Origin of the sequence: Oribacterium sinus (assembly GCF_014202695.1) — a bacterium.
Taxonomy (GTDB): Bacteria; Bacillota; Clostridia; order Lachnospirales; family Lachnospiraceae; genus Oribacterium; species Oribacterium sinus.
Genome location: NZ_JACHHH010000001.1, coordinates 1 through 57,671, shown reverse-complemented (window position 1 = coordinate 57,671; position 57,671 = coordinate 1). Strand labels below are relative to the sequence as shown.

Annotated in this window: 40 protein-coding genes and 1 other annotated feature (1 of these 41 running past the window's edge); of the genes, 11 read left to right on the top strand and 29 right to left on the bottom strand. The window is 42.8% G+C overall.

Annotated features, from left to right (window positions below):
- The 17 genes from HNQ46_RS00200 to HNQ46_RS00120 all read right to left on the bottom strand — a co-directional run.
- Positions 1-1,204 carry the 5' portion of an ABC transporter ATP-binding protein gene (locus tag HNQ46_RS00200; RefSeq protein ID WP_183681400.1) on the bottom strand. 314 nt of this gene lie to the left of the window's left edge, so the window shows 1,204 of its 1,518 coding nt (coding positions 1-1,204); the start codon lies at positions 1,202-1,204; its stop codon lies off the left edge, out of view.
- Between the two features lie 2 nt (positions 1,205-1,206).
- Positions 1,207-2,916: an ABC transporter ATP-binding protein gene (locus HNQ46_RS00195; RefSeq protein ID WP_183681397.1), complete on the bottom strand. Its 1,710-nt coding sequence runs from the start codon at positions 2,914-2,916 to the stop codon at positions 1,207-1,209.
- A gap of 34 nt (positions 2,917-2,950) precedes the next feature.
- On the bottom strand, positions 2,951-4,744 hold the full coding sequence (locus tag HNQ46_RS00190) for an ABC transporter ATP-binding protein (RefSeq protein WP_183681394.1): 1,794 nt from the start codon (positions 4,742-4,744) through the stop codon (positions 2,951-2,953).
- A 101-nt stretch (positions 4,745-4,845) separates the two neighbouring features.
- Positions 4,846-5,418 carry a TetR/AcrR family transcriptional regulator gene (locus HNQ46_RS00185; RefSeq protein ID WP_183681391.1) on the bottom strand — a complete coding sequence of 191 codons (573 nt, stop codon included), beginning with the start codon at positions 5,416-5,418 and terminating at the stop codon, positions 4,846-4,848.
- Between the two features lie 447 nt (positions 5,419-5,865).
- On the bottom strand, positions 5,866-7,086 hold the full coding sequence (gene tyrS, locus HNQ46_RS00180) for a tyrosine--tRNA ligase (protein ID WP_007156684.1): 1,221 nt from the start codon (positions 7,084-7,086) through the stop codon (positions 5,866-5,868).
- Between the two features lie 189 nt (positions 7,087-7,275).
- Positions 7,276-8,319: a 3-deoxy-7-phosphoheptulonate synthase gene (locus HNQ46_RS00175; RefSeq protein WP_183681386.1), complete on the bottom strand. Its 1,044-nt coding sequence runs from the start codon at positions 8,317-8,319 to the stop codon at positions 7,276-7,278.
- Positions 8,320-8,478: 159 nt separating this feature from the next.
- Positions 8,479-9,423 (bottom strand): L-lactate dehydrogenase, encoded by a 945-nt coding sequence (locus HNQ46_RS00170; protein WP_007156686.1) that lies wholly within the window; start codon positions 9,421-9,423, stop codon positions 8,479-8,481.
- Between the two features lie 265 nt (positions 9,424-9,688).
- Positions 9,689-11,362: a coproporphyrinogen dehydrogenase HemZ gene (gene hemZ / locus HNQ46_RS00165; RefSeq protein ID WP_183681383.1), complete on the bottom strand. Its 1,674-nt coding sequence runs from the start codon at positions 11,360-11,362 to the stop codon at positions 9,689-9,691.
- 163 nt (positions 11,363-11,525) lie between these two features.
- On the bottom strand, positions 11,526-12,509 hold the full coding sequence (locus HNQ46_RS00160) for a 3'-5' exoribonuclease YhaM family protein (RefSeq protein WP_183681380.1): 984 nt from the start codon (positions 12,507-12,509) through the stop codon (positions 11,526-11,528).
- Positions 12,510-12,521: 12 nt separating this feature from the next.
- Positions 12,522-13,748, bottom strand: a complete 1,227-nt coding sequence (locus HNQ46_RS00155; RefSeq protein WP_183681377.1) for a S1C family serine protease — start codon at positions 13,746-13,748, stop codon at positions 12,522-12,524.
- A gap of 27 nt (positions 13,749-13,775) precedes the next feature.
- Complete coding sequence (locus HNQ46_RS00150) at positions 13,776-15,185, bottom strand: sensor histidine kinase (RefSeq protein ID WP_183681374.1); 1,410 nt, start codon at positions 15,183-15,185, stop codon at positions 13,776-13,778.
- 121 nt (positions 15,186-15,306) lie between these two features.
- Positions 15,307-16,041, bottom strand: a complete 735-nt coding sequence (locus HNQ46_RS00145; protein ID WP_007156692.1) for a response regulator transcription factor — start codon at positions 16,039-16,041, stop codon at positions 15,307-15,309.
- 158 nt (positions 16,042-16,199) lie between these two features.
- A complete protein-coding gene (locus HNQ46_RS00140; RefSeq protein WP_183681371.1) occupies positions 16,200-18,563 on the bottom strand; it encodes an endonuclease MutS2 in 2,364 nt (787 codons plus the stop codon).
- A 99-nt stretch (positions 18,564-18,662) separates the two neighbouring features.
- A complete protein-coding gene (locus tag HNQ46_RS00135) occupies positions 18,663-19,616 on the bottom strand; it encodes an ROK family glucokinase (protein WP_007156694.1) in 954 nt (317 codons plus the stop codon).
- 75 nt (positions 19,617-19,691) lie between these two features.
- Positions 19,692-21,158: a DUF5711 family protein gene (locus HNQ46_RS00130; protein ID WP_183681368.1), complete on the bottom strand. Its 1,467-nt coding sequence runs from the start codon at positions 21,156-21,158 to the stop codon at positions 19,692-19,694.
- 111 nt (positions 21,159-21,269) lie between these two features.
- Positions 21,270-22,193 (bottom strand): nucleotidyltransferase family protein, encoded by a 924-nt coding sequence (locus HNQ46_RS00125; protein WP_183681365.1) that lies wholly within the window; start codon positions 22,191-22,193, stop codon positions 21,270-21,272.
- 725 nt (positions 22,194-22,918) lie between these two features.
- Positions 22,919-24,544, bottom strand: coding sequence for a C40 family peptidase (locus HNQ46_RS00120; protein WP_183681362.1), 1,626 nt, complete (start codon positions 24,542-24,544; stop codon positions 22,919-22,921).
- Between the two features lie 503 nt (positions 24,545-25,047).
- Between HNQ46_RS00120 and trmB the strand changes: the two genes are divergently transcribed.
- The 4 genes from trmB to smpB all read left to right on the top strand — a co-directional run bounded on the left by trmB (position 25,048) and on the right by smpB (position 28,923).
- Positions 25,048-25,701 carry a tRNA (guanosine(46)-N7)-methyltransferase TrmB gene (gene trmB / locus HNQ46_RS00115; protein ID WP_183681359.1) on the top strand — a complete coding sequence of 218 codons (654 nt, stop codon included), beginning with the start codon at positions 25,048-25,050 and terminating at the stop codon, positions 25,699-25,701.
- A gap of 112 nt (positions 25,702-25,813) precedes the next feature.
- Positions 25,814-26,041 carry a preprotein translocase subunit SecG gene (gene secG, locus HNQ46_RS00110; protein WP_183681356.1) on the top strand — a complete coding sequence of 76 codons (228 nt, stop codon included), beginning with the start codon at positions 25,814-25,816 and terminating at the stop codon, positions 26,039-26,041.
- A gap of 181 nt (positions 26,042-26,222) precedes the next feature.
- Complete coding sequence (gene rnr / locus HNQ46_RS00105; RefSeq protein ID WP_183681353.1) at positions 26,223-28,460, top strand: ribonuclease R; 2,238 nt, start codon at positions 26,223-26,225, stop codon at positions 28,458-28,460.
- Positions 28,453-28,923 carry an SsrA-binding protein SmpB gene (smpB, locus tag HNQ46_RS00100; RefSeq protein WP_183681350.1) on the top strand — a complete coding sequence of 157 codons (471 nt, stop codon included), beginning with the start codon at positions 28,453-28,455 and terminating at the stop codon, positions 28,921-28,923. The genes rnr and smpB overlap by 8 nt, the downstream gene beginning before the upstream one ends.
- A gap of 13 nt (positions 28,924-28,936) precedes the next feature.
- Here the strand turns inward: smpB and HNQ46_RS00095 are convergent, their stop codons facing one another.
- From HNQ46_RS00095 to HNQ46_RS00040, 12 genes are all read right to left on the bottom strand, one after another.
- Complete coding sequence (locus tag HNQ46_RS00095) at positions 28,937-29,704, bottom strand: hypothetical protein (RefSeq protein WP_183681347.1); 768 nt, start codon at positions 29,702-29,704, stop codon at positions 28,937-28,939.
- Positions 29,685-30,641, bottom strand: a complete 957-nt coding sequence (locus tag HNQ46_RS00090) for a helix-turn-helix domain-containing protein (protein WP_183681344.1) — start codon at positions 30,639-30,641, stop codon at positions 29,685-29,687. The genes HNQ46_RS00095 and HNQ46_RS00090 overlap by 20 nt, the downstream gene beginning before the upstream one ends.
- A gap of 322 nt (positions 30,642-30,963) precedes the next feature.
- On the bottom strand, positions 30,964-31,590 hold the full coding sequence (locus HNQ46_RS00085) for a lactate utilization protein (protein ID WP_183681341.1): 627 nt from the start codon (positions 31,588-31,590) through the stop codon (positions 30,964-30,966).
- Positions 31,591-32,306: 716 nt separating this feature from the next.
- Positions 32,307-34,742 carry a phenylalanine--tRNA ligase subunit beta gene (gene pheT / locus HNQ46_RS00080; protein ID WP_183681338.1) on the bottom strand — a complete coding sequence of 812 codons (2,436 nt, stop codon included), beginning with the start codon at positions 34,740-34,742 and terminating at the stop codon, positions 32,307-32,309.
- A gap of 16 nt (positions 34,743-34,758) precedes the next feature.
- Complete coding sequence (gene pheS, locus HNQ46_RS00075; RefSeq protein ID WP_183681335.1) at positions 34,759-35,781, bottom strand: phenylalanine--tRNA ligase subunit alpha; 1,023 nt, start codon at positions 35,779-35,781, stop codon at positions 34,759-34,761.
- Positions 35,782-35,907: 126 nt separating this feature from the next.
- Positions 35,908-36,149 (bottom strand) — a binding site (T-box leader).
- Positions 36,150-36,180: 31 nt separating this feature from the next.
- A complete protein-coding gene (locus tag HNQ46_RS00070; protein WP_183681332.1) occupies positions 36,181-38,103 on the bottom strand; it encodes a sensor domain-containing diguanylate cyclase in 1,923 nt (640 codons plus the stop codon).
- 44 nt (positions 38,104-38,147) lie between these two features.
- Complete coding sequence (locus HNQ46_RS00065; RefSeq protein WP_243155787.1) at positions 38,148-39,632, bottom strand: extracellular solute-binding protein; 1,485 nt, start codon at positions 39,630-39,632, stop codon at positions 38,148-38,150.
- 132 nt (positions 39,633-39,764) lie between these two features.
- Positions 39,765-40,268 carry an NUDIX hydrolase gene (locus tag HNQ46_RS00060; protein WP_183681326.1) on the bottom strand — a complete coding sequence of 168 codons (504 nt, stop codon included), beginning with the start codon at positions 40,266-40,268 and terminating at the stop codon, positions 39,765-39,767.
- Positions 40,269-40,529: 261 nt separating this feature from the next.
- Positions 40,530-43,400, bottom strand: a complete 2,871-nt coding sequence (locus HNQ46_RS00055; protein ID WP_183681323.1) for a methyl-accepting chemotaxis protein — start codon at positions 43,398-43,400, stop codon at positions 40,530-40,532.
- Between the two features lie 364 nt (positions 43,401-43,764).
- Positions 43,765-45,972 carry a methyl-accepting chemotaxis protein gene (locus tag HNQ46_RS00050; RefSeq protein WP_183681320.1) on the bottom strand — a complete coding sequence of 736 codons (2,208 nt, stop codon included), beginning with the start codon at positions 45,970-45,972 and terminating at the stop codon, positions 43,765-43,767.
- A gap of 334 nt (positions 45,973-46,306) precedes the next feature.
- On the bottom strand, positions 46,307-48,505 hold the full coding sequence (locus tag HNQ46_RS00045) for a methyl-accepting chemotaxis protein (RefSeq protein ID WP_183681317.1): 2,199 nt from the start codon (positions 48,503-48,505) through the stop codon (positions 46,307-46,309).
- 115 nt (positions 48,506-48,620) lie between these two features.
- A complete protein-coding gene (locus HNQ46_RS00040; protein WP_183681313.1) occupies positions 48,621-50,819 on the bottom strand; it encodes a methyl-accepting chemotaxis protein in 2,199 nt (732 codons plus the stop codon).
- 126 nt (positions 50,820-50,945) lie between these two features.
- Between HNQ46_RS00040 and HNQ46_RS00035 the strand changes: the two genes are divergently transcribed.
- The 7 genes from HNQ46_RS00035 (at position 50,946) to HNQ46_RS00005 (ending at position 57,245) form a co-directional block, all read left to right on the top strand.
- Positions 50,946-51,095 carry a hypothetical protein gene (locus tag HNQ46_RS00035; protein ID WP_183681310.1) on the top strand — a complete coding sequence of 50 codons (150 nt, stop codon included), beginning with the start codon at positions 50,946-50,948 and terminating at the stop codon, positions 51,093-51,095.
- 106 nt (positions 51,096-51,201) lie between these two features.
- A complete protein-coding gene (flgB, locus tag HNQ46_RS00030) occupies positions 51,202-51,591 on the top strand; it encodes a flagellar basal body rod protein FlgB (RefSeq protein ID WP_007156723.1) in 390 nt (129 codons plus the stop codon).
- 255 nt (positions 51,592-51,846) lie between these two features.
- Positions 51,847-53,928, top strand: coding sequence for a chemotaxis protein CheA (locus HNQ46_RS00025; protein ID WP_007156725.1), 2,082 nt, complete (start codon positions 51,847-51,849; stop codon positions 53,926-53,928).
- 28 nt (positions 53,929-53,956) lie between these two features.
- Complete coding sequence (locus tag HNQ46_RS00020; RefSeq protein ID WP_408637129.1) at positions 53,957-54,457, top strand: chemotaxis protein CheW; 501 nt, start codon at positions 53,957-53,959, stop codon at positions 54,455-54,457.
- Positions 54,458-54,467: 10 nt separating this feature from the next.
- Positions 54,468-55,286 carry a CheR family methyltransferase gene (locus HNQ46_RS00015; protein WP_183681307.1) on the top strand — a complete coding sequence of 273 codons (819 nt, stop codon included), beginning with the start codon at positions 54,468-54,470 and terminating at the stop codon, positions 55,284-55,286.
- Between the two features lie 610 nt (positions 55,287-55,896).
- Positions 55,897-56,787 (top strand): PD-(D/E)XK nuclease family transposase, encoded by an 891-nt coding sequence (locus HNQ46_RS00010; RefSeq protein ID WP_183681304.1) that lies wholly within the window; start codon positions 55,897-55,899, stop codon positions 56,785-56,787.
- A gap of 179 nt (positions 56,788-56,966) precedes the next feature.
- Positions 56,967-57,245 carry a type II toxin-antitoxin system RelB/DinJ family antitoxin gene (locus HNQ46_RS00005; RefSeq protein WP_183681301.1) on the top strand — a complete coding sequence of 93 codons (279 nt, stop codon included), beginning with the start codon at positions 56,967-56,969 and terminating at the stop codon, positions 57,243-57,245.
- Positions 57,246-57,671: the final 426 nt, after the last annotated feature.

Here is a 57,671-nt window from a genome sequence, read left to right as displayed (position 1 = left end):
AAGCAAACGGATGCTTATCAATATATTTGTCTAAGCCAAGTTCACTCAAAATAGACTTTGCCTTTTGAGTATTTTCTTTTTTATCTTCACCCTCCATACCAAGCAGCATTTCATCAAGTACACTTTCCGAAAATAACTGATAGTCTGAATCTTGAAAGACAAAATATGACATATCCATTAAATCTTTATGATTAAGCGACTTATCTTTTCCCGCCCATATTGTTCCCTCTTTTATCTTCTCAAGTCCTGAAAGCACTCTTGCAAAGGTGGTTTTCCCGGTACCATTTAAGCCGATAAGACCAATGGCTTTTCCGCACTCCATATTGAAATCAAGATGATTTAAGATGTACTGTTTTTGCTTATTTCCAACCTTAGTTGTACTTGGGTAACAAAATTTCAAGCCTTTTCCACTAATACTTTCCTCATTTAATTGATAGGAATCTTTCTTCTCACTTATCCTGTATTCTTCTAATTCAAGAGTTCTTAGTCCATTTTCATCCCAAAACGCCCTTTCAAGATGGATAACTTCTTCCCGACTTAAGTCTTTCGTAATTTCTCCATCTTTCATCAAAAGAAAATGGTCAAATAAAGATTTTACATAGTACAAACGATGTTCAATTAGAACAATCGTTGTCCCTTTTTTCTTTAATTTTTCTAAAATTAAAAACAGATCAAATGTTGCTTTCATATCCAAATTTGCTGAGGGTTCATCTAAAATTAAAACTTTCGGATTCATCGCATAGATGCTTGCAATAGCTATCTTTTGCTTCTGTCCGCTTGATAATTCAAAAACAGATTTTCCTTTCAGTTCCGGAGTATCCAACTCTGCATATACTTCTTCTACTCTCTGTTTGATTTCCTCTCTTGATTTGCAGATAGTTTGAAGCCCAAAAGCTATTTCTTCATCTGTCGTTGTCGTGAAAAACTGACTTCTTGGATCTTGAAATACAGTCCCTACAATATGCCCTACTTCATGAAGTAATAATTTGCTTATATCTTTTCCGGACGCAAAGGCTTCTCCTTTCATTTTGCCTTTGTAATAATGTGGAATAAGACCATTCATTACACTTCCAAGAGTGCTTTTACCACTTCCACTTTTCCCTGAAATTAAAACAAATTCACCTTTTTTAATTTCAAGATTGATATTTTTTAAAGCAGTTCGCCCATCTTCCCATTCATAAGAAACATCTTTTAACAAAATCATGGTTACACCTCATATTGAGCTTTCCATAATTTTGTGTAGTAACCATCTTTCTCAAGAAGTTCCCCATGCTTTCCTTTTTCAAGTAAATTTCCTTTTTGAAATACGAGAATTTGGTCAGCTTTTTGAATTGTTTTTAAATGATGAGCCACTACAAGTACAGTTCTATTCTTTGCAAGTTCTGTAATAGCATCTTGTATCAAAGATTCATTTACAGGATCAACATTACTTGTCATTTCATCAAGAATTAAAATAGGTGCATCCTTTAGAAAGGCTCTTGCAATAGATATTCTTTGTCTCTGTCCACCTGACAATATTCCGCCGTTTTCGCCAATATCCGTTTCATAAGCTTTTGGTAAACTCATAATGAAATCATGTATCCTTGCTTTCTTTGCAGCTTCAATAATTTCTTCTTTCGTTGCTCCTTTTTTACCTACCCTGATGTTTTCTTCAATCGTGTTATCAAACAGTTGAACATTTTGCATGACAATACTGATACGATCTAAAAGCTCATCATAAGGAATATCCCTTATATCAGTTCCTCCGAGTGTAATTTTCCCTTTATGCACATCATAAAATCTTAGAAGCAAGTTGGTTATAGTAGTCTTTCCACTACCTGATTCTCCAACTAAGGCTGTCATTGTTTTTTCAGCAATAGAAAAGCTCAATTTTTCCATTTTAAATTCATCTTTTTCATAGGAAAAATCTATGTTTTCAAAAGCTATATCATTATCTTTCGGAACAATTCCATTCACTTTGTCCGGGATTACATCTGCATATAAAATTCTCGAAAGTCTATTGTAACTATCTATCGCCGAAACATAGTACATATAGTGTTGTTCCATAGAAGCGAACGGCTTATAAAACTCTTTTGAAATTACTGCAAAGATAATAAAATGAAGTACATCAAGACTTCCCTTTACAACAAATATTGCTCCTGCGATTAAAAGAATTAAATATCCAATATCCAGTAAAAACCCAAATATAGATAACTGTTTTGCCTTGAATCTTGAAGCTGCTTTGCTTGTTTCTCCAAACTTTTTTGTCTTATTCATAAGCTCATTATCCAAGCTCTTATTGTTTGAAAAACTCTTTAATACAGGTATTCCTCTAACATATTCAACAAATAAGCTAACCATATCAAGAAGTGCTGAGTTGTTCTGATTTTCTATTTTTTCAGATTGCTTAATTGTCAGATATAGAAAGATAAGTGCAATCGGAACAGATACAGCCATAATAATAGAAAGCTTGAAATCAATACTTGCAAGACCAACAAATACGACTGCAGCTATCAAAAAATCACCAAACATTCTCGACCATATATGTCCTACAACAAGGGACATATTATCAACATCTTTGTGTAAAATTGTATTAATCTCTCCCAGTCTTTCATTGGTATAAAATCCCAAACTGAATTTCTTTAATTTGATAATCATGCGTTCTCTGATTTGCTGAACAATATCAAAACCTGCACTATGCTTTTTCATATCTGCGACCATATTACAAATACCTTTGAAGACTACAAGTAATCCAATCGCAATAAAATATTTATATAGGCTTGCTAAGCTCGTTCCATCAAAGATTTGGAACAGTATAGAAAATACGATAACAATCATGGCTATGGAGCTTAGTCCATAAAGGGCAAAGAATACACTTGATATAATCAAATCTCTCTTGCCGGTTTTTGTAAGTAGTTTTAACATTTCTCTAAACATTTTCTGTTACCACCTCCGTACACTCGCAATCCACTCAGTTCCTTGCTCGTGAAAGACTATCGCTGATACACTCGCAATCCTCTCCGTTCCTTGCTCGTGAAAGACTATTATCTTTCAAATCCCATCTATCTACCTTGTTCTGTGCTTCAACCATATCCTTATAAAAATCACATCTTTTCATCAGCTCTTCATGGCTTCCTGCATCAAGAACAATACCCTTATCCATAACAATAATTTGGTCTGAATCTCTAATCGTATTTAAATGATGAGCAATTGTAATGACGGTTTTATCCTTGCTTAAATCGTCAATTGCTTCACCGATTAGTCTTTCATTTTCACTATCAACAGCTGCCATTGCCTCATCTAATATTAAAATCGGTGCATTTTTCAGTATCATTCTTGCTATGGAGATTCTTTGTTTTTCTCCACCGGATAACTTAACTCCCATTTCACCTACTCGTGTTTCATATCCATTTGGCAATGCTGAAATAAAGTCATGACATCTCGCTTTTTTGGCAGCTTCTATGACTTCTTCTTTTGTCGCATTAAGTTTCCCGATTGCAATATTGTCGAAAATACTTAAATCGAAAAGGATGACCTCCTGTTGCACACTTCCAATAAGATTTGAAATATTTTCCTGACTGTAATCCTTTATATCTTTCCCATTTATTTCTATTCGTCCGCTGTCCGCATCCCAAAATCCCATAAGCAAATTAGATACGGTACTTTTTCCACAACCACTTGCTCCTACAAAGGCATTCAAACTATTTTTCTTAAAAGTCAAATTGATATTTTTAAGCTTAAATCCATCTTTTCCATATGCATAATTCACATCTTTAAATTCTATGTTTCCAAATTCTAAACCTTGTTCTGTCTTTTTCTTTGGAAGCGGAACTGTTAAAACTTTTCCAATCGCCTTTAATGCCTCCTTAAATACAATAGAAAAATGTTGTAGAGTGGCTGTCTTGCTTATGGATGCTGTAAACGCAGATGATAAAATAATTGCAAGGATAAAATTAGGCGTTGTAATATTCCCCTGATAAAGAAAGATACTTCCCAAAATCATGACAATTACCACTCCAATTTCCATAAATATGTCAATGAGTCCCATTGGAATTGTAATTGCTCCCATGCTCTTTTTAACCCAGTAAATATATTCTCTTGCCGTTTTTAATGTTCTTTCACTAATCTCCTCTTCTTTAGCAAAAGCCTTAATCACAGAAATATTTTTTACATATTCCATTAGCTCTTCTCTCATCTTGTTTTCATGGTTAAAGTAAATAGCAAAGTTTTTATCCATTGTTTTCTGTGAAAGAACTTTTACCAAATACATGAGTGGAACTCCGGCAATCATACCAAGTGCAAGACGCCAATCCACAAAAATCATAGCTACAAAAATAATGGTAGGCAGAAGTGTGACTGACATTATTTCCGGAAGACCATGGGCAAGGTATACTTCCACTTGCTCTACATCATGTTGAACGATATTGGTAAGCTCTCCAGTATTATGTTCTTTGAAAAATCCTAAACTTAGTTTTTTTAGATGCCCGATAATATCTAACCTAAGTTCTGTCAATTTTTCGTATGCCTTCTCATGGGCAACCTTTGTTGCAAAATAATAAAACATACCTTTTAATACAAACGATATAAAGATTCCCAAGAATATATACTTTAAATTCCCTTCGTTAATATTGTTTGTGATTAAAGAACTAATCAAATATACAAGTAAGATTTGTGGTATCAAATCACATACTATTTTTAAAGCAAGAAGTGAATTGGATAAACCATTTTTCCCAATCACTTTTTTCCTTAATTCTTTTTCCGGCATAAACAACACTCCTTTCAAAATTGAATAATATTGAATTTTAATTCAGTATTAGGGTTTAAAGTAAGACTTTGCTGATTACGCAAAGTCTATTTTTGTGCTGATTACAGGGATTCCACTCCCTTGTAATAACACCTTGCAATAAGTTTTAGCATATCTTTTGCCCACTTTTCACTTTGATAGTGCCTTGCTATTTCAAGTAGCCCCTCTGTAAAGTTACTGGCTAAAATATGGGCAAGCATTGGATCATATTCCTGTTTAGATTGTCTTTTTAAACTTACTTCAATATGAGCCTGCATTTGTGATATAAGTTTGTGTTTTGCTTCTGTATGTTTCGTTCCTGAGCTTTTATCCATCAAAATAATTAACTTCTTACGCTCTTTTAAAAGTTCATGAATATAGTTTTCTCCAACTTCATCAAACCTTTCAGAAGCAGAACCTTTTTCCAAAGATTCTTCTTCATTAAAAGCTGACTCGAAATTTATATAAACAGAACTTACTACTGCATCAAACAAAACTTCCTTATTCTTGAAATAGGTATAAATTAGTGCCACAGGAATATCTGCTTCTTTTGCAATTTCTGTTAATTTGGCACCTCTATAATCCTTTTTATAAAATACTTTTTCTGCTGCTTCGAGTATTCTATTTCTAACTTCTTCTTTTAATACTTGTGCCATAGCACACCTCTTTCTATACTAATACTGAATCTATATTTAATAATAAATCAAAATTCAATATTTGTCTAGTTACATGTGGGAATTATTATGGCGTCCTTATAGTATAATTTAATAACAATTTCAAAACTTGCTTAATGCTTACTTTCTAATTTATTCTTATGTAGCAAGCACAGTAAGTGTACGGACACTTACGAAAAAAGAGATTGAACATTCTTCCTCGAAATCCACAATGGTAGATCTTTACAAGGTATGCAAAAACCATGGAATCTATATGGGTAATAGAAATGGAGAGATAATCATTATCTCCTCTTTTTTTCTCCTTGATTATGCAAATAAAAAAACTCCTATGTATCCCTAAAGACCACACCAACCATAAGACTCTTAAAAAAGATGAGGGAACCCTGTCCCTCATCTTTTTTCATTTTATTCTATTTTTTATATTTACTTTTACTCCAATACAATCTTCATAAAGCTCTTCTTTCCCTTCTGGAGCAATGGTTCATTCTCCAGTTCGGAAAGGGATAGCTGTCTTCCGATATCCGTAATCTTCTCTCCGGCAAAGCTTACGCCGCCCTGCTGCACATTTCTTCTGGCTTCTCCCTTGGATGGTGCCAAACCGCTCACAACTAAAAGGTTCAAAATGTCGATTCCCTCAGGATACTCTGCCTTCTTAAGCACACACTTCGGGGTGTTTGCAGAATTTCCGCCTCCTGCAAACAAGGACTTGGCTGCTTCCTCCGCCTTCTTAGCTTCCTCCGCACCATGTACCAGCTCTGTCAAATGGTAAGCCAGTATTTCCTTAGCTTTATTCAACTCTGCCCCTTCCCAGGCATCCATCTTCTTGATTTCTTCCATAGGAATGAAGGTCAGGAGACGAAGACATTTTCCTACATCCGCATCATCCACATTTCTCCAATACTGGTAGAAGTCGTAGGGACTGGTCTTAGCCGCATCCAGCCAAACCGCACCGCTGGCGGTCTTTCCCATCTTCTTTCCTTCCTTATTGGTAAGCAGGGTGATGGTCATGGCATGGGCATCCTTTCCCAGCTTCTTACGAATCAGCTCTGTTCCTGCCAGCATATTGGACCACTGGTCATCTCCGCCGAACTCCATGTTACAGCCGTAGTCCTCGTAAAGACGATAGAAATCATAGCCCTGCATCAGCATATAAGAAAACTCAAAGAAGGAAAGTCCCTGAGAAAGACGGTTCACATAGCATCTGGCTCTCAGCATTTCATTTACGGAAAAATGAGGACCTACCTCTCGCAAGAACTCCATAAAGTTCATATCTCTAAGCCAGTCCGCATTGTTTACCATTAATGCCTTCCCCTCGGAGAAGTCAATGAAACGGCTCATCTGCTTCTTAAAGCAGGCACAGTTATGGTCAATCATTTCGGTGGTCATCATTTGCCGCATATCGGAACGACCGGAAGGATCTCCGATCATACCGGTTCCGCCTCCAACCAAGGCGATAGGCTTATTGCCTGCTGCCTGCAAACGCTTCATCAGGCACAGCGCCATAAAGTGCCCTACATGAAGAGAATCCGCAGTGGGGTCGAAGCCAATATAAAAGATTGCCTTTCCTTCATTAACCATTTTTCGGATTTCTTCTTCATTTGTAACCTGGGCAATCAATCCTCTCTCTTGTAATTCTTCGTAAACTCCCATACTGCTTCCTTCCTTTTCTCATCATTGACTGAGCAGGATCTGTCTTTCTTTCAAAAGAAAAATCCTGCCTGATTTTACATCTCTCTCACGGCGCGGAGTATCTCCTTCTTAAGGAGTATCCCGGCAATAGTGTGGGTATCTCCCTTGCTTTCATTCCCTCAAAAATCAAACTGCTCTTGCCCTGCTGTATTAATATTTGGTCTGCTGCTCGTACTCGTAGACATTGGAAATCAAACGAACCGTATCCTCCCAGCCGATACAGGGGTCGGTAATGGACTTTCCGAAGATATGTTCCTCCACCTTACAAGCGCCCTCAATCAGATAGGACTCCACCATCAGACCCTTCACAAAGTTGGCCAGCTCCTGGGAATACTTCCGGGAATGCATGATTTCCTGGGCAATACGAAGCTGCTCTCTATGCTTCTTTCCGGAATTACAATGATTGGTATCCACTACCGCCGCAGGGTTCACCAGATTCCGCTCCTCATAAAGAGAATGTAAAAGCTTTAAGTCTTCATAGTGGTAGTTCTGCACCATCTCCCCGTGCTTATTCTGTAAGCCTCGCATAATGGCGTGGGTATAAGGATTTCCGGAGGACTTTACTTCCCATTCCCGGAAAATGAATTCATGGCCATGCTGTCCTGCATAGATGGAGTTTAACATTACCCCTAAGTCTCCTGAGGTGGGATTCTTCATGCCGCAGGGAACATCCACCCCGGAAGCCACCAAACGGTGCTGCTGGTTTTCTACGGAACGGGCTCCCACCGCAATGTAGGACAGCATATCGGACAGGTAGGACAGGTTATCCGGATAAAGCATCTCATCTGCGGTACTGAAGCCTGTTTCCTCCAAAACTCGCATGTGGAGCTTTCGAATGGCAAAAATCCCTTCAATCAGATTGGCACGCTTTTCCGGATCCGGCTGATGGAGCATACCCTTGTAGCCTTCTCCTGTGGTTCTCGGTTTATTGGTATAGATACGGGGAACAATTAAAATCTTGTCCTCCACCTCTTTAGCAATTTCTTTAAGCTTGTGGCAATACTCCAGTACAGGATCCTCATGGTCTGCGGAACAGGGCCCGATCACCAGCAAAAACTTGTGACTTTCTCCTGTGAAAATCGCCTTAATCTCCTCATCTCTTTTCGCTTTCTGAGCAATCAGCTCGGAAGACAACGGATACTGTTCCTTTACCTCCGATGCAGAGGGTAACTTATGAATGAATTCTAATCCCATACTTTCTCCTTCCTTTTCTGCTAAAGTATAAAGGAAGATGAAAAAAAGTGCAAGAAAAGAGGATACCGGTCGTAGGCATCCTCTTTAGGCTATAGCAAATGGAATAACTATCTCTTTACAGGGCACTCTCCTTAAAATCTCCGATTCAGGCAAGACTTTTTACAGGGCATCCCCGATAACTTTCTTTAAGGTATCCGCAGAAGCCTGTAATGCTTCTTTCTCCTCCGGGCTTAATTCAATGGATACTACCCTTTCCACGCCCCCTCTACCCACAATGGCAGGAACAGAAAGAGACACATCATGAATGCCGTATTCTCCGTGCTGCATGCTGGAAACCGGCAGGATGGATTTCTCATCTCGAATAATGGCTTCACAGATTCTGCGAACGGACATAGCAATACCGTAGTAGGTAGCCTTCTTCTTTTCAATAATTTCGTAGGCGCTGTTTTTTACATTTTCCGCAATGCGTCTCATGGACTCATCATGCTCGATATGCCCCCGAAGTTCACAGAAATCGTTCAAAGGAATACCGGATACATTGGCACTGCTCCATGCGGCAATCTCGCTGTCTCCATGCTCTCCGATAATGAAGGCATGCACGGATCGGTTATCAATGGAAAGGTGCTCTCCCAGAAGATATTTCAGTCTTGCGGTGTCCAATACGGTTCCGGAGCCGAATACCCGATTCTCCGGGAAGCCACTAAGCTTTACCGCCGCATAGGTTAAAATATCCACAGGATTGGCTACAATCAGAAGGATTCCTTCATAATTTCTCTTGGCAATCTCCGGAATAATACTCTTAAAAATTCCTACATTCTTCTTCACCAGATCCAAACGGGTTTCCCCCGGCTTCTGGCCTGCTCCTGCCGTAATCACAAGGATGGAGCAATCCATTAAATCATCATAATCTCCGGCATAAATCTTCATAGGCTTTGCAAAGGGAAGTCCGTGGCTGATATCCAGTGCTTCTCCCTCCGCCTTCGCTCGATCCGCATCGTTTAAAACCATTTCGGAAAACAGTCCGCTTTGCATTAAGGCAAAGGCAGAGCTTGCTCCTACGAATCCGCAACCGATAACCCCTACTTTTCTCTCTTGAATATTCATTTTGCATCCTTTCCGGGAATTCTTCCCCCACTCCTTAAAAGCTTTGGACAAGAGTAGTATAAACTAACTCATAGTTGTTTTCTAGGAATTATTGAATTTTATACATACTTTCCCTTACTATTTCGACCATATTCAAAGTTTCTTTACTCCGAATCACTAGTCTTTACTAATCTTTTCCCATAAAAGGGGCTGTAAAAATCAAAATAAGAAATAGATTTTCGGCAATATTGCTTAGAAAACTGTTTTGATTTTTTTACAGCCCCTTTTACCGAAGTTCCTCCTCTTCCAAAAGTCTCCGTTTCTTCTCTAAATACTCCGGAAAACGCTCCAGATAAGAATGCATATCCTTTCCGTTGTCCGTTCTTTCGATTCTACCTTTTGGAAAGAGAATCTTACTGGAAGCCCCTGCCCCGATTCCTAAAACACTGTGCTTTTCTTCCATCATAAAAATGTTGTAAAGGCACTCCTTCCCTTCCTTGGCAAAACCGATATTTTCCAGATTTCCCGCCATATTTTTCTGGCGATAAAGATAGTAGGGCTGTAAATCCAATTTCTCCGCCGTATCCATACTGCAAAGCATCATCCACTCGATTTCTCTTCTCTCTTGTCGCTTCTTTAAGGAAGGCAGATAGGGAATGGAAAACTCTCTTTCCAGCAAAAAGTTTTCAGAAGCTCCACCGGCCTGATAGATTTCCCGAAAATGATTTTCCTCCGCCTTTAGTCTGGCGGCCCGCTTCACCGCCAAGGAATGTACCGTCAGGCTATCCGGAGCCAGGCGCAGGATTTCGGAAAGGCTTTCCTCCACCTGCTGCAAATGCTCTCCCGGCAAGCCCAAGATTAAGTCCATGTTAATGTTGTCAAAGCCCAGCTCTCTTGCCAGAGAATATTTTTCCTTCACCTCTTCCACGGAATGTTTTCTTCCGATAATGTCTAAACTTTCCTGATGGAAGCTTTGGGGGTTAATGGAAATTCTGTCCACAGAGAAATCCTGTAGAAGCTTTAGCTTTTCCCGATTAATGGAGTCCGGTCTGCCTGCCTCCACCGTATATTCTATAGCGCCCTTTCCCTTGGAAAAACAATGTTTATCCACTAAGGAAAGCAGGATTTCCAGATCCTTTTCCCTTAAGGCTGTAGGCGTTCCACCGCCGATATAAATGCTTTGCAGCTGCTTTCCTCTTTTCTCTCCCATCTCCCGCAGCACAAAAAGCATTTCCTTCTCTAAAAGAGACAGGTATTTCGGCATCCTTTCGGAAAAGCTTCCCATAGGCATGGAAAGGAAGGAGCAGTAGGCACAACGGGTAGGACAAAAGGGAATATTGATATAAAGACTGTAGCCTTCGGAAATACTTTTTCCATAAGCCTTTTCCGCCCTTTGTAAAATACCCTCCTCCTGTAGGGAGATTTTATATAAAAGCTCCGCCTTCTCTCCCTCCAAACGATATTCTTCTTTTAGAGCAGGGAACAAAATTTCGGGACTCTGTCCCTTTTCTTCCCGCATTTTCCGGCAAAGTCCTACCGGACGAATGCCGGTTAAGTCTCCCCAGGGCAGGCTTCTTCCGCTTTGTTTTTCCAAAATATCATAAAGATAAGCCTTTAAAATGGACTTATCCTTTCCCCTATCTCCGGTAAAGCTAAGCTCTTCTCCGGTAATTTCCAAAGAAAAGAGGAACAGAGAAGGGTCCAAAATCCCCTCCTCTGTTAAAATGCGATTTTTCTTTTCTTCCGGCTTATGCTTTAAGCTCTTTTTATTTACCTCTGTGGGCTGTCCCACTTCCTTCGCCCGCTTAAAGGCATTCTTCTCCTCCTGGGTAGTTTCCATCAGGCGAATCCCCTGACTGCTATGAATCTGGAAATCCTCCCCGGGGTAAAATGCCTTACAAAGCTCTCGGATGTCTGCTTCAAAGGGCAGAACCTTATCTCCTAAAAATAATTGAATCACAAAATCCTCTTCTACATACTATATAAATTCTAACTGAGAAATCTCTGAAAACTCTTAATGAATATACACTATAGAATTTGCTCTATAGAATTTACTCTATAGGATTCACTCTACAGAATTCAACCTACAAAATTCAGCCTACAGAATTCACCCTACAGAATTTTTAATTGAAAGTCTTCTTTATATTACTGTCCAAAAGCTTGTTAAAGCCCACCCAACCGTTGGCTTCCTTGGCCTTTCCGGACTTCTCTCCCTGCTCGATAAATTCCCGCATGGTTTCCAGCTTGGCATCTGTATTGTCCGCGAAGGAAAGGAGTAAAGCCTCCATGGTAGCCGGCTTCTTGGGAGAACCGTATTCCAATTCCCCATGATGGGACAGGATGCAGTGTAAAAACTCTGTCTTCACATTCTCCGGAAAGTCGGGAATCTCCTGCATCTTTTCCGAAAGCATGGTGTAGCCGATCAAGATGTGACCTAAAAGCTGTCCCTCGTCGGAATAATCATTTTTCGGAAAGGGAGTAAGCTCCTTGGTTTTTCCGATATCATGGCAAAGAGCCGCGCTTAACAAAATGTCTCTATTGATATCCCCATAGTGTCTTGCGTAAAAATCGCAAAGCTTGGCAACAGACAGGGTATGCTCCAAAAGTCCCCCCACATAGCCGTGATGCACGGATTTTGCAGCGGAATGGAAGGAAAAGCATTTGTAAAATTCCTTATCCTCCACAAAAAGCTTCTGTAACAGCTTCTGTAAATAAGGGTTCTGTACGGTCTTAATCAGAGCAAAAAGTTCCTTCCCCATTTCTTCCCGGTCATGCTTACTGACCGGTAAAAAATCCTCCGCTGCATAAGTTCCCTCGGAAGCCACCGACAGGCGCTGAATACTTAGCTGATTTACCCCGTTGTAAATGCTGACATTTCCCTCCACGTACACATAGTCCATGGGAGAAAAGTCCGATATCCCCGGAGAATTGGGTTCCCATACCTTGGCATCAATGGTGCCGGTTCTGTCTTGCAGGCAGACATTCAAGTATTCCTTTCCGTTTTTTGTCACCGCTGCATTCTTGGTTTTCACAAGATACACATTATTCACCCGAAGCCCATCTCGGAAATTCTCAATAAAGCGATTGGGGTTAGGAACTCGTTCCATATTTTTTCCTTCCTACCTTGCCTGTATAGGGCAAGAAAGCACTAACTCTACATACTCTTTTCCATTATAACGGAGAAGTTCCACGGGAACAACCGCTCCTTCCGCCTGTTCCTGCAAAGTATCCTGAAAAGCCTTGCCGGTGTCAACGCTCTTTCCGTTCAATTTTATGATAATATCCCCGGGGAGAATTCCAACAGAGTAGGCGGGACTGTCTTCCACCACCTCCGTGACATAAACCCCTTCCGGAATTCCCAGCTCCTTCATGGTCTTGGAACTGTTTTGAATCTTTACGCCGAAATAGGGAAGAATTCCTCCATTACTGAGTCGTTCCAGACTTTCTAAAGCATCAGATATTCCGATAATCTGTCTTCCTGCTTTTCTATCCTCTGCCTCCGTGTAGAAGCCTACCCATTCCCCCTTTGTGTTTAAAACAAAGGCTGTGCTGTTTTCTTCTCCGGAGAACTGCATCTTGATTTCTTCCCCAACCCTGTCCTCCGAAGCCTTGTCATAGGACAAAACACCGATGGTGCTTAAAGCTGAGGAATAGGCCTGTCCCAAGGGGGAGCCTAAAAGCAGTACCGTATCTCCCTTTTGCAGAAGTCTGGAATTCCCTCTAGGCATTTCCTGAATTTTCTCCCACTCCTTATCCGTTAGGGAAGAAAGTTCTACGGTAAGAACCACCCATCGATCCCTGCCGCTTTTCCCCCGAAGAGTGGCGGGAAGCTTTTTTTCCCGGTTAAAGGTGACCTCGTAGCCTGCCCCTGCCTTGGCCTCTTCCAAAAAGAGAATCACCGCCTCTTCTTTGGTCTTTTTTAAAATCACCCCGGTACAATGCTGGTTTGCTTCACTGAGAGAATCTTCTCCGGGAGTATGAATACTGACCTCTACCAAGGATTTTTCACCTTCGGAAATCAGCGTTTTGGCATTGGACATCAGGCTGTCATAGCTGGATACGGAGAAATCAAACTTTTGCAACTCTGACTGTACTACATCTTCAATCGCTTCGGTTTCCGCCGTGCTTTCCGATGCCGCTTCCGTACTTTCTTCCACCAGGGCAATACTTTCCTTTGCTTGCTCAGCTTCCCCTTGGGAAAGGCGTTTTCCCAGAAAAAAGAAGGAAAAGGCTGCCGCTATACCAAAAAGTCCGCCGGAAAGCAGAATCAGTACCGCCTTCTTCAGCCTTTTTTTCCATTTTCCCTTAGGACCTACGATTTTCTCTCGAATAAAATGTTCTTCCATCTTGCGTTCCTCTAAAGCCCTGCTATCTTACTCTTCTACCCGTTCCATTGCGGGAAGTGAAAAGCTGAATTCCGTACCCACTCCTTCCGTGGAAACACAGTCAATGTTTTCCCCGTGGGCCGTGATAATACTTTTTACAATGGCCAGTCCCAAGCCGGTACCGGCTTTATCCTTTCCTCTGGAAATGTCCGTCTTATAAAAACGCTCCCAAATCTTCCCCAAATCCTTCTTGGGAATTCCGATGCCCTGATCCTTAATGCCCACCAGCACCTTCGTGCCTTTTTGCTCCGTCCGAATCTGAATCTCCGAATCCTCCTTGGAGAATTTTACCGCATTGTCCAAAAGATTGTAAAAGACCTGTTGAATCTTAGGATAATCCCCATTGACCATCTGTTTTTTCTCTGCAAACACCAGAGAAAATCCCAACTTTTTCTTCTGACACTGCATTTCAAAGCTGGCACAAACTTCTCGAATCATCCGGTTTAGATCAAAATTACTTCGGTTTAAAGAGCTTCCCTGATCCAGCTTGTTTAAGCTCAGCATGGACTGGGTCAGTTTACTCAGGCGCTCCGTCTCGGAAATCAGCCGAAGCAAATATTTTTCCTCCGCCTCCTTGGGGATAGTTCCATCCAACATAGCCTCCAAATAGCCCTTTATGGAGGTTAGTGGGGAGCGAAAATCATGGGAAACATTGGCGATAAACTGCCTTTGGTAGTCATCGGATTTTTGGATTTCCTCCGCCATGAAATTCAGAGTATCCGCAAGGTAGGACATTTCATCCCCTCCACCGACGGAAATCCGATACAAATATTCTCCTGCCGCATAGTGTACCGCCCCTGCCGTAATTTTTCCCAGCGGTCGATATACCCAGAAGTAAAAAACGAAAAAAATGGAAAGAGACAGTACTGCTACAGCCAGAAAGCCTCTATAGAAAATGCTGAACAGCATTGCTTTTTCCTGCTCTATTCCCGCTACGGATTTATGTAAAATCAGGTAGGCAAGATTTTGGTAATTTCTCTGAATGGGAGCCTGGGCCAAGATATGCTCCTCAGGCAGTAAACCGTGAAGATTGCCTCGGAAAGCAATTTTTCCACCGTTTTCCGTAGGATCAAAATCACTCACAATCTTTCCGCTCAGATTGTCCTTCCCCTTATGCTGTAGAATTTTCCCGTCCTTATCCACCAAGGTCCATTCCACGTTACTTCTATGAATGTTACCTTCCATCTCCTTACTGAGTCTATCTAGAGAAAGGGCTCCGTTTTCCTCTTTGGAATAGAAGTTGGCAAGCCTGGTAGCCTCACTATAAAGCTCCTGTCCCTCTCTTTGGTATAGATTCTGCCCGATAGCCTTTTCTCCGTAAAAATAAAGGAAAAGAAAGCCAAAGAGAAAAAACAGCAGGTAGGTGATGATAAATTTGATAAATAATCGTTTTCCCAAATTCCCTCCTGCTTATTCTATCTATCCGACCTAAACTTATTCCTGTAATATCCATCCCGGCCTAAGCTTACCCTACGATTCCTGTAATATCCATCCCTGTCTAAGCTATGTTTTACGGTCTTTATCCTAATCTGAACTTGTACCCTATGCCCCAAACCGTGGAAATCTCCCACTCTTCCACCTGGGGAAGCTTCTCCCGAAGTCTCTTGATATGCACATCCACCGTCCGGGAATCCCCGGCAAACTCATAGCCCCAAATATGATCCAAAAGCTGCTCTCTGGTAAAAACCTGGTTGGGGGAGCTGGCCAAGAAATACAAAAGCTCCAGTTCTTTTGGGGGCATATCAATAGCCTTTCCTTTATAATGCACCGCATAATTGCTTAGGTTGATTACCAAGTCTTCGTAGGCGATATATTTGCCCTTTCGTAAAAGGTCTTCTCCCCCTTCCTTTTCCTTATCTTCCTCCAAAGGTGGCGAAAAGACATGCTGGCTTCTTCGCAAAACCGCCTTCACTCTGGCTACCAGCTCCTTGGTATCAAAGGGCTTTAGCATATAGTCGTCCGCTCCAAGCTCTAAGCCCAGCACCTTATCAAAGGTCTCTCCCTTTGCGGAAAGCATGATAATGGGCACATTGGAGCTTGTACGTATCCTTCTGCAAACCTCGTAGCCATCAATTCCCGGAAGCATCAGGTCCAAAATAATAAGTGCCACCGGCTCCTTTTCCAGACTTTTTAAGGCTTCTTCCCCGTCTTCACAGATTCGGGTATCGTAGCACTCCTTTTCCAAATATAGGGAAACCAGCTCTGCAATGGAGCTGTCATCATCTACAATCAAGATTTTTTGTTTTTCCGCCATGCTTCCTCCTTTCTATTGTTTTCCAACTTTCATTGCTCTAAAAATCATCGAAGCGAGTCTTCGCTTCAATCTATGCAGTACACGAGTGTTCATCGGCTCATCTTTGTAGTCTATACAGAGCTTAAGCTGCATAGACTCTTCATTCTTTCACCGGCTTTTTATTTCTTAAAGAATGCAATGCTGACACCGTCAGAGCCTTCCCCATACTCTCCTAAACGGAAAGATTCGATATGCTTATTCTTTTTCAAGCATTCCTGCACCATCTTTCGAAGGGCTCCGGTACCTCTTCCATGAACGATTCGTACCTGAGGCAGTCTGGCCAAAAAGGCATCATCCAAATATTTATTTAACTCCGGCAACGCATCCGCCGTCATTTTTCCGATTAAGTTAATTTCCGGAGAGATTCCCAGCACCTTTCCTCTTCCGATGGAGGCGACTTTTCCCTGATTCTTTTCCGGCTTTTCCTTTTCCTTATGCTGGATAAATTCCACATCCTTGGCGGAAACCTTGGTGCGAAGCATACCGGCAGTAACGGTGAACATTCCATTTTTATCCGGAAGAGTGGTAACCGTTGCCACCATATCATGCATGCTTAAAACCCTTACCTTGTCTCCGATGGCCAATTTCTTTAAGGAAATGGTTTGCGAGGGTCCCTTTACCATGGTGGAGGACAGAGCCTCGTCATTTTCCCGCATCTTTTGGTGAAGCTTGGTTCTGGTCTTTTCTCCCTCTAAGGCACTGCTCTTTCCTGCCTCCTGCCGACGTAGTTCCTTTACCACCTGGTCAGCGGTTTCCTTCGCCTCCCGTAAAATCTGAGCAGCCTCTTCTCTGGCTCTTTGCAGGATTTTCTCTCTTCCTTTTTCGATGCCTTTGGTGGATTCTCTGGCACGCTGCTTTAGGCTCTCCACCTCTGCCTTATAGCGCTCGATTTCTTCCTTTTCCCTCTGGGCAAGGCGTTTGGTATTTTCCAAATCCGCAATCACATCTTCAAAATGCAGGTCTTCCTCTCCCATGCGATTCTTCGCAGAAGCAATGATGTCCTTTCGAAGACCAAGCTTCTCCGCAATGGCAAAGGCATTGGACTTTCCGGGTACACCAATCAAGAGATGATAGCTAGGCCTGAGACTTTCCACATCAAAGGCGCAGGCGGCATTTTCCACTCCCTCAGTAGACAAGGCGTAAAGCTTTACCTCCGCATAGTGGGTGGTGGCCAGGGTTCGAATTCCCTTTTGGAAAAGGTGGTCCAGAATAGCCAATGCCAAAGCCGCTCCCTCTGTAGGATCTGTTCCCGCCCCAAGCTCATCAAAAAGGCAGAGGCAGTCTTCCCTTGCCCCCTGTAAAATCCGCACCGTATTGGTCATGTGGGAGGAGAAGGTGGAGAGACTTTGCTCAATGCTTTGCTCATCCCCGATATCTGCATAAATCTCCCGATACACCGTAATGCTGGAGCCCTGGAAAGCCGGAATAAAGAGTCCCGCCTGCCCCATCAGTTGGAACAATCCTAAAGTCTTTAAGCAAACCGTCTTACCACCGGTATTGGGTCCGGTAATCACCAAAAGACTGAAGTCATCTCCCAGGCGAATGCTGATGGGCACCACTTTGTCTTTGGGAATCAGAGGGTGGCGGGCATCCAAAAGCACCGTCTTTCGTTCCTGATTCAAGATGGGCTTTACCCCGTCCATCTTATTGGCAAGTTTTGCCTTGGCAAAAACAAAGTCCAAATGACTTAAAATCTTTACATTTTCCCCCAGTTCCTCGGTAAAGGGCGCTAAAGAAAGGGAGAGCTGTAAAAGAATCTTCTCCACTTCCTTTTTCTCTAAAGACAAAAGTTCCCGCATATCATTTTCCAGCTGAACAATGGAGAAGGGCTCCATAAAAAGAGTAGCTCCTGAGCTACTTTCATCATGAACAATTCCCCGGAAAGCATTCTTATACTCCGCCTTAACAGGGAACACATGCCTCCCGTTTCGAAGGGTTATCACCGGGTCCTGCAACATAGAACGGTTATGCTGTAAAATTCGATTTAATTCCTGGTTGATTTTTTCCTCTAAGCCCTTTTCCTTCCTGCGCAGCTGGGAAAGCTCCGGACTGGCATCATCTGCCAGCTCCTCTTCGGAAAGAATACAACGTTGCAGCTCTCTTCGAATATCATCCAAGGGGGCTAAAGCCTGAAAATACTCCTGTAAAGCATCTTCCCTCTCTTCTCCCTGATCCTTTGCTTTTTTGGTCTTTTCTAAAATCAGGATAATATCATATAGCTCCGGAATGGAAAGGGCTGTGGATAAGGCTAAACGGGAAAAATAGGGGCGGACTTCTTTGATTCCCCGAAAGGAAATTCCTCCTCCTAAACGAATGCGGTCTTGTGCCGCCTCTGTTTCCGAAAGACTCTGCTCCACCTCTAAAAAGGAAGAAGAAGGCTCCAAGGCCTTCAACTTCTCCTTACCCAAAGAAGAGTCTGCCTCCTCCACTAATCGGTCTATGATTTTGTAAAACTCCAATGTCTTTAAGACCTTTTGGTTCATTCTATCCCTTTCTACTCTTGGACGAACTTGTCCGGATTTACTTCCGCTAGACGATATCCATTCAAAGCATTTCTATTTTATACCTATTTATAGAGAAAACTATTCCTTATCCAGCATCAGCTTTGCACAACCGTAAATTCCTGCATCATTTCCAAGCTTAGCCAGCATCAGCTCCGCCTTTTTGTTTAAAATCGGTGTGTGCTCCTCGTAATGCTTCTTAATAATCTGTAAGAGGAAGTCTCCTGCTCGAGAAACGCCCCCACCGATAACGAAAACCTCCGGATCCGCAATCATGGAAACCTGTGCCAAAACAATTCCCAGATAACGCATACTGCATTCTAAACTTGTGCTGGCCAGAATGTCTCCCTCTTTAGCCGCTTCACAAACAATCTTTGCGGTAAGGGCTTTTCCATAGATACGAAGAGAAGAAGGATCTCTGAACATCCGAAGAAAACGCTCTGCCTCCTTCACTATTCCGGTAGCGGAAGCCACCTGCTCCAGACAACCCATGCCGCCGCAGGCACAACGTTCTCCCTCCACATCCCGCACATGGATGTGTCCGATTTCCGCTCCTGCACCATGAGCGCCGGTAACAATTTTGCCATGCAGAATCAAACCGCCACCTACGCCGGTTCCCAAAGTTACCATCAGCATATCGGAGAAACCTCTTCCTCCTCCCTGCCAAAGCTCTCCAAGGGCCGCCACATTGGCATCATTTCCTACTGCACAGGGAATCTTTCCGCCCATCAGCTCTCTCATAATTTTTGCCGGGTAAATGTCCTTCCAGCCTAGATTTACCGCAACAGGCACATGTCCGTCCGGCTCTACAGGTCCCGGTACACCGATCCCGATTCCTGCTACATCCTCATAGGCAATGGTCTTTTCCGCCAAATGCTTCTTTAGCTCCTCAGCCACATCCGGAAGAATATACTTTCCCTGCTCCGCCTTTCTGGTGAGCACCTCCCATTTGTCCAACAGTACGCCGTTATAGGTAAAGATACCGCATTTTACGGAAGTTCCCCCTACATCAATGCCTACGCAATATTGATTCATCTTATCCCTCCTCTGTAGTCGGCTACACAGCTTACTCTTCTGAATGCTTCTAAAAGCACATGGCTGAAGCTTTTTCTATTTTACCCGAATAGCCTCTTCCCTGTTTCGATATGCCAAGAATAAATCCGTTCCTCCGAACTGAATTTTTGACAAAGAACGAATGTATTGCAAACCTTCTTCGGTCTCCCCATTATAACGCAGTCTGCCTTGAAAATCATAAACTTTAAAATATTTCTCTTGATAGAGAATCACCTTGTCCTGACTTAATTCCATGTTGTTGCCCATAAAGTCTATGGGTTTATCCAAAATTTTCTCTCCGGTCTTTCGGAAAATCAAAAGTCTATAGGGTTTTTCCTGCTTTTCCTTTTTCCTTCCGGAAGAACTTTTCGTCTTTTGCTTTTCTTTACCGACATTCTCTTTGCTTTCTGTAAGAGTACTTCCACTTGCTACAGGACTTTGTTTCTTTGTCTTCGGTTCTTTAGTATTGCCGCCCTTTGTACCCTCTTTGCCTCCGGACTTTCCCGCATCCTCCTGAGGCTCGCCCCTTTGATCCGTAAGGACTGCAAGGTAATTTTTATCATAGGAAATCATCCGAATCGTTTCCGGAATTTCTACCTTTTTCTTCAACTCCGGACTGGTTCTGACTTTCGTGGAGAAGAAAGCCAATCCCCCATCATACGCCGCAAAGGATTCCTCATCAGTAAAAAACTGTACTCTTCCCACAATGCCGCCGGAAAAATCATCGGTAAAGCCCCCTACCACTCGGTCAGCACCGGCATTTTTCCCTAAGGAAGAAAAATTATAGTAAACCACTCTGGATTTCACAGTGGTCTGTTCCAAATGGGCAAATGCTACACAGAGCTCCGTCCCATCCGGAGATACGGACAAATCCATGGGATAACCGTCCCCCGACATCACCGACTTGATGCCGATGTCCAGATTTTTGCCTTCCTTGGAAAATACCGTGATATAGGTTCCCTGATCCTCCGACAAAAGCGCATAAACCACACCTTTTTCGGAAATCCGTAATTTTTCTATGGTACTGGGCGCTTCCCCCTGCCCGCTAAGTCCCTGGGCAGAAAAAATATACAGCCTGGTACCGCCCTGCTCACCGATTACCGCATAGTCTCCGGAAACCGAAACCAAAGCTCGTCCCATTTCAAAGGCCTGATCCCAAAGCACTTTTCCTTGGGAAGAAACATACTTCGCCCCGTCCTTACTGAGTTTGATTACGCCATCCCGGTAAGGAAAATAGCTGTATTCCTCCTCTACGCCCTTACTTTCTTCCAGACTGTCCTTCCATAGAAGTTCTTTTTGTCCAAAACGTCTTCTTCCATAAAAGAAAAAGCCTACCGCAAAAAGAAAGAAAAGAATCAACAAAAAAGGAAGCCAAAAGTTTTTCGCCGTTAAAGAAAACGGATTGTCTTCTGCCTTTCTCTCTTCGTCCTGTCGTTCTTCTAAAAGACCTTCTTCCGCCTTACTTCCGATGATGACCCTTTGCTTTAATTTCCTTTTTCTTGATTCTCTTTCCCGATCCGCCAAAGCCTACTCCCTATCTTAACTTAACGGTATCACTGCTCCGGATACATTCCTTTAGCAATATAACTTGGGGACGTATCCTTTTTGCGATACAACTGCTCCGAATATACTCCCTTAGCGATATAATTGTTCCGGATATAAGCCCTTTGCAATACATTCCCGTAAAGCTTCTTCCGCCAATGCACGGTCTTCCTGATAGGTCACACCGAACCAACGGTCATGATCCTCTAAAACCTTTACTCTGGCCTTTCCTTCCTTCATCAGGCAATCTACCTCTCTGGGCAACAGATACTCAGACTTGGCTTCCTTGCCGTATTTCTCCAACCAAGAAGGGAATTTTTCAATCAGTACATCCAGAAAATGCTCCGGAAGTCCAAACATATTCATGGAAGCAATGGCATCCTCCTGCAGCTCCACAACTTTCTTCTGTTGATTTTCTCCTCGTAAAATGCCGTCTTCCTTGCGTTCAATATTGTAGGTTTCGGAAATGGACTGAAGATAGCCTTCTGCACTCACCTGACAAATTCCACGATTTACAGAACCGTACTTGGAAAGGGTATTTACCAAATGATAGCCTGCCATGCACATTTCCATCATACCGGAATCCGCTCTGTCTGCCTGTAAGAAATCATTGATTAGACGAAAGCCCTCTTTTCCGTAGAAATCATCCGCGTTAATCACTCCAAAGGGTCCCTGTACCTGCTTTCTGCACTGCATTAATGCATGGGCTGTTCCCCAGGGCTTTGTGCGCCCCTCCGGCACAGAAAATCCTTCAGGCAGTGCCGTGATTTCCTGAAAAACATAATCTACATCCGCAATCTTTTCGATTCTCTTCCCAATTATTTCCCGGAAGTCCGCCTCAATATCCTTTCGAATCACAAAAACCAGCTTTTCAAAGCCTGCTTCCAGGGCATCATGCACGGAATAATCCATGATAATCTCTCCATGGGGACCAATTTTTGCCAACTGCTTAATGCCCGCACCATAACGGGAGCCCAATCCCGCAGCCATGATTACCAACGTTGTTTTCTTTCCCATAAGTCTCTCCCTTCGGGTGGATATCGTATAAAAAAGGAATGTACTGACTATCCTTTTGCTATCTCTTTTCCTATCCTTTAAAGATAAGGGAAAAATGCCGTTTCGTCCAGTCTTTCTAACGGAATTCTGTAAGCAATGAAGAAAGCATGCTCTGACGCAGTGTGGGTCTGGAATTGGGGCACGCTCTCGCTATGTTCGCCCTTCGTAGTGATGGACTGTAAGCAATGTAGAAAATACGCTCTGATGCAGTATAGGTCTGAAACGGGGGCACGCTCTCGCTAACCTCGCCTCGTAGCGGATACTAAGCGAAAAACACAGTTTCTGTGTTTTTCGCAAGTACCGACGGGCTCAGATTGCCCCTTATTTCAGACCTATACTGCATCTATCGCTGCTTTTATTGAGTTTTATAGTCCTTCACTTGGTCGGCTCACCAGCCCAGATACCTCTTATTTCAGACCAGCACTGCATCTTTCGCTTCGTTTATTGATTTTTGTAGTCCTTCACTTGGTCAGCTCGCCGCTAGTACCGACGGGCTCAGATTGCCCTTTATTTCAGACCCACACTGCATCTTTTGCTTCTTTTATTGATTTTTGTAGTCCTTCACTTAGTCAGCTCGCCGTTAGTATCAACGGGCTCAGATTGCCCCTTATTTCAGACCTATACTGCATCTTTTTCTTTCTTTATTGGTTTTTACAGTTCTTCACTTGCTCAGTCTTCTGCTGCTGTTAGCTGAAGATTCTCCATGCGGTTATAAAGTTATTGGCCCACCAGCCGGATAAGCTTCTGTGCACCACGCGGCCATTGGAGGATGATGCATCGATAACGGAGCCTCCTCCGGCATAAATGCCTACGTGTCCTCGTACCACTACAATATCTCCTGCCTGTAGTTCTCCCATACTTACTTTCTTAAATCGTCCCGGATTTCTCCAACCGGAGGAGGTCATATAGGAAGTTCCCACGCCGGCCTGGTTCAAACACCAGTATACAAAACCGGAACAGTCGAAGGAATTCGGACCCTTAGCGCCCCATACATAGGGAGAACCGATTTTGGAGGACGCAATGGAAATCAAAGATCCTGCAGAACCGGAAACTGTTGCGCCTCCCACACCGGAAGAAACACTTCCGCCTGAGCCGGTATCTCCTCTTCCTGCCGGAGCGGAATTTCCTCCGGCTGCACCGCCTCTATTGCCACGGCTTGGTGTATTTGCCTTTGCTTTGGGCTTTGGTTTAGACTTGGCTGTACCGGACTGAAGAAGCTGCAATGTTTTGGCTCCTGCGGTTCCGTCCGTTCCTAAACCATTCACAGACTGGAAGGCAATAACTGCATCTTTTGTCAGCTCTCCAAAATAGCCGGAGGCCTTATCCTGAGAAAGATAGCCGTATTTTACCAAAAGATTTTGCATATTCTTTACATCATCACTTTGTTCGCCAAGACGCATACCGAAGGGTTTGGCATTTTCAGAGTCCATAAGACTTCTGGTATCCGGGCCGAGGTAGCCGTCCACTACCTGGTCATTTCTGGACTGGAAGGCACGAATGGCATTTTGCGTACTAAGTCCAAAATTTCCATCCGCCTCTCCGGAAAGATATCCCAATGCAATCAGACGATTCTGATATTTTTTTACTATCTCGCTCTGTTCTCCGAGAGCAATAATATTGGCCTTTACTTCATCGGAGTATAGAAGATTGTAAGTGGTCTGGCCCACTGTTCCGTCTATCGTCAGTTTATTAACTTCCTGCAATTTCTTTACCGCAGTTTCCGTATCCTGATCAAAGGTTCCGTTAATCTGACCGCTTTCCGTAAGATATCCCAGGTTATACAAACGATACTGAATCTTGGTGATATCGTCTCCCTGAAAACCAAGCTTTGCCGCATAATGGGGGGCTGATTCCGACATCAAGGCATCCCAGGTGTCTACGCCGGTAATACCGTCCATTTTCCGTCCTGTCTGTCTTTGGAAATACTGCACGGCCTTTGAGGTAGCATCTCCGTAATAGGTAGTCGGTTCATCCTCCTCCATATAACCAAGGTTCATCAATCTTTGTTGCAAATCCTTAACAACAGAATTAATTACACCTACGGTAAGATTAACCGGTGCTAAGTCCTCTGCCTGCCCGTCAATGGTAACTCCTTCAATAGAGGGAAGAACATTGGCATTTAAGCCGAGAGCCGCAATAGCCATCACACCTTCCGACTCCGCTTCCGTTGTCAGGACAATATCCGAAGAAGAAGCAGCCTGCTCCTCAGCGCCAAGCTTCTTCTCACAAGCAGTAAGCCCCAATAGACCGGCTACTAAGACAAGAGAAAGTCCTCTATGGAATAATTTTGAATTCCGTATATGATCTTGCATATATTTTTGTACCTCTTATTTCTATAGATGAAAACGCTGTTCTATGATACCATAGGCACTGTTCCTATCCTATAAAGAAAATCTTAATTTTGATTAGGAGGAGAGCCGGCAAGGTATAAAAAAACAGTAAAAATCAAGGAAAAGGAAGAAAAGGGCAAGAGGAATAATTTAAGAGTTTTTGGAAGTTCAAGAAACTCTTAAGCAAATAGGTAATGAATACTGCACGGTATTCATTTGCTTCTTTACTAAGCATCACCAAATGTGCTCCGCACATTTTTGTGTAGGACAAAGGTGGCGCAGGCGGGAATGCAAGCATTTCCGACTGCACCGCCTTGTCCTACGCAATACGGAAAGAATGCAAGCATTCTTTCCAGGTGATGCTGAAGCTTTCCTCAATCAACATCCCTTTTCTTTAAAATTTGAAGATCCTGTTTTCATGTTTGTTCTAACATTTCGATATTGCTTTCCCTCCTCAATCTAAAACTATCTATAAAGGAGTACCTATGCGTTTACGTCATATCCCCGGTTCCGAAGATTTTGTAGCAAATTCTCACTATGTTTTATCAAATCCGGAACAATACAAGGGAGCTTTTTCCGAAAAGCTCTTTGGAAATACCAATCCTTTGCACATCGAAATCGGTATGGGCAAGGGACAGTTTATCTTTGAAATGGCCAAAAGAAATCCGGAGATTAACTATATCGGAATTGAGCGCTACGACAGCGTTTTACTGAAAGCGATTCAAAGGAGGGAAAAACAGGAGCCTGAGCTTACTCTCACAAATCTTTTCTACATCAGTATAGATGCCAGACTTTTGGCAGATGTCTTTGCTCCTGAGGAAATCGGAAAAATCTACCTGAATTTCTCCGATCCCTGGCCAAAAAAAAGGCAGGCAAATCGAAGACTTAGCAGTCCTGTCTTTTTAAAGATTTACAAAGAAATTCTGGCAAAAGACGCCTTCGTGGAAATGAAGACCGATAATCAAGACCTATTTAGCTATTCCTTGGAAAGCTTGGAGGAATGTCACTGGCAGATTCTGGCAAATACAAGAGATCTACACCATGATCCTGTCCTGAATGAGGGAAATGTGATGACCGAATATGAGGAGAAATTCTCTTCCAAGGGAAATCCGATTTGTAAGTTTATAGCTAAGCCTTAGTGATTTTTTTCCATAAAGTCTCAGCACTGTTTTTCCATAAAAAATACTTGCCTCGCCTATCCCTATCATGCTATACTCAGTCGGTATGTAAATTTGAAAGGAATGGTTTTCCATGAAGATTTTTTTGGTTATTGTATTTGTATTGCTGGGCTTAGCATTGTCTGCCATTATTCTGATGCAGGAAGGAAAGAGTCAGGGCTTAGGCGCTCTCTCCGGTACAACAGACAGCTATTGGCAGAAGAATAGAGGTCGTTCCGTAGAAGGAAACCTGGAGAAGTTTACTAAGTTTGCGGCTTTTGCTTTATTCGCAGTAGCATTGGCGCTGGACATTATTTGGTAAGTTTATTTCCTCTATATGATAAGCCTGCATTTTATGCAGGCTTTTTCTCATATCCAAAGATAAGCCAACAAGCGAATTTTTAAAAAAATTGGCGTGAAAATGCGAGTTCAGACAGTTCCTCGGAAATTTCACAGAAAATATTTGTAAACCATAAAAGGAATTAAAGAACAAAAGGAGTAAAATGCGGGAAGAGCAAAGGGAAAAATTAAAGAAAATCATCTTGGATCTTATCAAGGATCCAAGCTACCACCCCATGAAGGAAAAGGAACTTTGCTTCTTTCTTGGCGTACCCAAAGAAGAAAGGGCTGCCTTTCAGGAGCTTCTTATGGAAATGCAGGAGGAGGGCGTTATCGGCATTTCCCTGCAAGGGAAATACAGCCGGGCGGAAAGTTTCTCCCAAAAGGGGACCTTTCATGCCAATCGGCGAGGCTTCGGCTTTGTTTCTCTAAGTGAAAAAGAGGAAGAGGTCTATATTCCCAAGGGAGAAGCCGGCAACGCCATGGACGGGGATCTGGTAAAGGTCATTCTTACCAAAAAATCTGAAAACGGCAGCAAGGCAGAGGGAAAAATCAGCAAGGTTTTAGAACGGGCCAACAAGGAAGTGCTGGGGCTTGTAAAGGAAAAGCGGGAAGGGCTCTATCTTTCCCCGGATAATCCCAAGCTTCCGGATTGCATTTTGATTTCCCCGGGAAGGGACAAGGGGGCTGTGCCCGGAGATAAGGTGGTTTTGGAAATCCTCTCTTATGGTCCTTCCAAGGAGAATAAAGCCCCGAGAGGTCGTATTCCCCGGAAAAGAATCAGCCCTCTTCTCTCCTGCCCCGTAGGAGAAGTGAAGGAAATCTTAGGGCATAAGGATGATCCTGGAATGGATGTGCTTTCCGTAATTCGTTCCTTCTCCTTACCCGAGGAATTTCCGGAGGATGTGCTTTTAGAGGCCAATCATCTTCCCAATGCCGTTTCTCCTGAAAAGGCGGAGGAGCCGGGACGAAAGGATTTTCGGAAGCTTACTACCATCACCATTGACGGAGAAGATGCCAAGGATTTGGATGATGCCATTTCTTTGGAATATTTTCCGGAGAAGGAAGAATACCGCCTTTACGTGCATATTGCAGATGTGAGCGACTATGTGAAGGAAGGAAGTGCTCTGGATTTGGAAGCTTTGGAGCGGGGTACCTCCGTTTACCTGACAGACCGGGTAATTCCCATGCTGCCGAAGGCCCTAAGCAACGGCATTTGCTCCCTCCATGAGGGAGTAGACAGACTTTGCCTTAGCTGTATTATGGACTTCGACCGGGAAGGCCGCCCCCTCTCCCACGAAATCACTCCCTCCATCATTTGCTCCGATAAAAGAATGTCCTATCACAAGGTAACAGCGCTTTTAGAGGACAAGGAATGGGAGGACCCGGAGGAGAAGCTTTCTTATCTGCCTTTCCATGAGCTTCTTACGAAAATGCGGGAGCTGGCGAGACTTCTTCGAAAATCCAGAATGGCCAGAGGAGCTTTGGACTTTGATTTTCCCGAATCCAAGGTGTATTTTGATGAAAATGGAAATATTTCCAAAATCTGTGCAGAGGAAAGGGAAGAATCCCATAAGATTATTGAGGAATTCATGCTCATTGCCAATGAAACCGTTGCTGAAGAGTATTACTGGCGGGATATCCCCTTTTTATATCGTATTCACGAAAAGCCGGATTGGGAAAAATGGCAGAATCTCTCCCATGTTCTCTCCTCCTTTTCCTATAGTTTAAAGGCAAAGGATCCGGACAATCTGCGACCGAAGGCTTTGCAGGAGCTGCTTTCCAAATTAAAGGGAAAACCGGAGGAAGCCATGCTCAGCAACATGATTCTTCGTTCCCTAAAGCAGGCCAAGTACAGTACAGAGCCGGAAGGGCATTTTGGACTGGCCAGTAAATATTACAGCCATTTTACCTCTCCCATCCGCCGTTATCCCGACCTGCAGATTCATCGTATTATTAAGGAAAATATCGCCTATCAGGAAAATGAGAAAAGGCGCAGGCATTATGAGCGGATTCTGCCGGAAGTGGCTCTCCAAAGCTCTCTTCGGGAAAGACGCGCAGAAGAAGCGGAACGAGATTGTATGAAGCTGAAAAAATGTCAGTACATGAAGAACTTCTTGGGAGAGGTCTTCCCGGGAAGAATTTCCGGTCTTACCCAGTACGGCATTTATGTCACTTTGGAAAACAGCATTGAGGGCATGATTCCTCTTCGCTTTATGACAGAGGACTACTACATTTTCAATGAGGAGGAAATCAGTCTTAGAGGCGAGGCAAGCGGAAAGACCTTCCACATGGGGGATCCGATGTGGATTTCCGTTTATGCGGTGGACACCCTAAGCAGAAGTATTGATTTTCTTCCCTACTATCCGGAAGATGCAGAAGGAGGCAATAGTCTTGACTAAGGAAAGCATTAAGCAAATCGCCAACAATAAAAAAGCCTTTCACGACTACTTTGTGGAGGAAAGCTTTGAATGCGGAATTCAGCTTTTCGGAACCGAAGTAAAGTCTCTTCGTTTGGGCCAGGCTTCCATTAAAGAGGCCTTTTGTCAGATTCGTAACGGGGAATGTTTTGTGGTGGGCATGCATATCAACCCCTATGAGCGGGGCAACATTTTCAATAAGGATGCCTTAAGAGACAGAAAGCTTCTGCTGCACAAGCAGGAAATCCATAGACTTTTGGGAAAAATCAAGGAGCAGGGTTATACTTTAATGCCCCTTTCCCTTTATTTTAAAGGAAGTCTTGTGAAGCTGAACATGGGACTCTGCCATGGTAAAAAGCTTTACGATAAGCGGGAAGATATGAAGAAAAAGGCCCAGAGAAGGGAATTGGAAAAGGAATTCAAAAAGGCGAATATCAGAGTATAGTTGAGCTCGGAATCTATGAATCTTCATTATCTCTTAAGTAACAGTTCTTTAAACGCCTAATGATTTCTTCTTTACTCTGGCGCAGCCCTAACTGTTTTATATCCAGCTCTTCGCTTTCCATCTTTAATAAAAATTCAGAGATATCTTTTTTGATGATTCCCTTCGTGGGAATCATCATTTCTTCTCCCAAAAGTTCTGACATGCGAAATACATCATTTCTGTGTTTACGGATATCTCTACTATCTATTTTTTCGCCCAATTCTCTTCTTTCCGTCAAATCCAGCCATGCCTTCATTTTAAATGGAATCAAGTAAGGAGTATTCAGAATACTAACTCCATCCAATATCACCGGCTCATTTCTAAGAAATTGATAATAATCATCATCCAAGAGAATTGCTGATAGGCTCGATAACTCCTCTTCCAGAAGAATCGGTGTTAGCACTGCGTTCTCCGGCAATACCATTTTATCCGTTCTTCTGGAGAATATTTCAATCATGGCCGGATAAGAGTCGTTTTTAGGTTTAGAAAATCTATAAAATTGACTCTTACTACTACTTTTGTTTCTATGTTCATATCCTGCTTCCAAAATATAATCCCAAAATTTCCGACCAAACTCTACAGTCAGGACTTCAAGAATCAGAACAAGATCGAGATCTTTGGTCACTCTAAATTCCATATCAAAGTTCGACATCAACAAGTCGCAAGCGGCACCACCAATAATAATGTAGTTGGATTCATAGCCTTGAAACCATTCTCTAAAACTATGTAAGCCTCTTATCATATTTCTTCCTCCAAAATACTTCCATCATTTCTGTAAGAGAAATCTGTATGCGTTCATCTGCATTATCCTTTAAACTTAGATATAAGGAAAGAGCATCTATCTTCCCCTTCATTCCAAACAGCTTCGGATCATAATGCCATATTTCCAGCTGAATTTCTTTGTCTATATCCGTCATAAAATCATAGCTACTACCATGAAAATGTAGAGTAGCATAAGTCTCTATTTTTGAAGGACTTAGCATAGAATATTCTGATAATGCGGAAACTCCGGCCTTTAAGAATTCTTCCTTCAAATCTTTTCTTTCAATGTACAATTTTTTCTTTACCGGAGAAATTAAAAATTTTTCTGCAACTGTAAATAATTCTTTTCCATGAAATTCCGAAGTAATATACTTACTAACACCTCTTTTATTACTCTTAATAATTCCGGTATCTTCCAGCTGTTTTGCAGCTCTGCTAATAGTCATTAATGAATAGGACAGATGATTTGACAGCTCACTGAAACTAAGCTCCTCTTGTCCACTATATAGGAAATATAAAAACAAAACCTGTGTCGCAGGACTGATTTTACCAGGAATTAATCTTCTTTTGCTGAATTTTTCTTGCAATGCCACTCCCATAAAGGGAAGAAATATCTGCATCCCTTCCATCACAAATGGAATTCTTGCCTTGATTAGGCTTTCCCTTTGTCTGGGTAGACATTCATTAAGCACTAAAACCACAGGAATATTTACTATTTCAGCAAGTTTTTGTACATGCTTTTTCACTGAAACTATATCTTCCATTTTCCCTTTTATGTACATGAAGAGACAGTTTGTTTTATCTAACTTTACCTTTTTAAAAGAATATCGATCTGTTAGAAAATATGGTATTTTTTTTCTATCCTCCCAATCTTTATATTCTGTTTTTATATCAAGTACCTGCTCTATATACTCCATATTCACTCCTCCATAACTATTAAAACACATTATAACTTTATTAGTGTTATAATTCAATTATAATGTTATAGCATGGTGAATTGTAGCTATAATATCCTCCCATAAACTTTAAAGAAAAAAAAAGCCACTGTTGAAACTCTAACTTTTGTGGCAGTTCAGAACTCCTATAGTAGCTTTTTTTATAATAAATTTTGCTTATAATGAATTATTCTACTTTACCTTTACGCTTTTACTTCCATATTATGAGAGCATAAAAGTAAAGTATTTTAATGCAACTAGATGAAAAACATTCTCAATAATAATTCAACAAATTTCCCGAAATCTAAAATCCTAATTCCTCATTCACCAAAATCACATGAATACGATCTGTATGGCGAGAATAGCGGGTAATCAAAATCTGACAGCAGATGGTATCCGGAGATTTACAATCTGAGCACTTTCCCGTTACCTTACAGGGTGTCTTAATATCAAACCTTTGGGTATTGGTGGGAGCCGCCACATTTCTGGCTCTCTTCATGGCACTGTCCAGGTCCGGACAAATCTTCTGTATGCCCACAATAAAAACCACCTTCTTCGGTCCCTGAGCAATACAGGACACTCGATTGGAATTCCCGTCAATATTCACAAGCACGCCATCATCTGTCATAGCATTTGCACTGGCTAAGAATATATCCGCATCATAGGCCGCAAGCAGTGCTGCTCTGGGCTCCATTTGACTTCTATCTATGAAATTATATTCCCCTTCCTTTAAGGCAGATACAAGCCCGATTTCCATAGCGCTCATACAACCGCCCATGGAAATGCTGCTGCCCTTGGGAATAAGATCCAAAGCCAGCTTTAAAGCCTCTTCCTTGTCCTTGGCATAATAGCCGGTCATATTTCGAGACTTTAAGCCCTTAATAACCGTCTCCGCCAATAACTCATTTCTTTTCTTTCCGTAAATGTCCATAAGCACTCCTTCCAATAAGACTCAACAGAATATTTTTAGCATGACTTCCAAAGCATTTCAACAGATAAGGCTGAAGAATTCCCTTTAGACTTTTGCTATAAGCCATACCGTAGTAGTTTTTCAATAGATTTAGCAAAGCAAAAAGCCGATGGGGGATTTTGAGGTAGACAATCTGAGCTCGTCGGTACTTAGCAAGAACGAGCAAAGCGAAGTTTGAGCTTAGTACCGCTACGAAAGCGAAGTTAGCGAAGGCATGTATACTAAAGAATCCCCTTTAGACTTGTGCTATAAGCCATACCGTAGTAGTTTTTCAATAGATTTTCACCATAGATTTGGCAAAGCAAAAAGCCGATGGGGGATTTTGAAGTAGACAATCTGAGCTCGTCGGTACTTAGCAAGAACGAGCAAAGCGAAGTTCGAGCTTAGTACCGCTACGAAAGCGAAGTTAGTGAAGGCATGTATACCGAAGAATCCCCTTTAGACTTGTGCTATAAGCCATAACGCAGTAGTTTTGCTATAGATTTAGTAAAGCAAAAAGCCGATGGGGGATTTTGAGGTAGACAATCTGAGCTCGTCGGTACTTGGCAAGAACGAGCAAAGCGAAGTTCGAGCTTAGTACCGCTACGTAAGCGAAGTTAGCGAAAGCGTGTCTACCGAGAAATCCCCCTCGGCTTTTTGCGTATCCTTATTCTATTATATAACTACGAGGCTATGGCTTATGCATCCCTCAGTCTTGCGCCCTTCTCCTCCAAAGCCTTCAAAAGACTATTGGTACATCCTACAATCTCCTGCTCTGTAAGGGTGTGGTCCTTGGCTCTGATGCTGACCTTATAGGACATGGACTTGTAACCCTCCTGTACCTGTGCTCCCACATAGATATCGAAAAGCTCAATCTTCTCCAAAAGCTCTCCCGCTCCCTTTCGGATAGCATCCTCCAAGTCACCGGCCATCACATTTACCGGTACTAAAAGGGAGAAGTCACGGGTAACCGCCGGGAACTTTGCCACCGGCTTATACTTTCTAAAGTCTCCGGAGAGAGGATAAAGAGCATCTAAGTCCAGAATGGCCACATAGGCCTTTTCTTTCATATCAAAGTTCTGCAATACCTCCGGATGAATTTCTCCCAAGGAGCCTAATAGCTTTCCTTCGTAAGAAATATTCGCCTTTCTTCCCGGATGGTAAAATGCCTTTTCGCAATCTTTATCATAGTGGAAATTTCCCTGCAAGCCGGATTGACGAAGCAGTTCCTCCACCTCTCCCTTTAAGCTGAAAAAGTCTCCCTCTCCAGCAAAGCCAAGGGTTAAGGTCATTCTCTCCTCCGGAAGCTCTTTCAAGGGAAGCGCCTTGGGGATATAAATTTTAGCCATTTCGAAAAGCTTGGCATTCTTGTTCTTGTGATGCTCATTTAGGCTTAAAGCCTGTAACATTCCCGGTACAGAGCTGGTACGCATTACGGAGAAGTCCTCTCCCAAGGGGTTGGCAATGGTAATCTGCTGCCACTCCATAGCATCCTTGGGAAATAAAAGTTTTTCATAAACCTTCTTGGATTCAAAGGAATAGAAATAGCTCTCGGAATAGCCCAAAGCCTCTGCCAAGTGCCGAAGCTTCTGATTTAACTGTAAATCTTTGGCCTTGCCTCCAACGGTGGTAGCCTTTGGCAGGGTGCTGGGAATCTTGTCATAGCCATAGAAACGGGCAACTTCCTCCGCAATATCCGCCATTCTCTCCAAATCCTGTCTAAAGCTTGGAATAACAAGGGATAGCTCCTCCCCATTTGCACCGTTCTTTACCTCTACGGAAATCTCTAAAGCTGTCAAAATCTTCTTCATTTCCTCTCCGGAAAGAGAAAGTCCTAAAAGATTGTTGATGTCAAAAACGGAAACTGTAAGCTTGGTATCCTCCCGCTTTTCAGGATAGCAGTCCAACATTCCTCCCACTACCTCTCCTGCTCCAAGCTCTTCAATCAAGGTGCAGGCTCTATCCATAGCCATTTCGCAAAGGTTTGGATCTAAGCCTTTTTCAAAGTAAGCGGAAGCATCCGTACGAAGTCCCAGCTTTCTTCCGGAAAGACGGATATTGGTGCCGTCAAAGCAAGCCGCCTCCAATACCACATTTTTCACCTGATCGGTAATCATGGAATTCTCTCCTCCCATGATTCCTCCCAAGGCAATACTTCTTTCCCCGTCCTTAATGCAGAGGATGCTGTCACTAAGCTCATGCTCTACGCCGTCCAGGGTGGTGAAGCTTTCCCCTTCCTTGGCTCTTTCCACAATAATCTTATGTCCCTTGATGGTGTCGTAGTCAAAGGCATGCATGGGCTGTCCCAGCTCCAGCATCACATAGTTGGTGATGTCCACGAAATTATTGATTGGACGAATTCCTGCGGTGCGAAGACGAATCTGCATCCATAGGGGTGAAGGAGCAAATTGCACATTTTTAATCAGTCTTGCGGTATAACGTTTGCAAAGCTCCGGAGACTTTAATTCCATGGAAAGATAAGAAGAAACATCCTCCTGATTGCCAAGTTTTTCAATCTTTGGATACTGAAGAGCCTGCTTAAAGGTAGCAGCCGCCTCTCTGGCTAGTCCCAGTACAGAGAAGCAATCCACACGGTTAGAGGTAATTTCATACTCATGTAAAATATCCCGAAGGCCTAAAAGTTCTGCCGCATCCACTCCCACCGGAGTTCCTTCCGGGAAAATGTATAAACCGCTCTCCGGTGCTTCCGGAAACAAGTTCTTTTCTCCTCCAAGCTCTTCAATGGAGCACATCATGCCGTTGGAGGGAACCCCCCTTAGCTTTCCGGCACGGATTTCCACGCCATCCTTGGGCTTACTGCCGTCATGGGCAACTTTCACCTTACCCCCGTCCAAAACCACAGGAACCACGTCTCCCTGCTTCATATTCTGTGCACCGGTAACAATCTGAATCTGTTCATTTCCGATATCTACCTGACAAATGGAGAGCTTGTCCGCATCCGGGTGCTTCTCCAAAGATAGGATCTTTCCGGTAACAATCTTTTCCAGATTCTCCCCCAAATCCTCCATGGTTTCTACCTTATTTCCTGCCAATGTCATGGCATCCCGGAATTCCTGTCCGCTTATGGAAAGTCCCGGAACATAGGCTCTCAGCCAATTCATGGATGTATTCATATTTTCCCCCTAACTCTTAAAACTGCTCCAGAAAACGCAGGTCATTTTCATACAAAAGACGCATATCATCAATTTCATACTTCAAAAGGGCAATTCTTTCTAAGCCCACACCGAAGGCGAAACCGCTGTATTCCTTGGAATCAATGCCGCAGCTCTCCAAAACCTTGGGATGCACCATACCGCAGCCCAAAATCTCAATCCAGCCCTCTCCCTTACAGAAACGGCAACCCTTTCCCTTACATTTAAAGCAGGACACATCCACTTCTGCGGAAGGCTCTGTAAAGGGGAAGTGATGGGGACGGAGCTTGGTCTTGGTATCCTGTCCAAAAAGCTCCTTGGCAAACAAATCCAGCGTTCCCTTTAAATCGGAAAAATGAATATTTTTATCAATGACCAATCCCTCAATCTGATGGAAGGAGGGGGAGTGGGTGGCATCCACCGCATCGGAACGGAAAACTCTGCCCGGACAAATCATGCGAATAGGCGGCTTATGGGTCTCCATATATCTTGCCTGAACAGAAGAAGTCTGGGTACGAAGCAAAATGTTGGAATTGATGTAGAAGGTATCCTGTTCATCTCTTGCCGGATGCCCCTCCGGAATATTCAGCTTCTCAAAGTTGTAGCTGTCATACTCCACCTCAGGTCCCTCCACCACCTCATAGCCCATGCCGATAAAGATTTTCTCTACCTCTTCCAGCGCTAAGGTATTGGGGTGGGGATGACCATAACGAATCTTCTTGGCAGGAAGGGTAATATCAATAGTCTCCTCCCGCATTTTGGCTTCCCGAAGACTTCTTTCCAGGTCTTCTCCATGGCTCTTAATGCTCTGCTCCACCTTTTGGAACATTTCATTTACCAATTGCCCGAACTTGGGTCTTTCCTCCGGACTAAGATCCTTTAAAAGCTTCTTCGCCTCAGTCAGCTCTCCCTTCTTTCCTAAGAATTGTACTCTGATGTCATTTAAGGCTGTCAAATCCTTGGAACCTGCAATCTGTTCCTCTGCCCGTTTTACAATCTCTTGCAATACTTGATGATCCATACACTCTTCCCTTTCCACTTTAATTTTGTTCTGCTTCCTATTACAAAGGAAATCCGCTTTCTTTCGAGAACTATTTTAGAGTTGTTCTTTTTTAGTAATAAAAAAGCCCCTGTCTGTTCTCAAACAGACAGGGACGATTGCTCGCGGTACCACCCTGTTTTTCGATTCCTTAGCTCCAAAATAAAGCTAACACCGGAATCGAACCCTCATTTTGAATGTAACGTATTCCACGGTTTTTGCTACTCTTTTTCACAAAAACAGCTCCGGCGGGAAAATTCCATCGGGAAGATAGAAAGGACTTTCAGCCAGGATCCCTCTCTCTATGCTATCTTTTCTCCCTTTGTACTGGGCGCCATCCTCGCTTTTCATCCGACAGTTTATTGCCTAATGAAAGAAAAGTCAAGCATTCTGCTCAGGCTCATTCTTTTTCTCTTCTTTCTTTTCTTCTTTATTTTCTTCTTTCTCTTTGCCTAAATCTGTTGCTTCACTCCAGACACGAATCTGACTCTTAGTGGTTTTCTTCACCACATACATGGCATAGTCCGCATTTTTCTGGAGCTGATCCGGATTAGTTCCTCCTTCGGGGTACCAGCTGACACCGCCGGAAAGTCGAAGCTGCTTCTTTTCTCCATCCGGAAGCATGATGAAGCTGTTGTCAATGGTCTCCTGTAATCTTTCAATCAAGGCATTGATACGGCTCCGATTGCCCTCTTCATCAAAGATAAAGGCATTGAACTCGTCTCCGGAAATACGGGAATATATGGCTTCATCCCCCAAGCCTTCTCTCATGGCATCGGAAGCACAGCGGATATATTTGTCTCCATATTCATGGCCGTAGGTATCGTTTACAATCTTCAGATTATCCAGGTCCATCATGATATAAGCACCGATAGCATTTCCTCCGCCTTTTTTCTCCAAAAGCTCTCGGATTCTTCTTCCAAAGGCTCTTCGGTTATAAAGGTCTGTAAGGAAGTCATGGTCTCTTTCGTATTGCAGATTCCTTTGTTCCTGTAAAAGTCTATCGGACAAGTCCTCCAGAGCCTCCGACATTTGATCAATCTCTAAAATGCCGGTTTCTCTAAGACGAAGTTTATCCGTCGTCTTATTACTGCGAATCGCCAGCGCCAGCTTCCGAATAGGCTTTTGCAAAAATAGGGAAATCACAAGGCTTCCCACGATTCCGATACCCAGAGTCAGAATAATGGTAACGGACATGACGAATGTCATCCTATCCGCAAAGCGGTTCATCGTCTTATAGGGAATAGCCGCTCCCAACTGCCACTCCATATCAGTGAAAGGTCCTACTGTGGAAAAAAGATGTAAAGGCATACTGAAAGTAAAATAATTCTTCTTATCCGAAACAACTTTCCCTTCCCGGTCTTCTCCTATCGTAGCTTCTATCGAATTGAGCTGAATGATATCCTGATAGCTTGTACTGCTTCCCTCTGAATTTCCGCTTTTATGAATACTGAGAAAATACGAGGCAGTTCCACTACCGTCCAATTCTCTGGAGGGCAGATTTTGCTTCAAATAATCCACCAAAATATCCACTCCCAGAACTCCATACACCCGTCCGTCGGAAAGCCGTAGGGGAACTGAATAGGCAATGGCTTCTCTGGTTTCGCCGAATAAGGTATAGGGTTTACTCCAAAATCCCATATCCTCCCAGGTTACATCCGGCTTACTGTAAAAGGTCGCTTGGGTAGGTTCATATAAAAAGTCATAATAGGGCACATCTGCCGTACCGAATTGAAAGCTGGTATTCCAGGTTTTATCGGTAGCAATCTGGGTATTTCGTACCACCAAAAGAGGAGAGCGTTCAATCAGTAAATCCAAGTTTTCCGAGCTGGCTCTGGATTCCGGATCCAAATCTCTAAAGTACAGGCCCGGCTTATCCATATATTTCTTGGACGTCATACTGTCTTCCAAGTTATCCGCATTTAATATCATAAAAACGCCTGTAACGTGATTGGTCCGCATCATACTGATTAAGTCCATACTGACTGCACTTAAGAAGGGAGCGGCATTTTCGGAACTGTCATCAATAGCCTCAATATCCATCTTTCCCGCATCCACAAGCCCATCTGCCAAAAGATTAATCTTTTGCACGGTTTGGCTGACATTCATCCACTGATTCACCATCAGGCTTTCCAGATAATTTCGTCTTGCTTCCACACGACTTTCGATGATATCTTGGGAATTTTTATGAATCAGAGAAAACAAGCCCTGACCATAAATAGAAATCATCAAAATCAAAATCTCCAAGATAACCAACCCCATCAAAGGAATCAATATTTTCGTAAAAATCGGTTGTTTCTTCATACGCGTCCTTTGGCAACTTTTGCTCCCCGTATTGATAAGGAGTCTTAACTATCTGACAACAAATAATTTATTTCCTGTAATATAGTCTCATAATACTGTTCAAAATTCTCGTCATTATCATACTCCGCTATAGCATCCTCTCTGGATACGCCGGAAGCCATTGCAGTCTCAATCTTATACCGATCCGACAAAGCCTTATCCTGAAGCTCATATTCCAGAGCTTTTCTAATTTCTGCCAGATTAATGATGGAAGGGGTAAAATACAAGGTGTTGGAAGACATGGTGGACAAAGCCTTTTCCAAAGAAGGATCCATTCCGCTCCCCTTCTCCTTGTCAATAGCTTCCACGGTAAAGCTGTCTACACGTACCGGAAGATATTCTGCAGAAATGGCGAACTGGGCATTTTCCTCATAGCTGGTCAGCCACTTTAAAAATTGAACGGAAGCCTCCACTCTCTTCTTATTTCCTTGAACAACACCCATGCCGATCCCCTGCTGCATCGCAATCTCTTCCCCTCCTTCAAAGTGAGGAGCCGGCAAAACAATATCGGTAATGGCATGTTGTTCCCGGTCCGAAATAATCACTTCCTTCGGAAAGTAAACACTGGAAGCGGAAGATGCGGTATAGGCCAGAATATCTCCTGTCTTCACATCATCGGACCGAAAACGCCCCTCAGAGGTGAAATAGCCTTTAATAATAGGAACATATAAATTATCCCACAGGGTTTTCATCACTTCTTTTGGGAATTGCACCTTAGGATTTCCTTCCTCATCTACAGAAATTAAATTCACGCCCAGCTCTCTGGCTCCTACCAGCATATAGTTCGCATAGTCATCAATGCCGTAGAACGCTTTGCCGTCATCCGGCGTTTCCGTAAGCGAATCCGTATACCGGTAGTATTTTTCTGCAACATTCAGTAAGCCTTCTTTGGTGCTTAATTCCGAAAGAGATGTTCCGGTAGCTTCCGCAAAGCTATCCCAATCCGTTTTGTTGATATAGAGGAGCTCCGTGGACTTGGCCACAGGCAAAATCTTTACGCCTCCATATTTCCTCCCCAATCGCCCTTCCTCAAGAAAGCTCGGCACAAAAGCACTCCAATCTTCTTTGCTGAAATAGGAATCCAGGTCTGTGAGAACCCCTTCCTCTTCCAATATCATCGCTGTATCGGTATGCAAGCTGACGATGTCCGGATAATCCCCCTGGGCTAATTTCTTTTGGTTAATCCCGTATAAATTATTCTGCAAATCCAAGGTGGAACCGGGGTTATAGGCCTTCACCTCTACTCCGATATCCTTTCCACGACCTTCATTGAAACGATTAATCGTTCGCTGAAAGGCCTCCTGTTGAATACCGGAAAAATAGGTCCAAACCGTGATTTCCAAGGGCTCTTCTTTCACACTAAAACCGCCCCTTTCTTTGCTAAAGGGGCTTTCTGCAGAACTGACCACCTTGGTACCGCAGGCCAAAAGCCCCAGTGCCATGGTCAGTAATACCGGCAATTCTAAAATCTGTATTATACTTTTCTTCATTTCCTTAATCCTTACATTCTCCCATAGCCCATGCGTATTTTTGTACAAAAAAATATCGGCGTTGTTATTAATAGCAATAATGCATTTTGTATAGCACTATAATTTTTTAATAAATGGGAAAATTTTCGGCATTTAGGATGAGAGCAAATTCTCTTTCCCATCCAAAATGGCTTCCAACAACTTCCCCTCCCGGTCATATCGTAAAGTTAAAGAGAAAAATCCCTCTCCCTTTGCCAACAATTCCAGAAAGATCCGGTCTCCCTCCCAAAGGGGTAATGCTTTCACCTCTTCATAGGAAAAATATTGCAGTTCACCTTCCGAACATTCCTTTAAAGGACCTTCTTCCAGTACGGCAGTGAATAAAAACATATAGCTGCAATCTTTTTCTCCATAGAAAAAGCTTACGATTCCCCTTAGTTGATGGCTCAGGACATGCAGTCCCGTTTCCTCGAAAACTTCTCGGTAAAGACAATCCTCCGGGCTTTCTCCCGCTTCAAAATGCCCTCCTACACCGATCCATTTTCCTTTATTAATATCTTCCTTTTTCTTATTCCGGTGAAGCATTAACCATTTTCCCTCTTTCTCTACATAACAGAGAGTGGTTAATACACCGTCAGCAAATCTTTTCTTCTCCATACGCAACAGTATACACAAAAATTGCACAAATTCCAAGTGTGATTTTTGCGCAATTTACATAAAAACAAAGGTGCTTTCCTTTATTTTTAAGTTTTATATTCTCCTTTACTACGGTCTTCCGGATACTCCTGCCATGTAAGAAATGAGGACATTATTCCGGGAGCTTAAGAAAGATTCTCCACATATTTCTGCAAAACTCTTTAAGAATCAAGAAAAAGAGGACCGGCACTATGGCGATCCTCTTTCTAAGATGCTGACTAATTAATACTTGTCATCATCCGGTAAAATGCTTCTCTTATACTCAGTTTTCCGGATTTTTCCTAAATCCTTGGCTAAAGCCTCTTCTCTTTCCGCCTTTTCCTCAGTGGAGAGCTTTTCCTGATTCTGCAGCGGCGTTTTCTTTACTCCATCCTGCGGTACATAGTGAGCATCTCCGGGAATGGGAATCTGGGATAAATCCATACCATCCATACCGCTGATATCCACTAAAACCTGTCCTTCTTCTACCACGGATGCTTTCGTAGTTTTTGCCTTTTTCTTTTCTACCGGCTTCTTAACAGGAGTTTCTTCCTCCTTCAGCTCATCTGCTTCCGCAGCTTTTACTTCTGCTTTAGCTTCGGACTTTTTTTCGGTTTTAGCTACCGTTTTTTCTGCCTTCGCTTCCACCGGCTTCTCTTCTACCTGCTTATCATTCTTTGGTTCAGCAGGCTTCTCTTCCTTTTTTGCCACCGGCTTTTCTAATTTTGCTGTAGCAGAAGTTGGTTTTGCTTTCTCTACTACAGGAGTATTCTTTACTTTCTCTACTGCCGGAGAAGCTTCCGTCTTTTCCAATACAGGAATGACTTCTATATTATCAACTACCGGAGTAGCTACCGGAGCAGTCTCATCCTTCTTTGTTGCAGCAAAGCCATTTAATTCTCTCTTGTAAGGCTCTGTTCTTAACTGGAACTTCTCTAACAATTCGTTCAAGCGGTCTGCCTGTCCGGAAAGCTCTTGAGATGCTGCTGCGGACTCTTCCGCTGTTGCAGTATTGCTCTGTACTACGGAAGAAATCTGGTCAAGACCTGTAGTAAGCTGCTTGATTCCTTCAGCCTCTTCCTCGGATGCGGAAGAAATGGAGGTGATAATACCGTTAATCTTCTCGGTTTTCTGGGATACTACAGAAAGAGACTCTGCGGTTTCCTCTGTAATTCTTGCCCCCTTATTTACCGCCTCAATGGTTTCCTCGATTAAGCTGGAAGTGTTCTGAGCCGCCTTTGCAGACTTCTGGGCAAGGTTTCCTACCTCATCCGCTACAACCGCAAAGCCCTTTCCTGCCGCTCCTGCTCTTGCCGCTTCGATAGCCGCATTTAAGGAAAGGATATTGGTCTGGAAAGCAATATCATCAATGGTCTTAATAATCTTACTGATTTCCTGAGACTTCTCGGTGATGTCCTGCATTGCTCTGGACATCTCGTTCATCTTCTGGTTACTGGTTCCTACCGCACTGCCGGTTTCCTTGGAAAGTCCGGAAGCATGCTGAGACATTTCCGCTGTTTCCTTGATTTTTACGGAAATATCATTCATGGTTGCGCTGAGTTCTTCGATGGAAGATGCCTGCTCCGTTGCGCCCTGAGACAGGGTCTGAGCGGAACCGCTAACCTGCATAGCGGAAGAGTTTACCATATGAGAGCTGTTCTGAATTTCTCCCATGGTTACGTTTAAATCGTCTAAAATATCGTAAAGACTGGTAAGTAACGGCTCATACTCCCCGTTATAAAGCTGGGTATTCCAGAATTCGAAGGAGAAATTTCCCTTGGCAATCTGTTCCAACTTTCCTGCCAAATCCTGAATAATGCTTCGGATTCGTTCCACAACCTTTTCCATGCTCTTGGCAATCTGTCCGATTTCATCCTGGTAAGGATAGTTGATTTCCTTGGAGAAGTCTCCCTCTGCCACGGATTCTCCCACGTCGGCAATCTTCTTTAATGGATTTAAGGACTTCTTGATAAAGAAATAGCTGAATCCTACCAAGAGTGCAATTCCCAGAACGGAAAGGGGAATTGCCAGCATAATCATGTTACTGATTGCCTTGGTATATTCCTTTTCGGAAACCTCGATGGCTACCCACCAGGTTACGCCTTCTATCTTTAAAGGACGGGCATTAAACTGCACCAGGTCTCCATTTTCATTTTGAATATGGGTATTGAAGGGTTCTCCCTGATCCAGATAGGATTGAAGCTTTTCCATACTATCCGCAGGAAGAATATCGCTTAATTGCTTTCCCTTAGCCTCTTCGTTCATACTGAACATGATGTGACCGTTTGTATCAAATACATTGCTGTATAAGCTCTGGAAACGCTCATCCTTCTGTTCAATGATTTCAAAGGAAGTCATATCCATATCGACGATAACGATTCCCTTAAACTCATCCTTATATATAATCGGTTCAATAACGGATACAACCCATCCCCCATCTGCACTTTCATCCTCATAGGCATTGGTCAGATTTAATCCCTTATTCTCCTTTGCCTTCAGGTAATAGTCCTTCTGAGAATACATGCTGTAAGGGTAAACCATCAGCTTTCTCTTCTCCGCATCAGTTCTGCTCATATAGGGGGCGTAGTTTTCGATACCCTGATAAAAAGCATTCGGCTCCAAGAAAACACCGATTCCCACATAGGACTCATTATTGCTTAAAGAAGCATAAATGGAGTCCAAAAGAGTTGTCTCCGCATTATAGCGACTGGCGGGAATCGCTGCATCCACAATTCGGGAACGGAACATGGTTCCTGCCATAGTGGTGGGCTCTAAAATATTGTGCTGGTCATCCTCAATGGTCCAAAGATGGGAGGGAACCCCTCCCGCCATATCGTTCTGATCATATATACTTACAATGCCTTCTTTAATGGTGTTCGCCGTAACCTCAGCCTGGGTAACCACGTTATCCAGATCTGCAATTCCCAAACGAATCTTATCATCCATATTTCCTCGTAAAGCACCGTAAATGGCAGTCTTTCCCATGGAAATAATAGCAATGCTTAAGCCTGCCATTAAAATTATGCTAAGAAGTCCTATTGCCACAGACATTCTTGAACTGAGCTTCATCTTTTTCCAAAAGGATGTCCCAGTGGTATTGCTTCTTTTTTTCATTTTGTATTTTTCCTCCTTGAAAAATTCTACTTCCTGTTTTCTTCTCTAATTCATCGTCCGATTTAGCCTTTTTTATAAGGTAAATTCCCTTTTCCCCGGCACTTTCTTTATTTTTCACAAAAGACTTCAGATGTCCCCTGTAAACTAAGTGTCACATCCTGTGATACTCATTAAGAATATAAACAGCCCCTTGGGACTCAGCATTATCCCTAAATCAGGGGGTTGCAGTTTCTCAAGAGGCAGTCTTTTTTATTTTATGCTTAAGCTTAAGTATAGTATTAAACGCTCATTCTATCCTATACAGTTATATTTCATGAAGGCTTAATGCATATTTTTATGAAAACTCATTTTAAGTGTATTCTGATTAGTCCTCGTTTTTTAATTGAAAACGATTTACCAAATCATTCATGATATTGGCCTGGCCGGAAAGCTCCTCAGAAGCTGCCGCAGACTGCTCTGCCGTTGCGGTATTGCTCTGTACCACAGAGGAAATCTGATCGATTCCCGTTGTCAGCTGAGAAACGCCTCTAGCCTCTTCCTCCGATGCGCTGGAGATGTTTGTGATAATGTCGTTAATATCCTTCGCATGGTTGGATACGGTTGTCAAGGATTCTGCGGTTTCTTCCGTAATCTTGGCTCCCTTTTCCACCGCTTCAATGGTTTCCTCAATAAGGCTGGAAGTATTCTGTGCCGCCTTTGCAGACTTTTGAGCCAGGTTTCCTACCTCATCCGCAACCACTGCAAAGCCCTTTCCTGCTGCACCGGCTCTTGCCGCCTCTATAGCCGCATTCAAAGATAAGATATTGGTCTGGAAGGCAATATCATCAATGGTCTTGATAATCTTACTGATTTCATTGGACTTCTCGGTGATTTCCTGCATTGCCCTGGACATTTCTTCCATCTTTTGGTTACTAAGGCCTACAGCCTCCTCTGTTCTTTGAGAAAGCCCGGAAGCCTTCACCGCCATCTCCGCAGTTCCCTTAATCTGGGTGGAAATGTCGTTCATGGTAGCACTTAATTCCTCAATAGAAGATGCCTGCTCTGTAGCACCCTGAGAAAGTCCCTGAGCGCCGGAGCTTACCTGCTCCGCACCGGCGTTAACCTCCTTGGCACTGGTCTTAATCTCCGACATGGTTTTATCTAAATCATTGGTGATTTCCTGAAGGGAGGTAAGAAGGGGACGATAAGCTCCCGGATACTGCTCCGCATTGTCCAAAGAAACACGGAAGTTTCCCTTTGCCAATTCTCCTAATTTCTCGGAAAGATCGGAAATGATTTCCCGAACATGCTGCATAACACTCTGGATGGCAACCGCCAAGTCTCCGATTTCATCCTGCTGATCGTAGGAAACCTTTACATCAAAGTTTCCTTCCGCAACAGCTTTTCCTGCCAAAGCGATTCCCTGTAATGGATTTAAAGCCCTCTTAATTAAGAAGAAGCTGATGGCAATCAAAATCATAAGGCCTACAATACTGAAAACGGCACACATGATGACCAACTGATTTCTGGCTGCCATAAATTCACTGTCGGCAATACTAATCATAGACCACAAGGTGGAACCGTGAATGATTAATGGACGGAAGTACATTCTCTCTTTTACCCCCTCTGCATTCACCACCGTAGCCGTAAATGCTTCCTCCTTATCCATATTTTGGCGAAGCATTTCATAGGTATCCTTATCCAAAACTTCTTCCAGCTTCTTTCCAATAGCCTCTTCCTTCATGGAATACAAAAAGCTTCCGTTTGCATCTAAGATATTGGTTGCCAAAGAGGGAAAACGCTCATCGGTCTGCTGAATGGCGCTGAATACTTTAGTGTTAATATCCAGAATAACTGCTCCCACAAAGGCATTGTTTTCATCAGTAATAGGATTTCCCAAACTGATCATCTGAATATCCGGATGAAGGGTATCGCTGTACACATCGGTTAATACCATTTCTCCGGAATCCTTTGCCCCATTATACCAGGAAGCGTCCTTGTAAAAGCTGTACTGGTAGGCCATAACCCCCTTCTTTTCCAAATCCTCTGCGGACATATATACCCCGTAATCGGAAACATTGTCGGAGAAACCGTTTGGCTCAAAGAAGATTCCTGCTCCTACCAAATCCTTATTGTCGGTTAAGGCGGACTGTAAAGAATCTAAAATCACGGTTTCCGCATTGTAACGAGAAGCGGGAAGCTCCGCATTCACAATTCTGGAGCGGAAGGTCGTTGCTCCCATCCCCGGATTATTGACTACTTCTCCGGTAGCTCTGTCCTTTACCACCCACTGATTCTCCGGCGCCTGTCCAATGCCGTCATGCTGACTGTGCATGCTGTGAATACCGTTTTCAAGTGTCATGGAAATAGACTCCAAACGAGAAATAACCTGTTGCAAATCTCCAATGGCCATGGTGGCCTTATCGTTTAAGTTGTTGTCCAGAGCTGAACTGATGGAATGCTCTCCTGTCTTAATGATTGCCACACTCATGGCAAAAAATACCAATACACTGGCAATTCCTAAAATCATCGATAATCTTGTGCTGATGGAAGAACGCTTCTGCTTCTTCTCTACCCCAATACCCTTTTTCATTCTGTTCTTTCCTCCTTGAAAAAACAATCTCTACATTGCATCTGCTTTATTCTGTCACGTTAATAAGCCAAGGTATAAATCGGCGTTTTTCCGAGGAGGCATAAGAAAGAATTTGCATTTTTCGATTGAATAATGTTGTTATATTACATTTTTTCCATCGAATAATAGTTATATGACACACTTTTTCAATGGAATAATTGTTTTTTCACACTCTTTCAATAGAATAATGGAAGAAACAGCAGAACTAAAAAAGAAGGAGCTGTAAAAAAACCAAAATACAGATTTGGATTTTTACAGCTCCTTTTTTAGTATAGCTATATATTCAATTATTGTTTTAGTCTTCCTTCAACTGGAAGCGTCTTACCAAGTCGCTTAAAATATTAGCCTGTCCGGACAACTCCTCAGAAGCTGCTGCAGACTCTTCCGCTGTGGCGGTGTTGCTCTGTACAACGGAGGAAATCTGATCGATTCCTACAGATACCTGCTCTACCGCTCTGGACTGCTCTACAGAGGCTTCCGCAATCTGATTTACCAAATCGCTTACCTTGCCTGTACCGCTTACCACTCTCTGTAAAGATTCTGCGGTGCTATCAGCAAGAACAGTTCCCTGCTCTACCGCCTGAAGGGTTTCTTCAATCAACATGGTGGTATCCTTCGCAGCGTTTGCAGACTTCTGAGCCAAATTTCCTACCTCATCCGCTACTACCGCAAAGCCCTTTCCGGCTACGCCGGCTCTTGCCGCTTCGATTGCCGCATTCAACGCCAAAATATTGGTCTGGAAGGCAATATCATCAATGGTCTTGATAATCTTACTGATTTCTCCGGACTTTTCATTGATGTTTTCCATAGCAGCCTTCATCTGCTGCATCTGCTTGTCGGAGTTGCTTACTTCCCTACCGGCATTTTGTGCCTCTGCATTAGCCAGACGAGTGTTCTCCGCTGTCTTCTTAATGTGCTCGGAAATATCATTTACCGTTGCAGAAAGCTCTTCGATAGAAGACGCCTGCTCTGTAGCACCCTGAGAAAGTCCCTGGGCACCGGAGCTTACCTGCTCTGCACCGGAATTTACCTGAATTGCACTCTGCTGAATATCTGCCATAGTATTGGAAAGATCTGCAGTGATATTGTTAATGGAATCAAAGAGAGGTCTATAGGATCCGCTATAGTATTCCTCATTCTTCATTTCCAGATTGAAGTTTCCATGGGCAAGCTCAGTGAGCTTCTCGGAAAGATCCGAGATAATGGAACGGATTCTCTCTACTACGTTGTTCATGGAATGCATCAGAACGCCGATTTCATCATTGCTCTTGTAGGAAAGATCCATGGAGAAATCTCCTGCGGAAAGCTTCTCTCCTGCCTCTGCCACCTTCTGTAATGGCTTTAAGAAACGAGTAATCAAAACTGCTGTTACGATGACTAAAAGGATTACGGTTGCTACACCGGCAACTGCACCGATACTTACCAAACGGTCCACTTCTCTGTCATAGTCTTTCTCGGAAATATTTAATCTAACCCACCAGGTACTGCCGTGCATATCGATAGGATGATAATACTCTCTTCTCTCCTGATTATGCTCATTTACAATCTTTAATGTGAAGGCTTCTTTGGATTCCATCTTTTCGGAAATGGCTTTGTAAGCCTTCTCAGGAAGAAGCTCTTCCAGTGTTTTTCCGTTTACTTCCTCATTTTTACTGTGAATCAGGCCTTCTCCATCAATCATATTTACAAACATAGAGGGGAAGGCAGGATCCTCCATGCTAATGTTAAGTAACATATCTTCCTTTACATCCAGAAGAATAGCACCCACAAACTGATTGTTGTTCATGATGGGCTTGGTGATGGCAAACATTCTCTTGCTGGGGTCTACCGTATCACTGTAAACAGGAGAAACATAGGTATCGCCCTTTTCCTTCGCTCCGGTGTAATAAGCAATATTTTGATACTTCTCATAGGGGAAGTTCATGATTCTTCTATTCTCCACTTCATTTCTAAGAAGCAGAGGTGCATAATTATCAATTCCCTGATAGAAGGCATGGGGCTCGAAAAGAACACCGATATCCTCCAGATTTTCCTCATCCTTCATGTTGGAATACAATGCATTCAGCATTACCACCTCGGCATTGTAGCGGGAAGCCGGGATGTACGCATCCACCACACGACTACGGAAGGATGCATTTTCCATAGGGGTAACGGTTTGGTCATTGCCCTCGATATCTCTAATCTTCCATGGGTTACCGGGTTTTCCGCCGACTTCATCATTTTGCTGGAAGACAAAGCTGATACTCTGCTCGATATTGTTCGTAATGGTATCTAATTTTGTCATCAAATCGCTCAGATCGGAAGATGCCTCTGTCGCCTTATCCTCCATATTGGCATCGATTCTCTTATCCATGGCAATTTCAAAGCTGTGAATCAGGAAATATAGCAATCCCAATAAAATCACAAAGGTCAATGAACCCAGGATTAAGGACATTTTCTGACTTAGCTTCAGATTCTCGTAAAAAGAGCCTGCGGCCTTCTGTTTCTTCTTCATATTTTTTCTTTCCTCCTTGAATTTCGTGCTCCTAAATCATTTTTTAATGAAGAACTCTTAGATTCATCGACCATCCCCATACATTTATAAGCGAAAACTGTTTTTTCGCTTATGCTTATTCCTCTCGAAGACTGAATCTTCCCACCAAATCACTTAGGATATGGGCCTGTCCGGACAGCTCCTCAGAAGCTGCTGCAGACTCTTCCGCTGTGGCGGTGTTGCTCTGTACTACGGAGGAAATCTGATCGATTCCTACAGATACCTGCTCTACCGCTCTGGACTGCTCTACAGAGGCTTCCGCAATCCGATTTACCAAATCTGTTACCTTGCCTGTACCGCTTACCACTCTCTGTAAGGATTCTGCGGTGCTATCAGCAAGAACCGTTCCCTGCTCTACCGCCTGAAGGGTTTCTTCAATTAACATGGTGGTATCCTTCGCAGCGTTTGCAGACTTCTGAGCCAAATTTCCTACCTCATCCGCTACTACCGCAAAACCCTTTCCGGCTACGCCGGCTCTTGCCGCTTCGATTGCCGCATTCAGCGCCAAAATATTGGTCTGGAAGGCAATATCATCAATGGTCTTGATAATTTTGGAGATTTCTCCGGACTTTTCATTGATGTTTTCCATAGCAGCCTTCATCTGCTGCATCTGCTTGTCGGAATTGCTTACTTCCTTACCGGCATTTTGTGCCTCTGCATTAGCCAGACGGGTGTTCTCCGCGGTCTTCTTAATGTGCTCGGAAATATCATTTACCGTTGCAGAAAGCTCTTCGATGGAAGAAGCCTGCTCTGTAGCACCCTGAGAAAGTCCCTGGGCACCGGAGCTTACCTGCTCCGCACCGGAATTTACCTGTACCGCACTCTGCTGAATCTCCGCCATGGTGCCGGAAAGATCTGTGGAAATATTGTTAATGGAATCAAACAGTGGACGATAGGCACCGCTATAGTACTCCGCATTGTTCATTTCCACATTGAAATTTCCCTGGGCAAGCTGATTTAATTTCTCGGAAAGGTCTCCTATGATAGAACGAATTCTGGAAACTACATCCCCCATGGAATGCATTAAACGTCCGATTTCATCCTTGCTCTTATAGGAAAGATCCATGGAGAAATCTCCTACGGATAGCTTTTCCCCTACTTCTGCAACCTTCTGCAAGGGCTTTAAGAAATGGCCAATCAGCAGGACACATGCCAACACAAGAATAAATACCGTGCTGAGACCTGCCACAATGCCAACATTTCTTAATCTGTCCACTTCCTTACTATAATCGCTGTGAGAAATGCTGAGTCTGGTCCACCAGGTACTGCCTTCCATATCGATGGGGTAATAATACTCTCTTCTTTCCTGTCCATTCTCATTGACAATATTAATAGCAAAAGCTTCTTTAGATTCCATCTTCTCGGAAATGGCAGCGCTTGCCTTCTCCGGGAGAAGCTCCTGCAAAGTTTTTCCGTTTACCGCTTCACTTTTACTGTGAATAAGCCCCTCTCCGTCAATCAAATTCACAAACATGGAGGGAAATTCCTCATCGCTCTGACTTGCAGTAAGCAAAACCTCTTCCTTAACGTCTAAAAGAATAGTTCCCAGGAACTGATTGTTCTTGATAATAGGATGATAAATGGCAAACATTCTTTCTTCCGGCTTGCTAATATCTCCGTAAACCGGTGTGATAAAGGTGGAGCCCTTTTCCTTTACCGCCTTATAATAAATTTCATCCTGATAATTGGAATAAGGATGGTTGGTAATCGCTCTTTTATCCAGATCGTCTTGAGAAAGAATAGGAGCATAATTTTCTATCCCCTGATAAAATGCATTCGGCTCAAACAAGATACCGATATCTGCCAGATTCGGTTCCGTTTTCAGATTGGCATACAGTGCATTTAGAATCACCACCTCCGCATTGTAACGGGAGGCAGGAAGAAATGCATTTACCACACGGCTTCGAAAAGCTACATTCTCCATAGGAGTAATGCTCTGAGGATTTCCATCCTCATCGTTAATGGTCCAGGGGTTGCCGGGAACCCCTCCCACCTCATCATGCTGATCAAAAACAAAGCTGATACTTGCCTCAATATTATCTGCTGTGGCATTCAGCTTGGTTATCAAATCATCCAAAGTATAGGAGGCCTGCTCCACCTTATCCGCCATATTGGCATCTACTTTTTTGTTCATAGATAATCTAAAGCTATGTAGCAAAAAATACAGTAAGCAAAGCAACATTACAAAGGTCAGCCCACCGATAATCAATGACATTTTCTGCCCCAGTCCAAAGTTCTCCAATATAGACCCCTTCATTTCTTGTTTTTTCTTCACGTTTTCATTCCTCCTTGAATTTCGAACTCCTATTTTTATTGTCGATCTTATAAGCTCATAGATTCATCGGCGTAGCCCATACTTATATAAGAGAATCCGTGCTTTCTCAAAGGATTTTCCCTGTCTGTGAAAAAGATTCAAGAAGCTTTCTTGTACTTTCTTTCTGAAAATGCTATTATGCAAAAAACTTTCTTCTTAATTATATGGAAAGATTTTCAAATTCCGCTAAAGGATAATAAGGCTCAAAAAAGCAAAACACGAAAACAGGAAGAGTAAAGACAGAATTCTAAAAAAAGCAAAAAGAAAAATCTGCTTTTCTCTTATAAAAAAGCAAAACTGTCCGATATTGTGTTGAGCTAAAAAACAGAGAGAAAGGATAGCTATGTCATTATTTTATGGAAATGGAGTAGCCCTCACGGAGAAGACCCTGGATTTACTCTGGGGACGGCAGAATCTTACGGTGAACAATATCGCCAATGTGGATACGCCGAATTACAAGTCAAAATATCTCACCTTTGAGAATGAACTTCTCCACCGCATTTCTACTGCGGAGCAGGGTGGACGAAAAAAAGTCGCCATCGGGAATGCAATACAGTCCCAGAGGGCAAGAATTCACAGCACAAAAAACGAATCCAGTCGACTAGATGGAAATAACGTTGACATGGATCAGGAACAGGTGGAGCTTGTTAAAACCACCTACGCTTACCAGTATATGGTAAACTCTGTAAACAATGACTTAAGAAGACTTATGGCAGCAGCGAAGAGCTTCTAGCCCCTTTTCCATAGGATGATAGGAAGAGGAAAATGATGATTTCAGGAAGAAAGGATGCTTCCGAACTTTTCTGGAATACTGAGTTTTTCTCCCTTTTATGGAGGAAATGGGAATAGAAGCACTGCCGAAAGGGCAGTGTTTTTTTTCGGCATTTTCCAACTTTGCCTTATGGCAGTAGGGATTTTGCCGATAGATAACGAGGATACTGCTGTGCAACAGAACACAGTTTAGTAAATAGGAAAAGGTGGTAAAACTATGGATAGTACAATGGAAGGAATGCTGGACACCTATCTCTTGGAGACAGAAGCGCTCCTGGATAAGTTGGACGAAATGCTTATCGCAGACGAAAAGGTAGGGGATTTCTCCACAGATGACGTAAATGAAATTTTCCGAATCATGCACACCATTAAGGGTTCCAGTGCCATGATGGAGTTCACTCCTCTCTCCAATATCGCTCACCATATTGAAGACATGTTCTTCTTTATTCGTGATAAGGGAATTGATTCTTTAAGCGGAGACCAGAAAAGTGAACTTTTCGACTTAATGTTCCGTTCTGAGGATTTTCTTCGTAGCGGACTGGAGAAGGTAAAGGCCGGCGAAGAGCTGGATAACAATGTTGAAGAATTTGCAGGTTCCATCAATGCTTTCTTGGCAAAGATTTCCGGAAAAGCTCCTGCTGACTCCGCTCCTGTTGTAGAAGCGGCAGACAGTACAAAGGCTTCCGGTGAGAATCGCAATCTTCCGAAGGACGATAAGGCTAAGAAATTCATTCATGTCTTCTTAGATGAAGGAATCGGCATGGAAAATCTTCGTGCCTTTATGATTGTAAATGCAATCAAGGAATTTGACTTAGAGTTCCGTTATTATCCTGCAGATATGGATAGCAATCCGGAAACAGCACAAACCATTATCGATGAAGGATTTTTCCTTGCCTTCGATAGTGACGAGGACTGCGAAAAGGGTGAGAAAATCTTACGGGAGCAGAGCCATATCCTCTCCTATGAGCCGGTAGAGGCAACAAAGGCTGAGGCAAAGGCTGAGGTTAAGAGCGCAAATGCAGAAAGCAGTTCCGCACCAAAGGCAAGTAAAGAGCCTGCAGCGGCTCAGCAGACTGCACAGCAAAAGGCTGCAGCGCCTGTAAAGCAAAGCTTGATTTCCGTAAACCTGCAGAAGCTGGACAGCTTAAACGACCTGGTAGGAGAAATTGTTATTACCGAATCTATGGTAACCTCCTCTCCTGTTCTTCGTATGCTGCCTCAGGAAAGTCTGGACAACTTCATGAAGTCTGCAAGACAGCTTCGTAAGTTAACAGACGATCTTCAGGATATCGCCATGAGCTTACGAATGGTGTCCATCTCCGGTGTTTTCCAGAAGATGAACCGTATCGTTCGTGATATGAAGCAGAAGCTTGGAAAAGACGTTAAGCTTACCATCATCGGTGAGGATACCGAAGTAGATAAGACTATCGTAGATAGCATTCAGGATCCTTTGATGCACATTGTCCGTAACAGTATGGACCACGGTATCGAAGAAACCAAGGAAGAGCGTATCGCAGCAGGTAAGGATTCTCAGGGTGAGTTAATCCTCTCCGCTTCTCACACTTCTTCCGAAGTTATCATTACCGTTCAGGATGACGGTTACGGAATGGATCCGGAAAAGCTTTTAGATAAGGCCGAGGAAAAGGGAATCCTTTACAAGCCTCGTTCCGAATACAGCAAGAAAGAAGCTTTGGGCTTGATTATGCTTCCCGGCTTCTCCACCAATACCGCAGTAACCGAGTTCTCCGGTCGAGGCGTTGGTATGGACGTAGTAAAAAAGAATCTGGAGTCTGTTGGTGGAACCATCAGCATTTCCAGTGAAATCGGTAAGGGTTCAACCTTCACCATGAAGATTCCTCTTACACTGGCTATTATGGACGGTATGAAGGTAAATGTTGGAGATACCATCTTCACCATTCCTATCGTAAATATTCGTCAGTCCTTCAAGGTAGATGATTCCGAAGTCGTATTTGACGAGAACGGAAATGAGATGGTAAAGAGAATGGATGTTTTCTATCCTATCATTCGCCTGAACAATTTCTACGGCATCGAAGGAAAATACACCGATTTACAGGACGGTGTTCTCATCTGGGTAGAGGCCGGAGACAAGTCTTGCTGCCTATTCGTAGATGACTTAATCGGAGAACAGCAGGTTGTGGTAAAACCACTCCCCGCTTACTTCAATGCGTATGACTTAAAGTCCAGTGGTATTAATGGTTGCTCCATCTTAGGAGATGGAAACATTTGTATCATCTTAGACGTGCTAGGCTTGTACTCTCAAGCCATTGAAAACATTTAAGGAGGGAAGCAGCATGGCAGAAGAATTGATGCAAGAAGAATTATTAGAAGAAGTTGAAAGTCAAGAAAACAAGCAGGACGAGAAAGATTTAACCGATGCAGAGCGTTGCTTAACCTTCGAATCCGGCGGATTGGTAATGTATATGAGCACAAGCTATGTGATTGAAATTATCAATGATCATAGCATCACTGCTCTTCCCATGGTTCCCCATTATGTAAAGGGAATCATCAACTTAAGAGGTTCTATCCTCCCGGTTGTGGACATTCGTTTACTAATGGATAGAGAAGCCGAGGAATATACCTCTAAGACCTGCATTATCGTATTAAATATTGATTCCGTACCTATCGGTATCATCGTAGATAAGGTACGTCAGGTTATCGACATTGACACCAGCGAAGTACAGCCCATTCCTTTACGGAATCGTCAGAAGCTTTGCAACGGCATGCTTACTTTAGATAGCGGAGAAGTTGCTATGTCCTTTGACGCAGCTTCCTTAGTGCAATCCTCCTCTACTTCTGAAGTAGTATAAGAGGGATTTTATGAACGATTTATCTGATGAGGACTTTAAGCGGCTTTATACCTTTATGCAGGAGAAATTCGGCATTGACCTAAAGCGTAAAAAGCCTTTGATTGTAAGCCGTCTCTCTTCTATCCTGGAGAGCCGGGGATATACGGACTTTCACGATTATGTGAATGACATTATCCAAAAACAGGACCAGGATATGATGACCACCCTGCTGAATAAGCTCACCACCAATTACACCTACTTCATGCGAGAGGAATCTCACTTTGATTATCTGGAAAATGTGGTGATGCCCCAATTAGCAGAAAAACATAAGAATGACCGGTTGCTCTCTATCTGGAGCGCCGGTTGCTCTTCCGGAGAAGAGCCCTACAATATTTCCATGTACCTCTTAGAGTACTTTGGAAAGTTAGGGGGAAATTGGGACACTCGTATCCTGGCTACGGATATTTCTCAAAATGTCTTATCCAAGGCGGAAAACCCCAAGTATCTTCCGGAAAGCCTGGAAAAGCTTCCAAAGAGCTGGAAAAACAAGTATTTTGTTCCCATTGAAGACGGATATTACACCGTAAGCGAGGAGCTTCGAAGAAATGTTATCTTCCGCCCCTTTAATCTCATGTCTCCCATCAAATTTAAGAGAGACTTTGATTTAATCTTTTGTCGGAATGTTATGATTTACTTTGACCAGCCCACCAAGGACGCCTTGGTAAAGCGTTTCTATGATGTGACTTACCCCGGAGGACACCTCTTTATCGGCCATTCCGAGGGACTTACAAAAGCCACTTGCCCTTATACCTATGTAAAGCCTGCGATTTATCGGAAGGATGAAAAATAAGGGCTAAGAAAAGCGCTTTATAAAGAGAATGATTAACAATACGAATCAAGTGATAAAGCATATCTTCTATCTTTTGGAGGGAGATGTGCTTTTTTATTGTCTTTTCGATGGACTATGCGGCGCCTCGGAACACTGTCTATCCCCTTCCCCCAAGGCACGCTCCCGCTAACTTCGCCCGGCTAACGGTACTAAACGCAAGCTTCGCTTCGCTCGCTTTTGTTAAGTACCGAGGGGCTCAGATTGCCTTGTGGGAAGGGGATAGACAGTGTTCCTTAGTTCTCGAATATAAGCGAAGGGGACGATGTGCAGTGCTCCTATGTATTAGGATATACCAAAGGGTGAGGATGGAATGGAAAGGATGTGCTGTGCCATTTCATCAACCATACTTTTATATTATCCATATACGGATATTATCCGAATGTGGAGTATAGGAGAATTACTATTCTGGTAGTAAGATAGTTGGCAATAAGGTTCAAGTGCTTTTTAATTTTCTAAAGCCCAATCTTAACTTGATTCTTCACTTCAATATTCTCGTTTCAATTTATTTATTCAAAAAATCTAAATTTACTCATTAATCATTTCTATTACTCTAATTTTCCGCAGGTGACTTATGAAAATAACAAATTCTACTAATGCAAAGGCAAAAAAATCCGGTCGTTCAGAAGCAAATTCAAAGAGTACAAGGAAAAAGATGAATGCTCTGGAAAAGAAAAAGATTATCGCATCTCTTACTTTGATGGATGATCTCTTTATGCAAGTAGTTCTGGAAGAACAGGCTTGTACGGAGTATATTCTTCAAATCATTTTGGACAACGCTTCCTTAAAATTAAAGGAACAAAGACTTCAAAAGAGGCTGCCCAATTTGCTTGGAAGAGCTTTGGTATTGGACTGCCTTTGTACCGATGAAAAAGGCTTGCTTTATAATATCGAAGTACAGAATTCATCTGCCGGAGCAACTCCTAAAAGGGCTCGTTATCATGCCGCACTTATGGACACGAATACCCTAAAGAAGGGAGAAAAGTTTTCCAAATTGCCGGAAAGCTATGTTATATTTATTACAGATAAAGATATATTAGGAGAGGGAGAACAGTTATATCAAATTGAACGTGTTATTAAGAAATCAGGTACATTGTTTAAAGATGGTTCCCATATCCTCTATTTCAATACAGCAAGGCAGGATGACAATACATTAGGAAAGCTGGCTAAAGATCTTAAAGAAGCCAATCCTAAGGAAATTAAGTCTAAAGTTTTGTCTCATAGAGTAGCCTCATTAAAGGAAGGTAAATTAGATAAGGAAGGAGAAAAGAAGATGAATGTTTTATTAGAAAAGTATAGAAAAAAAGCAGTAGAGGAAGGTATAGAGAAAGGTATGGAGAAGGGACAAAATCGTTTGGCTCTCTTGGTTGGTCGACTTCTGGAAGCAGGACAGATGGATGATCTTAAGAGAGTTTCTTACGATGAAGATTATCGGGAAAAGCTTCTGAAGGAGTTTGGGCTTTAAACGTTTACTAACTTTCGTTGAATAAAGTTTATAAACGTGACTTGAAAAAGATATATAATTCTCTTTAGCTTTGATTAATAGGCAACAAAAATTCTACAATGTAATCATTCGATTGCATTTGCATTTTAAATCCTATAATATAGAGATTAGTAAATTCAAATTTCTATGGAGGTAAAATCATGGCTAGTACATTAGTGCAGTTTCGAACAGAGGATACAGAAAAACTAAAATCAATACAAATCTTAGATAAGTTAGGACTTTCTCTACCTGCATATCTTCGAATGTGTATGGCTAGACTTAATCAAGAAAATGGAATTCCTTTCAGTATGAACATCAGTCCTGAAAACAATCCCGGCATTAATGCCCTGAAAAAAGCCAGCAAAATTGCTGAAGAATACGGTATCTCCGATATGACTCTTGAAGAAATTAACGCAGAAATTGCTGAGGCAAGAAAGTAAGTAAGTTATGAAATATTTTGCTGTAATTGATACATGGCTTGTCACCGGCAATATCAAACATTTCCCAAATAAATCCTATGTTGTTACACCGCGTCAAATGCTTGACATTATCTTAAAAGACGTTGATCTATAACCTTCTTTCCGGCATTTAATCAATGCGCACTTTCCTAGCTGATAAAAATGTTAATTCGTGCTATAATCCCGTCTTTGACAGTTGCGAAAGAGTCAAGAGCCCATAAACGGCGTAATTACGCCATTTATGAGCTCTTGTTTTCTTTTTGAATTCTAGCAATATTTCTACTTTCTCGTTGCAGTTAAAATCTTTTTTATTTCTCTTTGAGATACAATCTCGTAATCCGTTCTAAAACCAAATGTGTCGTGGAGTTTGTCTGTAAGGTCGGTTCGTGTATACTCAGGGATATATCC

Excerpts from the sequence above, each read along its gene's own strand:
- HNQ46_RS00015 (WP_183681307.1), top strand. The coding sequence starts at position 54,468 with ATGAACGATTTATCTGATGAGGACTTTAAGCGGCTTTATACCTTTATG.
- HNQ46_RS00045 (WP_183681317.1), bottom strand. The coding sequence starts at position 48,505 with ATGAAGAAGAAACAGAAGGCCGCAGGCTCTTTTTACGAGAATCTGAAG.
- HNQ46_RS00095 (WP_183681347.1), bottom strand. The coding sequence starts at position 29,704 with ATGATAAGAGGCTTACATAGTTTTAGAGAATGGTTTCAAGGCTATGAA.
- HNQ46_RS00060 (WP_183681326.1), bottom strand. The coding sequence starts at position 40,268 with ATGGAGAAGAAAAGATTTGCTGACGGTGTATTAACCACTCTCTGTTAT.
- pheT (WP_183681338.1), bottom strand. The coding sequence starts at position 34,742 with ATGAATACATCCATGAATTGGCTGAGAGCCTATGTTCCGGGACTTTCC.
- HNQ46_RS00190 (WP_183681394.1), bottom strand. The coding sequence starts at position 4,744 with ATGCCGGAAAAAGAATTAAGGAAAAAAGTGATTGGGAAAAATGGTTTA.
- HNQ46_RS00005 (WP_183681301.1), top strand. The coding sequence starts at position 56,967 with ATGGCTAGTACATTAGTGCAGTTTCGAACAGAGGATACAGAAAAACTA.
- HNQ46_RS00055 (WP_183681323.1), bottom strand. The coding sequence starts at position 43,400 with ATGAAAAAAAGAAGCAATACCACTGGGACATCCTTTTGGAAAAAGATG.
- HNQ46_RS00020 (WP_408637129.1), top strand. The coding sequence starts at position 53,957 with ATGCAAGAAGAATTATTAGAAGAAGTTGAAAGTCAAGAAAACAAGCAG.
- HNQ46_RS00070 (WP_183681332.1), bottom strand. The coding sequence starts at position 38,103 with ATGAAGAAACAACCGATTTTTACGAAAATATTGATTCCTTTGATGGGG.
- HNQ46_RS00155 (WP_183681377.1), bottom strand. The coding sequence starts at position 13,748 with ATGGAAGAACATTTTATTCGAGAGAAAATCGTAGGTCCTAAGGGAAAA.
- tyrS (WP_007156684.1), bottom strand. The coding sequence starts at position 7,086 with ATGGGAGTTTACGAAGAATTACAAGAGAGAGGATTGATTGCCCAGGTT.
- HNQ46_RS00185 (WP_183681391.1), bottom strand. The coding sequence starts at position 5,418 with ATGGCACAAGTATTAAAAGAAGAAGTTAGAAATAGAATACTCGAAGCA.
- HNQ46_RS00085 (WP_183681341.1), bottom strand. The coding sequence starts at position 31,590 with ATGGACATTTACGGAAAGAAAAGAAATGAGTTATTGGCGGAGACGGTT.
- HNQ46_RS00065 (WP_243155787.1), bottom strand. The coding sequence starts at position 39,632 with ATGAAGAAAAGTATAATACAGATTTTAGAATTGCCGGTATTACTGACC.
- HNQ46_RS00050 (WP_183681320.1), bottom strand. The coding sequence starts at position 45,972 with ATGAAAAAGGGTATTGGGGTAGAGAAGAAGCAGAAGCGTTCTTCCATC.
- HNQ46_RS00195 (WP_183681397.1), bottom strand. The coding sequence starts at position 2,916 with ATGTTTAGAGAAATGTTAAAACTACTTACAAAAACCGGCAAGAGAGAT.
- flgB (WP_007156723.1), top strand. The coding sequence starts at position 51,202 with ATGTCATTATTTTATGGAAATGGAGTAGCCCTCACGGAGAAGACCCTG.
- HNQ46_RS00010 (WP_183681304.1), top strand. The coding sequence starts at position 55,897 with ATGAAAATAACAAATTCTACTAATGCAAAGGCAAAAAAATCCGGTCGT.
- HNQ46_RS00175 (WP_183681386.1), bottom strand. The coding sequence starts at position 8,319 with ATGGGATTAGAATTCATTCATAAGTTACCCTCTGCATCGGAGGTAAAG.
- HNQ46_RS00090 (WP_183681344.1), bottom strand. The coding sequence starts at position 30,641 with ATGGAGTATATAGAGCAGGTACTTGATATAAAAACAGAATATAAAGAT.
- secG (WP_183681356.1), top strand. The coding sequence starts at position 25,814 with ATGAAGATTTTTTTGGTTATTGTATTTGTATTGCTGGGCTTAGCATTG.
- HNQ46_RS00140 (WP_183681371.1), bottom strand. The coding sequence starts at position 18,563 with ATGAACCAAAAGGTCTTAAAGACATTGGAGTTTTACAAAATCATAGAC.
- HNQ46_RS00145 (WP_007156692.1), bottom strand. The coding sequence starts at position 16,041 with ATGGCGGAAAAACAAAAAATCTTGATTGTAGATGATGACAGCTCCATT.
- HNQ46_RS00135 (WP_007156694.1), bottom strand. The coding sequence starts at position 19,616 with ATGAATCAATATTGCGTAGGCATTGATGTAGGGGGAACTTCCGTAAAA.
- rnr (WP_183681353.1), top strand. The coding sequence starts at position 26,223 with ATGCGGGAAGAGCAAAGGGAAAAATTAAAGAAAATCATCTTGGATCTT.
- HNQ46_RS00120 (WP_183681362.1), bottom strand. The coding sequence starts at position 24,544 with ATGCAAGATCATATACGGAATTCAAAATTATTCCATAGAGGACTTTCT.
- trmB (WP_183681359.1), top strand. The coding sequence starts at position 25,048 with ATGCGTTTACGTCATATCCCCGGTTCCGAAGATTTTGTAGCAAATTCT.
- pheS (WP_183681335.1), bottom strand. The coding sequence starts at position 35,781 with ATGGATCATCAAGTATTGCAAGAGATTGTAAAACGGGCAGAGGAACAG.
- HNQ46_RS00160 (WP_183681380.1), bottom strand. The coding sequence starts at position 12,509 with ATGGAACGAGTTCCTAACCCCAATCGCTTTATTGAGAATTTCCGAGAT.
- HNQ46_RS00025 (WP_007156725.1), top strand. The coding sequence starts at position 51,847 with ATGGATAGTACAATGGAAGGAATGCTGGACACCTATCTCTTGGAGACA.
- HNQ46_RS00170 (WP_007156686.1), bottom strand. The coding sequence starts at position 9,423 with ATGAATATTCAAGAGAGAAAAGTAGGGGTTATCGGTTGCGGATTCGTA.
- HNQ46_RS00125 (WP_183681365.1), bottom strand. The coding sequence starts at position 22,193 with ATGGGAAAGAAAACAACGTTGGTAATCATGGCTGCGGGATTGGGCTCC.